The 56,061-nt window shown below is 62.9% G+C and carries 56 protein-coding genes and 1 pseudogene (2 of these 57 running past the window's edge); 32 read left to right on the plus strand and 25 right to left on the minus strand.

The features are described 5' to 3' along the window. The 5 genes in view from betB to betI are tightly spaced (at most 57 nt apart) and all read right to left on the minus strand, a layout consistent with a single transcriptional unit that may run on beyond the window. On the minus strand, nt 1-150 hold the beginning of the coding sequence (gene betB / locus AC1D05_RS25470) for a betaine-aldehyde dehydrogenase (protein ID WP_477444483.1). Its footprint begins 1,314 nt before the window's first position; the window shows 150 of its 1,464 coding nt (coding positions 1-150); its start codon is at nt 148-150; the stop codon falls past the left edge of the window. A 57-nt stretch (nt 151-207) separates the two neighbouring features. After that, nucleotides 208-1,860 (minus strand): choline dehydrogenase, encoded by a 1,653-nt coding sequence (betA, locus tag AC1D05_RS25475; protein ID WP_477444484.1) that lies wholly within the window; start codon nt 1,858-1,860, stop codon nt 208-210. Next, a complete protein-coding gene (locus AC1D05_RS25480) occupies nt 1,853-2,857 on the minus strand; it encodes a threonine/serine dehydratase (RefSeq protein ID WP_477444485.1) in 1,005 nt (334 codons plus the stop codon). Before AC1D05_RS25480 ends, betA begins: the two co-directional genes overlap by 8 nt. Next, nucleotides 2,854-4,383 carry a choline-sulfatase gene (betC, locus tag AC1D05_RS25485; RefSeq protein ID WP_477444486.1) on the minus strand — a complete coding sequence of 510 codons (1,530 nt, stop codon included), beginning with the start codon at nt 4,381-4,383 and terminating at the stop codon, nt 2,854-2,856. The genes AC1D05_RS25480 and betC overlap by 4 nt, the downstream gene beginning before the upstream one ends. Further along, nucleotides 4,380-4,970: a choline-binding transcriptional repressor BetI gene (gene betI / locus AC1D05_RS25490; RefSeq protein ID WP_477444487.1), complete on the minus strand. Its 591-nt coding sequence runs from the start codon at nt 4,968-4,970 to the stop codon at nt 4,380-4,382. Before betI ends, betC begins: the two co-directional genes overlap by 4 nt. Before the next feature lie 199 nt (nt 4,971-5,169). Here betI and AC1D05_RS25495 point away from each other — a divergent pair, with 199 nt between their 5' ends. Further along, nucleotides 5,170-6,336: an acetyl-CoA acetyltransferase gene (locus AC1D05_RS25495; protein WP_477444488.1), complete on the plus strand. Its 1,167-nt coding sequence runs from the start codon at nt 5,170-5,172 to the stop codon at nt 6,334-6,336. A gap of 25 nt (nt 6,337-6,361) precedes the next feature. Further along, nucleotides 6,362-7,366, plus strand: coding sequence for an asparaginase (locus AC1D05_RS25500; RefSeq protein WP_477444489.1), 1,005 nt, complete (start codon nt 6,362-6,364; stop codon nt 7,364-7,366). Between the two features lie 9 nt (nt 7,367-7,375). Here the strand turns inward: AC1D05_RS25500 and AC1D05_RS25505 are convergent, their stop codons facing one another. Then, on the minus strand, nt 7,376-8,752 hold the full coding sequence (locus AC1D05_RS25505) for a TIGR03808 family TAT-translocated repetitive protein (RefSeq protein ID WP_477444490.1): 1,377 nt from the start codon (nt 8,750-8,752) through the stop codon (nt 7,376-7,378). A gap of 140 nt (nt 8,753-8,892) precedes the next feature. On the opposite strand from AC1D05_RS25505, the gene greA reads away from it, so the two are divergent. Next, the gene (greA, locus tag AC1D05_RS25510; protein WP_477444491.1) at nt 8,893-9,366 is read left to right on the plus strand and encodes a transcription elongation factor GreA; all 474 of its coding nucleotides are present in this window, start codon (nt 8,893-8,895) and stop codon (nt 9,364-9,366) included. Here greA and AC1D05_RS25515 read toward each other — a convergent pair. The 4 genes from AC1D05_RS25515 to AC1D05_RS25530 all read right to left on the minus strand — a co-directional run bounded on the left by AC1D05_RS25515 (nt 9,363) and on the right by AC1D05_RS25530 (nt 13,609). Next, the gene (locus AC1D05_RS25515; RefSeq protein ID WP_477444492.1) at nt 9,363-9,749 is read right to left on the minus strand and encodes a type II toxin-antitoxin system death-on-curing family toxin; all 387 of its coding nucleotides are present in this window, start codon (nt 9,747-9,749) and stop codon (nt 9,363-9,365) included. The genes greA and AC1D05_RS25515 overlap by 4 nt on opposite strands. Further along, on the minus strand, nt 9,746-9,976 hold the full coding sequence (locus tag AC1D05_RS25520) for an AbrB/MazE/SpoVT family DNA-binding domain-containing protein (RefSeq protein ID WP_477444493.1): 231 nt from the start codon (nt 9,974-9,976) through the stop codon (nt 9,746-9,748). The genes AC1D05_RS25515 and AC1D05_RS25520 overlap by 4 nt, the downstream gene beginning before the upstream one ends. 70 nt (nt 9,977-10,046) lie before the next feature. Then, nucleotides 10,047-12,170, minus strand: a complete 2,124-nt coding sequence (gene scpA, locus AC1D05_RS25525) for a methylmalonyl-CoA mutase (RefSeq protein ID WP_477444494.1) — start codon at nt 12,168-12,170, stop codon at nt 10,047-10,049. Then, complete coding sequence (locus tag AC1D05_RS25530; RefSeq protein WP_477444495.1) at nt 12,167-13,609, minus strand: methylmalonyl-CoA mutase subunit beta; 1,443 nt, start codon at nt 13,607-13,609, stop codon at nt 12,167-12,169. Before AC1D05_RS25530 ends, scpA begins: the two co-directional genes overlap by 4 nt. A 324-nt stretch (nt 13,610-13,933) precedes the next feature. Between AC1D05_RS25530 and AC1D05_RS25535 the strand changes: the two genes are divergently transcribed. Continuing rightward, complete coding sequence (locus AC1D05_RS25535) at nt 13,934-15,481, plus strand: helicase HerA-like C-terminal domain-containing protein (protein WP_477444496.1); 1,548 nt, start codon at nt 13,934-13,936, stop codon at nt 15,479-15,481. Between the two features lie 193 nt (nt 15,482-15,674). Here the strand turns inward: AC1D05_RS25535 and AC1D05_RS25540 are convergent, their stop codons facing one another. Both AC1D05_RS25540 and AC1D05_RS25545 read right to left on the minus strand, forming a co-directional pair. After that, on the minus strand, nt 15,675-16,499 hold the full coding sequence (locus AC1D05_RS25540; protein WP_477444497.1) for a L,D-transpeptidase: 825 nt from the start codon (nt 16,497-16,499) through the stop codon (nt 15,675-15,677). A gap of 169 nt (nt 16,500-16,668) precedes the next feature. Beyond that, a complete protein-coding gene (locus AC1D05_RS25545) occupies nt 16,669-17,331 on the minus strand; it encodes a haloacid dehalogenase type II (RefSeq protein WP_477444498.1) in 663 nt (220 codons plus the stop codon). Nucleotides 17,332-17,486: 155 nt separating this feature from the next. On the opposite strand from AC1D05_RS25545, the gene AC1D05_RS25550 reads away from it, so the two are divergent. The 4 genes from AC1D05_RS25550 to AC1D05_RS25565 all read left to right on the plus strand — a co-directional run bounded on the left by AC1D05_RS25550 (nt 17,487) and on the right by AC1D05_RS25565 (nt 20,698). Continuing rightward, entirely contained in the window at nt 17,487-18,365 is an 879-nt protein-coding gene (locus AC1D05_RS25550) for a branched-chain amino acid aminotransferase (RefSeq protein WP_477444499.1), read from the plus strand. A 176-nt stretch (nt 18,366-18,541) separates the two neighbouring features. Continuing rightward, complete coding sequence (locus AC1D05_RS25555; protein ID WP_013532667.1) at nt 18,542-19,141, plus strand: superoxide dismutase; 600 nt, start codon at nt 18,542-18,544, stop codon at nt 19,139-19,141. A 163-nt stretch (nt 19,142-19,304) separates the two neighbouring features. After that, nucleotides 19,305-19,742 carry a c-type cytochrome gene (locus AC1D05_RS25560; protein WP_477444500.1) on the plus strand — a complete coding sequence of 146 codons (438 nt, stop codon included), beginning with the start codon at nt 19,305-19,307 and terminating at the stop codon, nt 19,740-19,742. A gap of 8 nt (nt 19,743-19,750) precedes the next feature. Beyond that, nucleotides 19,751-20,698, plus strand: a complete 948-nt coding sequence (locus AC1D05_RS25565) for a cytochrome c (RefSeq protein WP_477444501.1) — start codon at nt 19,751-19,753, stop codon at nt 20,696-20,698. Between the two features lie 7 nt (nt 20,699-20,705). Here the strand turns inward: AC1D05_RS25565 and AC1D05_RS25570 are convergent, their stop codons facing one another. The 3 genes from AC1D05_RS25570 to AC1D05_RS25580 form a co-directional block, all read right to left on the minus strand. Beyond that, nucleotides 20,706-21,095 carry an SET domain-containing protein gene (locus tag AC1D05_RS25570; protein WP_477444502.1) on the minus strand — a complete coding sequence of 130 codons (390 nt, stop codon included), beginning with the start codon at nt 21,093-21,095 and terminating at the stop codon, nt 20,706-20,708. A gap of 151 nt (nt 21,096-21,246) precedes the next feature. Then, the gene (locus AC1D05_RS25575) at nt 21,247-21,873 is read right to left on the minus strand and encodes a LysE family translocator (protein ID WP_477444503.1); all 627 of its coding nucleotides are present in this window, start codon (nt 21,871-21,873) and stop codon (nt 21,247-21,249) included. Beyond that, a complete protein-coding gene (locus tag AC1D05_RS25580) occupies nt 21,870-23,993 on the minus strand; it encodes a S9 family peptidase (protein WP_477444504.1) in 2,124 nt (707 codons plus the stop codon). The genes AC1D05_RS25575 and AC1D05_RS25580 overlap by 4 nt, the downstream gene beginning before the upstream one ends. Before the next feature lie 118 nt (nt 23,994-24,111). Between AC1D05_RS25580 and AC1D05_RS25585 the strand changes: the two genes are divergently transcribed. Together AC1D05_RS25585 and AC1D05_RS25590 are read left to right on the plus strand one after the other, a co-directional pair. Further along, the gene (locus tag AC1D05_RS25585; protein ID WP_477444553.1) at nt 24,112-24,480 is read left to right on the plus strand and encodes an SH3 domain-containing protein; all 369 of its coding nucleotides are present in this window, start codon (nt 24,112-24,114) and stop codon (nt 24,478-24,480) included. 436 nt (nt 24,481-24,916) lie between these two features. Continuing rightward, nucleotides 24,917-25,342, plus strand: a complete 426-nt coding sequence (locus AC1D05_RS25590) for a Ros/MucR family transcriptional regulator (RefSeq protein ID WP_027041593.1) — start codon at nt 24,917-24,919, stop codon at nt 25,340-25,342. A gap of 88 nt (nt 25,343-25,430) precedes the next feature. Here AC1D05_RS25590 and AC1D05_RS25595 read toward each other — a convergent pair whose 3' ends face one another. Both AC1D05_RS25595 and AC1D05_RS25600 read right to left on the minus strand, forming a co-directional pair. Further along, on the minus strand, nt 25,431-25,859 hold the full coding sequence (locus AC1D05_RS25595) for a SufE family protein (RefSeq protein WP_477444505.1): 429 nt from the start codon (nt 25,857-25,859) through the stop codon (nt 25,431-25,433). A 101-nt stretch (nt 25,860-25,960) separates the two neighbouring features. Beyond that, nucleotides 25,961-26,311: a DUF5330 domain-containing protein gene (locus AC1D05_RS25600; protein ID WP_477444506.1), complete on the minus strand. Its 351-nt coding sequence runs from the start codon at nt 26,309-26,311 to the stop codon at nt 25,961-25,963. A gap of 533 nt (nt 26,312-26,844) precedes the next feature. On the opposite strand from AC1D05_RS25600, the gene AC1D05_RS25605 reads away from it, so the two are divergent. From AC1D05_RS25605 to AC1D05_RS25615, 3 genes are all read left to right on the plus strand, one after another. Beyond that, a complete protein-coding gene (locus AC1D05_RS25605) occupies nt 26,845-28,623 on the plus strand; it encodes a sensor histidine kinase (protein WP_477444554.1) in 1,779 nt (592 codons plus the stop codon). Then, nucleotides 28,598-29,410, plus strand: a complete 813-nt coding sequence (locus tag AC1D05_RS25610; protein WP_477444507.1) for a peptidoglycan-binding domain-containing protein — start codon at nt 28,598-28,600, stop codon at nt 29,408-29,410. Before AC1D05_RS25605 ends, AC1D05_RS25610 begins: the two co-directional genes overlap by 26 nt. A gap of 68 nt (nt 29,411-29,478) precedes the next feature. After that, nucleotides 29,479-29,826, plus strand: coding sequence for a DUF1491 family protein (locus tag AC1D05_RS25615; protein ID WP_477444508.1), 348 nt, complete (start codon nt 29,479-29,481; stop codon nt 29,824-29,826). Here AC1D05_RS25615 and AC1D05_RS25620 read toward each other — a convergent pair. Then, complete coding sequence (locus AC1D05_RS25620) at nt 29,804-30,838, minus strand: hypothetical protein (RefSeq protein WP_477444509.1); 1,035 nt, start codon at nt 30,836-30,838, stop codon at nt 29,804-29,806. The two genes, AC1D05_RS25615 and AC1D05_RS25620, sit on opposite strands and share 23 nt — an antisense overlap. A gap of 189 nt (nt 30,839-31,027) precedes the next feature. On the opposite strand from AC1D05_RS25620, the gene AC1D05_RS25625 reads away from it, so the two are divergent. Then, the gene (locus tag AC1D05_RS25625; protein ID WP_477444510.1) at nt 31,028-31,213 is read left to right on the plus strand and encodes a hypothetical protein; all 186 of its coding nucleotides are present in this window, start codon (nt 31,028-31,030) and stop codon (nt 31,211-31,213) included. Nucleotides 31,214-31,294: 81 nt separating this feature from the next. On the opposite strand, the gene AC1D05_RS25630 is transcribed toward AC1D05_RS25625, so the two are convergent. The 5 genes from AC1D05_RS25630 to AC1D05_RS25650 form a co-directional block, all read right to left on the minus strand. Then, on the minus strand, nt 31,295-31,864 hold the full coding sequence (locus AC1D05_RS25630) for a DUF1254 domain-containing protein (RefSeq protein ID WP_477444511.1): 570 nt from the start codon (nt 31,862-31,864) through the stop codon (nt 31,295-31,297). Further along, a complete protein-coding gene (locus AC1D05_RS25635; RefSeq protein ID WP_477444512.1) occupies nt 31,857-32,441 on the minus strand; it encodes a DUF1214 domain-containing protein in 585 nt (194 codons plus the stop codon). The genes AC1D05_RS25630 and AC1D05_RS25635 overlap by 8 nt, the downstream gene beginning before the upstream one ends. Before the next feature lie 111 nt (nt 32,442-32,552). Beyond that, entirely contained in the window at nt 32,553-34,706 is a 2,154-nt protein-coding gene (locus AC1D05_RS25640) for a transglycosylase domain-containing protein (RefSeq protein ID WP_477444513.1), read from the minus strand. A gap of 222 nt (nt 34,707-34,928) precedes the next feature. Beyond that, nucleotides 34,929-35,861 (minus strand): dimethylarginine dimethylaminohydrolase family protein, encoded by a 933-nt coding sequence (locus tag AC1D05_RS25645; protein WP_477444514.1) that lies wholly within the window; start codon nt 35,859-35,861, stop codon nt 34,929-34,931. 40 nt (nt 35,862-35,901) lie between these two features. Next, entirely contained in the window at nt 35,902-37,488 is a 1,587-nt protein-coding gene (locus tag AC1D05_RS25650; RefSeq protein ID WP_477444515.1) for a zinc-binding metallopeptidase family protein, read from the minus strand. Between the two features lie 75 nt (nt 37,489-37,563). On the opposite strand from AC1D05_RS25650, the gene AC1D05_RS25655 reads away from it, so the two are divergent. From AC1D05_RS25655 to AC1D05_RS25675, 5 genes are all read left to right on the plus strand, one after another. Beyond that, on the plus strand, nt 37,564-38,451 hold the full coding sequence (locus AC1D05_RS25655; protein WP_477444516.1) for a LysR substrate-binding domain-containing protein: 888 nt from the start codon (nt 37,564-37,566) through the stop codon (nt 38,449-38,451). A 265-nt stretch (nt 38,452-38,716) separates the two neighbouring features. After that, a complete protein-coding gene (locus AC1D05_RS25660; protein ID WP_477444517.1) occupies nt 38,717-39,811 on the plus strand; it encodes an ABC transporter ATP-binding protein in 1,095 nt (364 codons plus the stop codon). Between the two features lie 68 nt (nt 39,812-39,879). Next, the gene (locus tag AC1D05_RS25665) at nt 39,880-40,995 is read left to right on the plus strand and encodes an ABC transporter substrate-binding protein (RefSeq protein ID WP_477444518.1); all 1,116 of its coding nucleotides are present in this window, start codon (nt 39,880-39,882) and stop codon (nt 40,993-40,995) included. Nucleotides 40,996-41,020: 25 nt separating this feature from the next. Further along, nucleotides 41,021-41,854: an ABC transporter permease gene (locus AC1D05_RS25670; protein WP_477444519.1), complete on the plus strand. Its 834-nt coding sequence runs from the start codon at nt 41,021-41,023 to the stop codon at nt 41,852-41,854. Next, complete coding sequence (locus tag AC1D05_RS25675) at nt 41,854-42,660, plus strand: ABC transporter permease (protein WP_477444520.1); 807 nt, start codon at nt 41,854-41,856, stop codon at nt 42,658-42,660. Before AC1D05_RS25670 ends, AC1D05_RS25675 begins: the two co-directional genes overlap by 1 nt. Nucleotides 42,661-42,697: 37 nt before the next feature. On the opposite strand, the gene AC1D05_RS25680 is transcribed toward AC1D05_RS25675, so the two are convergent. Together AC1D05_RS25680 and AC1D05_RS25685 are read right to left on the minus strand one after the other, a co-directional pair. Then, nucleotides 42,698-43,195 carry a sulfocyanin-like copper-binding protein gene (locus AC1D05_RS25680; RefSeq protein ID WP_477444521.1) on the minus strand — a complete coding sequence of 166 codons (498 nt, stop codon included), beginning with the start codon at nt 43,193-43,195 and terminating at the stop codon, nt 42,698-42,700. Nucleotides 43,196-43,347: 152 nt separating this feature from the next. Continuing rightward, nucleotides 43,348-44,125: pseudogene (locus AC1D05_RS25685) on the minus strand (2-keto-4-pentenoate hydratase). Between the two features lie 114 nt (nt 44,126-44,239). Between AC1D05_RS25685 and AC1D05_RS25690 the strand changes: the two are divergent. From AC1D05_RS25690 to AC1D05_RS25750, 13 genes are all read left to right on the plus strand, one after another. Then, the gene (locus AC1D05_RS25690; protein ID WP_477444522.1) at nt 44,240-44,473 is read left to right on the plus strand and encodes a hypothetical protein; all 234 of its coding nucleotides are present in this window, start codon (nt 44,240-44,242) and stop codon (nt 44,471-44,473) included. Nucleotides 44,474-44,484: 11 nt separating this feature from the next. After that, entirely contained in the window at nt 44,485-44,892 is a 408-nt protein-coding gene (locus tag AC1D05_RS25695; protein ID WP_477219518.1) for a DUF3168 domain-containing protein, read from the plus strand. Between the two features lie 171 nt (nt 44,893-45,063). Further along, nucleotides 45,064-45,363 (plus strand): hypothetical protein, encoded by a 300-nt coding sequence (locus AC1D05_RS25700; RefSeq protein ID WP_477444523.1) that lies wholly within the window; start codon nt 45,064-45,066, stop codon nt 45,361-45,363. Nucleotides 45,364-45,483: 120 nt separating this feature from the next. Then, on the plus strand, nt 45,484-46,149 hold the full coding sequence (locus tag AC1D05_RS25705; RefSeq protein ID WP_019857144.1) for a response regulator transcription factor: 666 nt from the start codon (nt 45,484-45,486) through the stop codon (nt 46,147-46,149). Between the two features lie 40 nt (nt 46,150-46,189). Continuing rightward, entirely contained in the window at nt 46,190-47,560 is a 1,371-nt protein-coding gene (locus tag AC1D05_RS25710) for an ATP-binding protein (RefSeq protein ID WP_477444555.1), read from the plus strand. Between the two features lie 187 nt (nt 47,561-47,747). Further along, nucleotides 47,748-48,185, plus strand: coding sequence for a hypothetical protein (locus AC1D05_RS25715; protein ID WP_096456239.1), 438 nt, complete (start codon nt 47,748-47,750; stop codon nt 48,183-48,185). A 117-nt stretch (nt 48,186-48,302) separates the two neighbouring features. Next, a complete protein-coding gene (gene ccmI, locus AC1D05_RS25720; RefSeq protein WP_477444524.1) occupies nt 48,303-49,436 on the plus strand; it encodes a c-type cytochrome biogenesis protein CcmI in 1,134 nt (377 codons plus the stop codon). A 2-nt stretch (nt 49,437-49,438) separates the two neighbouring features. Beyond that, the gene (gene ccmE / locus AC1D05_RS25725) at nt 49,439-49,882 is read left to right on the plus strand and encodes a cytochrome c maturation protein CcmE (RefSeq protein ID WP_477444525.1); all 444 of its coding nucleotides are present in this window, start codon (nt 49,439-49,441) and stop codon (nt 49,880-49,882) included. 32 nt (nt 49,883-49,914) lie between these two features. Beyond that, nucleotides 49,915-51,906, plus strand: coding sequence for a heme lyase CcmF/NrfE family subunit (locus tag AC1D05_RS25730; protein WP_477444526.1), 1,992 nt, complete (start codon nt 49,915-49,917; stop codon nt 51,904-51,906). Next, nucleotides 51,903-52,370, plus strand: coding sequence for a cytochrome c-type biogenesis protein (locus AC1D05_RS25735; RefSeq protein ID WP_477444527.1), 468 nt, complete (start codon nt 51,903-51,905; stop codon nt 52,368-52,370). Before AC1D05_RS25730 ends, AC1D05_RS25735 begins: the two co-directional genes overlap by 4 nt. A 133-nt stretch (nt 52,371-52,503) precedes the next feature. Beyond that, nucleotides 52,504-54,054, plus strand: a complete 1,551-nt coding sequence (locus AC1D05_RS25740; RefSeq protein WP_477444528.1) for a Do family serine endopeptidase — start codon at nt 52,504-52,506, stop codon at nt 54,052-54,054. A 365-nt stretch (nt 54,055-54,419) separates the two neighbouring features. Then, entirely contained in the window at nt 54,420-55,094 is a 675-nt protein-coding gene (locus tag AC1D05_RS25745) for a response regulator transcription factor (RefSeq protein ID WP_027041628.1), read from the plus strand. Between the two features lie 8 nt (nt 55,095-55,102). Further along, nucleotides 55,103-56,061: the 5' portion of a sensor histidine kinase gene (locus AC1D05_RS25750; protein ID WP_477444529.1), read on the plus strand. Its footprint extends 514 nt past the window's final position; the window shows 959 of its 1,473 coding nt (coding positions 1-959); it begins with the start codon at nt 55,103-55,105; its stop codon lies off the right edge, out of view.

Below are 56,061 nucleotides of genomic sequence, written 5' to 3' on the forward strand. Positions count from 1 at the left end.
GATGGCGAGCTCCAGCACATTCGGCGTCGCCGAATGCAGGGTGGCGATGACCTCGCCGGTTGCCGGATAGATCACCGGCAGCGGCGCGCCGCCTTCGTCCTCTATGTAGCGTCCGTTGACATAGTGCGATGCCGTGGGCTGGGCGCGCATGGGGGGTCTCCAAATTGTCTTCGCGGCATGCGGATCGTGCAGTCACACGATCATGGCCTATCTGTCGGACAGCTGCCAGCGCGGATTGATCCATGGTTCCTGGTTGGACGGCGCCAGCGGCGTGCGGCCAAGAATGTGGTCGGACGCCTTCTCGCCGGTCATGATCGACGGCGCGTTGAGATTGCCGTTGGTGACGCGCGGGAAGATCGAAGAGTCTGCGACCCGCAAGCCGTCGACGCCGATGACCCGGCATTCCGGATCGACGACGCTCATCATGTCGTCGGCGCGGCCCATCTTGCAGGTGCCGCAGGGATGGTAGGCGCTCTCGGCATGGTCGCGAATGAAGACATTGAGATCGTCGTCCGACTGCACATGGCTGCCCGGCGAGATTTCCTGGCCGCGATAGGCGTCGAAGGCCGACTGGCCAAAGATTTCGCGAGTCAGCCGGATGCAGTGACGGAACTCGGTCCAGTCGTCCGGATGCGACATGTAGTTGAAGCGGATCACCGGTGTCGCCTTGGGGTCTGGCGAGCGCAGCGTCACCGAGCCGCGCGACTTCGACCGCATCGGCCCGACATGCGCCTGGAAGCCATGCGACTTCGCCGCCGCCTTGCCGTCATAGCGCACCGCCGCCGGGATGAAGTGATACTGGATGTCGGGATAGTCGACGCCGGCGCGCGAGCGCACGAAGGCGGCCGCCTCGAAATGGTTGGTGGCGCCAAGGCCCGACTTGAAGAACAGCCACTGCGCGCCAATCAATGCTTTCGAGAACGGATTCAGCACCGAATTCAGCGTGATCGGCTTGGTCGATTCCTGCTGGATATAAAGCTCCATATGATCCTGCAGATTGCGGCCAACACCGGGCCGGTCAGCGACGACGGCTATGCCGTTTTCGCGCAAATGCTCGGCCGGCCCGATGCCGGACAGCATCAGAATTTTTGGCGAATTGATCGACGACGCGGCGACGATCACCTCACGTCGCGCCTTAACGACCTGAATCTGTTTGTGAGCTTCGATCTCGACGCCGATGGCGCGTTGATTCTCGATGATCACCCGGCGGGCGAAACCCTTGACCAGGCTAACATTCCTGCGTTTGAGAGCCGGCTTCAGGTAAGCGCTCGCCGCCGACCAGCGGCGGCCGCCACGGATGGTCTGCTCCATCGGCCCAAAGCCTTCCTGCTTGGCGCCGTTGTAGTCGTCGGTCAGTTCGAAGCCAGCCTGGCGGCCGGCTTCGACGAAGGCGCCATAGAGCGGGTTTTTACGCGGACCGCGCTGCACATGCAGCGGCCCGCCGTGGCCGCGCCAGCCATCCTCGCCGCCGTCATTGTCCTCCATGCGCTTGAAATAGGGGAGCACGTCGGCGAAGCCCCAACCCGTTGCGCCCTCTTCGGCCCAGTGGTCGAAATCGCGGGCATGGCCGCGCACATAGACCATGCCATTGATCGAGGACGAGCCGCCGATGACCTTGCCGCGCGGCGTCGCCAGCACGCGGCCGCCGAGATGCGGCTCCGGCTCGCTGGCAAAGCCCCAGTCGTAGAGGCTCATGTTGAGCGGGATCGACAACGCCGACGGCATCTGGATCAGCGGCCCGATATCGCTGCCGCCGAATTCGATGACGATGACCGAATGCTTGCCGTCCTCCGACAGGCGATAGGCCATGGCCGAGCCGGCCGAGCCGGAGCCGATGATGACGAAATCCGCTTCAAGCATGGTTCATATGCGCCATAAAATCGGCGAGCGAGACATTGCCGCCGGTTGCCACAACAAGGACGGTCTTGTCCTTCACATCCACCTTGCCGCCGAGCAGTGCGGCGAGCGACGCAGCACCTGACGGCTCCAGCACCAGCTTCATGCGCTCGAAGGCGATACGCATGGCGCTGCGCACCGATTGATCGTCGACGGTGATGCCGCGAACGCCGGCGGTTTTGACCGCCGCGAACGGGGCGTCGCCTGGCCGCCGCGACATCAGCCCGTCGCAGATCGATTTCGGGCCGATCGGCATGGTCTCGATGCTGCCATGCGCCAGCGACGAGCCCATGCCATTGAAACCTTCCGGCTCGACGCCGATGATCTCTGTCGCCGGTGACAGATAGTGGAAGGCGAGCGAAACGCCGCCGATCAGTCCGCCGCCGCCGACCGAGCAAAACAACAGGTCGGCGCTGGCGTCCTTGGCCTCAAGCTGGTCGAGCGCTTCGAGGCCGGCGCCGGCCTGGCCGGCGACGATCTCGGGATCGTCGAAGGGGTGCAGCAAGGCCAGGCCTTCCGTCTCGGCGATTTCACGTGCTTTGGCGGCGGCGACCTCTTCACGCGCGCGCTCGCCATGGTCGGTCAGCACGACGCGTGCGCCATAGCCTGCGGTCGCGTCACGCTTGGCGGCCGGTGCGTCGATCGGCATGACGATGGTGACCGGAATACCGAGCGCCTGGCCGGCGGCGGCCAGCCCTTGCGCGAAATTGCCCGAGGAATAGGCGACGACGCCCTTTTTCGATTCATCGGCCGAAAGCTGCTTCAGCCGCCAGTAGGCGCCGCGCACCTTGAACGATCCGGCCCATTGCAGCGATTCCGGCTTGATGAAGACGCGGGCCGCTCCGGTTTCGCGCGCGAGCGCCGTCGACTCCAGCAATGGTGTGATCTGCGTCGCCCTGGAGGTGACGGCATAGGCCTGTTTGAGATGGGCCAGCGAAGGAACGAGAAGGTCTGCCATCATTCGCCTCGCGGGAACCGTTTCTGCTCTTCGAGCACGTTGAGATCCATGTGGTTGCGCATGTAGCGTTCCGAGGCCTTCTGCAGCGGCTGGAACTCCCAGGGGTAGTGCGTGCCGTTGCGCAGCGCGGGATAGACCACCCAGCGCCGCGCCTGGCTGGCGCGCACCGCGGCGTCGAAGGCCGCCATGTCCCAGCGCGCGCGCACCTTTTCCAGGAAAGCCGCCACCACACCGGCATGCGCCGGATCGGCGGCGAGATTGCTCAACTCATGCGGGTCAGCTTCGACATCGTAGAGCTGCGGCGGATCGATCTCGCAATGGACGAATTTGTAGCGGGCATCGCGGATCGCCACCAACGGCGCGTTGGAGCCTTCGGCAGCGTATTCCATCAGTACCGGTGCGGTGCGCTGCTTGCCATCGAGCAGCGGCAGCAGCGACTGGCCGTCGGTCCATGGCGCGATCGCGCTCATGTCGATGCCGGCGAGATCACACAGCGTCGGGGTCACGTCGAGATTGGAGACCGGCGCCTCGATGAGCCCTGCGGTCACGCCCTTGCCGGCAATCATCAGCGGCACCCGCGCCGAGCCCTCGAAGAAGCACATCTTGAACCACAAACCGCGCTCACCGAGCATGTCGCCGTGATCGGAGCAGAACAGGATGATCGTGTCGTCGAGCATCCGCGTGCGTTCCAGCACCGACAGCAATTCGCCGACCTTGTCGTCGAGATAGGAGATGTTGGCGAAATAGCCACGCCGCGAGCGGCGGATCTGCTCGGCCGTGATGTCGAAACTGTCGTAGTCGGAAGCCTTGTAGAGCCGCTGCGAATGCGGATCCTGTTTGTCGTATGGGATGAAGCCGACTTCGGGTTCGAGAGCCGGGCAATCCTCGTAGAGGTCCCAATATTGCCGTCGCGCCACATAGGGGTCGTGCGGATGGGTAAAGGACACAGTCAGGCACCAGGGCCGGTGTGACGCATCGTCGGAGACGCGGGCGAAGTCGTAGAGCTTCTGCACGGCGTGGAAGGCGACCTCGTCGTCATACTCCATCTGGTTTGAGATCTCGGCGACGCCTGCGCCGGTTACCGAGCCCAGATTGTGATACCACCAGTCGATTCGCTCGCCGGGTTTGCGATAGTCCGGCGTCCAGCCGAAATCGGCCGGGTAGATGTCGGTGGTCAGCCGTTCCTCGAACCCATGCAACTGGTCCGGGCCGACGAAATGCATCTTGCCCGACAGCACGGTGTGATAGCCGTCCGCGCGCAGGTGATGCGCAAAGGTCGGGATCGACGAAGCGAATTCGGCGGCGTTGTCGTAGACCTCGGTCCGCGACGGCAACTGGCCGCTCATGAACGAAGCGCGGCCCGGCGCGCAGAGCGGCGAGGCCGTGTAGTTGTTGGCAAAGCGTGCCGAACGTGCGGCCAGCGCTTTCAGATGCGGCGCATGCAGAAACGCGGCCGGCCCATCGGGAAAAAAAGTCCCGTTGAGCTGATCGACCATGACGATCAGGCAATTGGGTCGCTTTGCTGTCACTGTTTATGCCGCTCGCCGAGTTTGGTTTCGAGATAGTCCTCGACCAGCGCGATCGCGGTCGCGGCGTCGGGCACGCCGTCCTTCAGCGCCCGCCTGATGTAGAGCCCGTCGATCATCGCTGCTGTCGCTTCGGCGGCACGGTCGGCCTCTGCCCTCGGCAGGATGCCGGTCAGCCCGCTCATCAGGTTCGAGTGCAACCGCCGCGCATAGACCCTGAGCAACCGGCGCAAAGCCGATGATCTCTGCGCTTCGACATAGAAGGCGAGCCAGGCGGCGATGGTTTCCGGCTGGAACTGGATGTCGGAGAAGTTGACGGCGACCACGGCCGAGACGCGTTCGCGTGGGGAAGCGGCGGATTGCAGGGCGCGGCGCATGTCGATGGTCAGTTCGGCCAGGATATGCCGCATCGTTGCCAGCAGCAGCTCGTCCTTGGCGCCGAAATAATGATGGGCAAGCGCCGAGGACACGCCGGCGCGCCCAGCGATCTCCGACATGGTCACGTCAAGCGAGCCGCGCTCGCCGATCGCCGAGATCGTCGCGTCGATGAGCGCCTTGCGGCGCAGTGGCTCCATTCCGATTTTCGGCATGCTGTTCCCGGCTTTTGCACGGAGATTATTTTTTATTGACGGGTCAATCAACAAAAAATCGACACGACCACGACCTGTACCAAGCGATTGTCGGCTTCCGGCCCTTCACGGCTTGGGCAAGAATGTTTATATTTGAACAATAACGGCGAACTGCGCCATGGGCCCATAGGCTAGGCTGGCGCCAAGGATGGAGACCGCCATGACCGCATGCATCGTTGGCTGGGCGCATTCGCGCTTCGGCAAGCTCGAAGGCGAGACGCTCGAGAACCTGATCGTCAAGGTGGCGACGGACGCGCTCGACCATGCCGGCATCGGTCCGGACGAGGTCGACGAGATCGTGCTCGGTCACTTCAATGCTGGTTTCTCCGCGCAGGATTTTACTGCCAGCCTGGTGCTACAGGCCGACGACCGGCTTCGCTTCAAGCCGGCGACGCGCGTCGAGAACGCTTGCGCGACCGGTTCGGCGGCGGTCAGGCAAGGCATCCGTGCCATCGATGCCAACGCCGCCCGCATCGTGCTGGTGGTCGGCGCCGAGCAGATGACGACGACGCCCGGACCCGAGATCGGCAGGAATCTCTTGAAGGCGTCCTATCTGCCGGAGGATGGCGAGACGCCTGCCGGTTTCGCCGGCGTCTTCGGCAAGATCGCGCAGGCCTATTTCCAGCGCTATGGCGACCAGTCGGATGCACTCGCCATGATCGCCGCCAAGAACCACAAGAATGGCGTCGACAATCCCTATGCGCAGATGCGCAAGGATTTCGGCTACGAATTCTGCCGGCAGGAGAGCGAGAAGAATCCCTTCGTCGCCGGCCCGCTGAAGCGCACCGACTGCTCGCTGGTCTCGGACGGTGCCGCCGCGCTTATCCTTGCCGACACCGGGACGGCGCTGAAGATGCGCCGCGCCGTCGCTTTCCGCGCCAACGAGCATGTCCAGGATTTCCTGCCGATGTCGAAGCGCGACATCCTGGCCTTCGAAGGCTGCGAGCAGGCTTGGGGCAAGGCGCTGAAGAACGCCGGCGTGACGCTCGACGATCTCTCCTTCGTCGAAACACATGACTGCTTCACCATAGCTGAGTTGATCGAATATGAGGCGATGGGCCTGGCCAAGCCGGGCGAGGGCGCCAAACTGGCGCTGGACGGCACGACGGCCAAGGACGGCCGCCTGCCGGTCAATCCTTCCGGCGGGCTGAAGGCCAAGGGCCATCCGATCGGCGCCACCGGTGTCTCCATGCATGTCTTGACCGCCATGCAGCTTGTCGGCGAAGCCGGCGGCATCCAGGTGCCGGGCGCGAAACTGGGTGGCATCTTCAACATGGGCGGCGCGGCGGTCGCCAACTACGTTTCCATTCTCGACCGGATCAGGTAAACCGCCCGCATTTACGGGAGGTGATATGTCAAATCCGGTTCTGATCGAGGTCCTGCGCGGCGCGATCGTCGAGAGCGTGCATCGCGGTGCCGTTGCGGTCTTCGATGCCGACGGCAAGCCGGTCCTGGAGATCGGCGATACCGCGAAGCCGGTGTTTCCGCGCTCGGCGGTCAAGGCGATCCAGGCCCTGCCGCTGGTCGAAACGGGTGCTGCCGATGCCTATGGCTTCGGCAACCGCGAACTGGCGCTAGCCTGCGCCTCCCATTCCGGCGAGCCGGCGCATGTCGAACTGGCGCGATCCATGCTGGCCAAGGCCGGGTTGGACGGGTCAGCACTCGAATGCGGCGCGCATTGGCCTTCGAACCATGACGCGGAGATCGCGCTTGCCCGTTCCGGCGGTTCGCCCAACGCGCTGCATAATAACTGTTCCGGCAAACATTCCGGCTTCCTCTGTACCTGCGTCCACGCGGGCATTGCCCATCGCGGCTATGTCAAGGCGGGCCACGCTTTGCAGGAGATGGTGCGCGACGCCATGCAGGCGGTCACCGGCGCTGTCCACGGCGCGGATGAGCGGGCGACCGATGGCTGCTCGATCCCGACCTATGCGGTACCGCTGAGGAGTTTCGCGCTGGGCTTTGCCCGCATGGCCACGACATCAGGTTTTGGTCCCGAGCGAGCCAAGGCGGCGAAGCGTCTGTTTGCGGCCTGCATGGCAGAGCCCTTCTTCGTTGCTGGCACCGGACGCGCCGATGTCGCTTTGATGGAGGCAGCGCCTGGCCGGATCTTTGCAAAAGGCGGTGCCGAAGGTGTCCACTGCAGCGCGATACCTGAACTTGGCCTCGGCATAGCGATCAAATGCGATGATGGTGCCGGCCGCGCCGGCGAGGCCATGGCGGCCGCCGTCCTTGCCAGGCTGTTGCGTGCCGACGAGGCCGTGGCGGCGAAGCTGCTCGAACTGGCGAGCGCCCCGATCGAAAGCCGGATCGGCGCCAAGGTCGGGGCGCTGAGGCCGACGCCAGCCTTGAATTGAAAATTGCTCTCAGCTGACGCGGTTGCGCTCAACCGTCAGATGCGCAAAGCCGCTATTGCTTGACTGGGTGAGGTCTGATGTCACCGGCTCGGCCCAGCGCTGGCCGATGACGGCGCCGTTCAGCGCACCGTCGATGACGTTGTCGGAGATGACGGCCGTGCCGGCACCCTCGACCACGCTGACGACAATGCCGGTGCCTGCCTTGCGGATGATGTTGCCCGTGGCCACCACATTGCGCAGATACGGTCCCCAGCCGATCGACATGCCGTAGAGCGGCGCGCTCTCGATGACGTTGTTGGAAGCGATGGTGTCGGCTTCGACGGCAATGCCGACGCCGAAGCCGGGCGGATCGGCGGTGTAGGGGCCGCTGGTCGACAGATTGCGCACGATGTTGCCCGAGCAGACACCCATGCGGCCGCCTTCATTGAAGTTGACGATCGAGATGCCGTTGGCCGCGCCATCGACGATGTTGTTGCTGATGACGGCGCCCTCGAAGGAGAATTCGGAATAGACCGCCGTTTCGCCCGAACGCGAGCAGGTGTTGCCTGAAATCTGCAAATTGCTCGCACTGTTGGCGCGGATCGCCGAGAAGGCGCAATCCGAAACGACATTGCCTGAAATGATGACATTGCCGGCGCGGAAGGCGTTGATGCCATTGCCGTTCTGGCCGGTCCCGCCGCTGCGCGCCCCGATGCGTTCGACACGGTTGCCGGTGACCATCGTGCCGTCCTCCGCCGCCTGCCAGCGATGCACGAGGATGCCGCCATTGGCGCAGTCGGAGACGGTGTTGCCTGTGATTGAGAGTCCCGCCGCCTCGACCGAATAGATGCCGGCATCAGCCGCCCCGGATATGTCCGAGCGTTCGATCCGGCCTGCCGCGTGTTCCAGCGACAGTCCATTCTTGCCGCTGCCGGTTATCTGGCAATTGTCGACAACGAGGTGGCCGACCCGGCGCAAATCGAGCAACCCTTGCGCATAGTCGCCCATCGAGCGGTTCGAACCGTCGAAGACCAGCCCGCTCAGTTCGATATCGTCGGCCTGTTCGGTCATGAAGAGGTGGCCGTCGCCGCCATAGACGATCCGCGTTGCGCCCGGCACGCCGGAAAGACGCAGGCGGCTGGGCAGCGAGAGGTTGGACACCACATAGGTGCCCGCCGGCAGGAACACCGGTATATCGCGATCGTTCGCCTCACGCAGCAGCTTGGCGAAGGCCTTGCTCTGGTCGTCGAATGTGCCGGGCTGCACGCCAAGTTCGGTGGCGTTGATCGAGCCGCGCATCGAGGCTTTTTCGATACCAGCCAGGCTGGCGGCCGCCGCCTTGCGGAGCGAGAGGCCCATGACGGCAAAGCCGGCGGTCCCGGTCAGCAGCGTTCGCCTGTTCAACATCGGCACAGAATCCCAGTGTTCAACCATGACACCGCAGTGTCAGCCCTGACACCGCAGGAATCGTGCCAGACGTCCTGTCCCGCTTCACGAGGTACCGACAATGACTTGTCGAGCAGCCACTCGAGGCCTAGGTTCAGGGGATGAGCAGAGCTTTCACCCGCGAAGAAGACAGCGAAAATGCCATCGCCGGCGTCGGCGAGCGGCCGATCAGCACGCACCGCAACCTGGTGACGGAGCGCGGCCTGGCGCAGATCGAGGACAATCTGGCCGATCTGCGCGATATCCTGGCGAAAGCTGAGAAGAAAGCCGATCGCGAGCGCATCGCGGTCGTATCGCGCGACCTGCGTTACTGGACGGCGCGGCGCGAAAATGCCGAGCTTTCCGTCCCGGAGCCCGACAGCGATGTCGTCCGCTTCGGCATGGGAGTCACGCTGGAAGGCGATGACGGCAAGAAGGTGCACTGGAAGATCGTCGGCGAGGACGAGGCTGACCCGTCAAAGGGCACGATTTCGCATGTTTCGCCGATGGCGGTTGCGCTGTTTGGCAAGAAGGTCGGCGAGGCCGTCACGGTCAACGGCAAGGAATGGGAAATCGTCAAACTGTCGGACAGTTAGTCTTCGAGCTTGACGACGTGGTCGCGGAAAAAAGCTGCGGCCCCCACTTCATCAATCTCGCCAGCGGCAACCATCAAGACCAGTTGAATGACGTCCTGCTGGTCTGCCTCGACGCTCAATCCGTTGAAATAGAGAAACAGATCGGCCGCTGCAAAGGCGGTGCGCTTGTTGCCATCAACGAACGGATGGTTCTTGGCGATGCCGAACAGATAGGCGGCTGCGAGTTCGCACAGATCCGGTTCGCCATAGATCTCTCGCTGCTGTGGATGGGAGAGCGCGGACCCCAGCATTCCCTCATCGCGGATACCTGCCGCCCCACCATGCAGACGCAGCTGCTCAGCGTGAAGCGACTCCACGAATTCCCGCGAATGATGCTCGGTCATTTCGCGAGCGCGCGGTAGGCAACCTCGTACTTTTTCATCCGCTCACGAGCGATCTTCATCTTGCGCTCGAACTCTTCGGCGCTGTCTTCGGTGCGGCGTAAACGAAGCTCATCGCCTTCTTGGACGATGACGATGCTATCGCCTGCCTTCATGTTCAGACGCTCGAGCAGATCCTTGGGCAGGATCACACCCTCGGAATTGCCGATCTTGCGTATGATTGTGTTCATGATGGACGTCCTGTTGCAACGTCAATTATAACTCGATAGCAATTCCGTTGCAACGGATATTATAACAAACCTATCGAGCTGCCAGCAGCCGATCCATCAACCGGTCCGCCGCTTCCGGAATAACCGTTCCCGGTGGGAAGATTTCCGCCGCGCCGGCTTGCAGCACCGCGTCGTAATCCTGTGGCGGGATGACGCCGCCGGCGACGATCAGCATGTCGCTACGGCCGAGTTTCTTCAGCGCGTCGCGCAATTCGGGGATCAGCGTCAGGTGTCCTGCCGCCAGCGATGAGGCGCCGATGATATGGACGTCATGCTGGACCGCCAGTTTGGCGATCTCCTCCGGTGTCTGGAACATCGCGCCGACGGTGACGTCGAAGCCGAGATCGGCGAAGGCGGTGGCGATGACCTTCTGCCCACGGTCGTGGCCATCCTGTCCCATCTTGGCAACGAGAATGCGCGGCTTGCCGCCAGTTTTTTTCTCGAAGGCAGCGAGCTTGTCGTGCAGCCCGTCGACCACCGGATTGTCGCCAAGCGCCTTGCGGTAGACGCCGGAAATGGTCTGCACTGTCGCGACGTGCCGCCCAAAGGCTTTTTCGAGCGCAAACGAGATCTCGCCGACCGTGGCATTGGCGCGCGCGGCGCGGATGGCGAATTCCAAGAGGTTCTCATTGCCTAGCGCGGCACGGGTCAGCGCATCGAGCGCGCTTTCGACGGCGGCGACCTCGCGCGTGCCCTTCAGCCGTTGCAGCTTCGACAATTGCCGGGCCCTGACCTCGGCATTGTCGATCTTCAACACGTCGACCTCGATGTCGTTCTCGGGGCGATGCGCGTTGACGCCGACCAGCATCTGCTCGCCGGAATCGATGCGCGCCTGAGTGCGCGCCGCGGCTTCCTCGATGCGCAGTTTCGGGATGCCCTGTTCGGTCGCGGCGGCCATGCCACCGAGAGCCTCGACTTCCTCGATATGGGCGAGCGCGCGTGCGGCCAGATCATGCGTGAGCCGTTCGAGATAGGCGGAGCCGCCCCAGGGGTCGATGATGCGCGTGGTGCCGGATTCCTTTTGCAGGATGAGCTGCGTGTTGCGGGCGATGCGCGCCGAGTGATCGGTCGGCAGCGCCATCGCCTCGTCGAAGGAGTTGGTGTGCAGCGACTGGGTATGCCCCTGCGTCGCCGCCATCGCCTCGATCATGGTGCGGATGATGTTGTTGTAGGGGTCCTGCGCCGTCAGCGACCAGCCGGACGTCTGGCAATGGGTGCGCAGCGACAGCGAACGCTCGTCCTTCGGCGCAAAATTCTTCTTCATCAGCGTCGCCCACAGCAGGCGTGCGGCCCTGAGCTTGGCGACTTCCATGAAGAAGTTCATGCCGACCGCCCAGAAGAAGGACAGGCGTGGCGCGAAACGGTCGATATCGAGGCCGGCCGCGACACCGGCGCGGGCATATTCGATGCCGTCGGCGATCGTATAGGCAAGCTCCAGGTCGGCGGTCGCGCCGGCCTCCTGCATGTGGTAGCCGGAGATCGATATCGAATTGAATTTCGGCATGTTCTTCGATGTGTAGGAGAAGATGTCCGACACGATCCGCATCGAGGGTTTCGGCGGATAGATATAGGTGTTGCGGACCATGAACTCCTTCAGAATGTCGTTCTGAATGGTCCCGGCCAAATCCTCCTGCGCAACGCCCTGTTCTTCCGCCGCGACGATATAAAGCGCCATGATCGGCAGCACCGCGCCGTTCATCGTCATCGACACCGTCATGTCGCCGAGCGGAATGCCGTCGAACAATTGCCGCATGTCGAGGATGGAATCGATGGCGACGCCCGCCATGCCGACATCGCCGGCAACGCGCGGATGGTCGCTGTCATAGCCGCGATGTGTAGCCAGATCGAAGGCGACCGAGAGGCCTTTCTGGCCGGCGGCAAGATTGCGCCGGTAGAAGGCGTTGGACTCTTCGGCCGTCGAAAAGCCGGCATATTGCCGGATCGTCCAGGGCTGCTGGACATACATGGTCGGGTAGGGGCCGCGCACGAAGGGCGGTAGGCCTGGATAGGTGTCGAGATACGGCAGGCTCTTGAGGTCGCCCTGATTGTAGAGATGCTTGACGACAAGCCCTTCCGGCGTCGTCCGCTGGCCCTTGACCTCGACCGGCGCGCGGCGGGGCGGCGCCCAGCCGATCTGACTGAAATCCGGGATCAAGAGGCGGCCCCGATGGATTGGTCGATGCGGGCCGGAAACAGCGGTTCGCACAGGACGACACCTTCGGTGAAGGCAGGCCGCTGCGCCGCGTCCAGTGTCTCGACTGGACGCTCGCTCTTCTGTGGATAGAGCGTTGTGCCGATGATGGCTCGCTCGCCTGTCTTGAAGGCGGCGTCGCGACGGGCGGCGGCAGCGCGAACGCGCTGCTGGATATGTCCGTCCCGAAGGCTGGACAAGACGCCCCCTTCGGCCTCGATCGTTTGCAACTCCGCCCAAGCGGCTTCGCAAAGGTCTGCCGTCAGCGTTTCGACCGCGCCGGACCCATAGGCGGGATCGGCGACGTGATCGACATGGCTTTCATTGGCCATGATCAACTGTGCGTTGCGCGCGACGCGGCGGGCAAAAGCCGCCGGCAGGCCGTGCGCGATGGTATGCGGCAGGATGGAGATCGAATCGGCTCCACCCGCGGCCGCGGCAAAGCAGCCGATCGTCGTGCGCAGGATGTTGGTCTCGGGGTCCAATGCCGTCATCATGCGAAATGATGTCTCGGCATGGATGTTGGCCGTGGAATTGGGGATCGAGCAGGCTTCCTGCACCCGTGCCCAGAGCCTGCGCAACGCCCGGACCTTGGCCATCGACAGGAACTGGTCCTGGTCGACGCTGAGCGCGAAGCCGATATGCGGTGCCGCATAGACGAGTGGCTGCCGCGCCTTCTCGAACATTCTGAGATACGAGACAGCGGAAGCCAGCATGATGCCGAGTTCCTGAGCCTCCGTGGCGCCGGCATTGTGGAAGACGCGACCGTCCGCCTCCAGCAGCACGCCCGGAACGCCCATCGAGAAGAAATGTGCCAGCGATTGCGGCATCGATTCCTGCAGCGCCTCGATCGACATGCGCAGCCGGCCGGTTCCGGCAAGGATAGCCGCCGGATCGATGCCGAACGACAGGTTGAGCTTTGCCGGATCGGAGCGGCGCTTGCTCAGGAACGCCACCAGCCAGTCGGCCATGGGGCGGCTCCACGGGTGGGTGTCGATGCGGATCTGGATCCGGTTGAGGGGCACACCCTCCAGCACCGTTTCCAGCGCCTGTGCGGTCCTCGGCAGACCGTAGCCGAATGCGTTCGGAGCACCTTCGAAGACGAGCGACAATCCCGTCGCGCCCTGCGCGATATCATCCAGGACCTGTGCCTTGGCGCGATCGACATCAGGGTCGTCGACGCGCTGGCTGACAATCCAGGGCGATCGGGGATTCGCGCGCACGATCGGCTCTGTCCCGGTCGCACGGTCATAGAGTGGCTCGATGCGGAAGCTGTCGTCGGTGTGCGAGACCAGCTTTTCCTCGAAGGATGCGCCGGCCAACGCCTTTTCCGCCAGGGCCAGCCAACGCTGACGCTCGGCGTTCACAGGTTCAACATCCTTGGTCAAGGCTCCGGCGCCCATCCATCTTCCTCGTTTATGTGGCCGCACCAGCCGGGCGGTTCAGTCTACGGTCCCCGACCGGTTATCGCAATGCACGTCCCGGGTCCGAATGCGATCCGTCTGATATAGGGCGGCTTGCATGGACGAACCATGAACGATTGCCAAACACCAGCAAAATCCGCAAGTTCCAAAAATCCGGTTCGGCGATGGGTCCGATTGGGACGATTGGCCCGATTTGGATGATCGGCCCGCTTTGGACAATGGGCATTGTCGCTGTGCAACAGCCTGACTATACCTTCGGGCAAAGGCTGGCTTTTGACACATCAATTTGCGGAGACCCTGGATATGGCTGACGACACCAGTATTTTCATCGGCGCCAGCCGCAAGCCCGACGACAGCTATCAGCGTGCCGAGCAGCTGTTGCTGCAATATGGGAATCGCCATGGCCTGGTGACCGGCGCGACCGGCACCGGCAAGACCGTCACCTTGCAGATCCTGGCCGAAGGTTTTTCGAATGCCGGCGTGCCGGTATTCTGTGCCGACATCAAGGGCGACCTGTCCGGCATTTCCATGATGGGCACGGCGCAGGATTTCCTGGTCAAACGGGCCGCGCAGGTCAAGCTCGACCCCTATGACTTCCAGGAATTTCCGGTCATCTTCTGGGACCTGTTCGGTGAGCAGGGGCATCCGATCCGCGCCACCGTCTCTGAGATGGGCCCGCTGCTGTTGTCGCGCCTGATGAACCTCACCGAGGCGCAGGAAGGCATCATGAACATCGCCTTCCGCCTGGCCGACGAGGAAGGCCTGCTGCTGCTCGACATGAAGGATCTTCAGGCGCTGCTCGCCAACATCGCCGAGCGTGCCGACGAGATCGGCTCGCGCTACGGCAATGTGACCAAGCCTTCCGTGGGAGCCATCCAGCGCACGCTGCTGGTCCTGGAGCAGCAAGGTGCGGCCCATTTCTTCGGCGAGCCGGCGTTACGGATCTCCGACATCATGCGCACCACCCGGGACGGGCGCGGTGCGATCAGCGTGCTCGCCGCCGACAAGCTGATGATGAACCCGCGGCTCTACGCGACCTTCCTGTTGTGGCTGATGTCGGAACTGTTCGAGGTGCTGCCGGAAGTCGGCGACCCCGACAAGCCGAAGCTGGTGTTCTTCTTCGATGAGGCGCATCTGCTCTTTGACGAGGCGCCAAAGGTGTTGATAGACCGCGTCGAACAAGTCGTCCGCCTGATCCGCTCGAAAGGTGTCGGCGTCTATTTCGTCACGCAGAACCCGCTGGATATCCCTGAAAAGGTTCTGGCCCAGCTCGGCAATCGCGTCCAGCACGCGCTCCGCGCCTACACGCCGCGTGAGCAGCAGGCGGTCAGGACGGCAGCGGAAACGTTCCGTCCCAATCCCGATTTCGATTGCGCCGTCGCCATCACCCAGCTCGCAACCGGCGAAGCGCTGGTCTCGACGCTGGAGGCCAAAGGCATTCCGTCCATGGTTCGACGCACCTTGATCCGCCCGCCGTCGTCGCGGCTCGGGCCGATAACTCCTGCCGAGCGGCAAAAGCTGATCGCGGAAAGCCCTGTCACCGGACAGTACGACGAGGTCATCGACCGCGAATCGGCCTTCGAGATGCTGCAGAAGAAGGCCAAGGAGGCGCAGGACGCCGAAGCGCAGGCGCAGCAGGCCGGCACTGGCGGTTCGCGCTGGACCATTCCGGGCTTCGGCAATGACGATCCGCCGCCGCAATCGGGTGGCCGCCGCGCGCCAGCGCCGCGCCCCTCCAATCGCCAGACGGTGGCGGAGGCCGCGATCAAGTCCGTGGTGCGCTCGGTCGGCTCGTCGGTCGGACGCGCGATCGTGCGCGGGATTTTGGGGAGCCTGTCGCGGGGGCGCTGAGATTTATGCCAAGGCAGCAAAGCCTCTACTGCCTTACAGCGCCGCGCGTTCCCTTGAACGCGTGGCGCAAGAGCAATTCCAGGAAAAGTGTGAACGGTTTTCCGTCCGGAATTGCGTCAAAACAAGGACTTAGAGCCGGTCGCCGTTTCCGTGAAACGGTGAACAGCTCTAAGCATTTCCGTAGACTGCTAACTCAGAAGATCGCGTTCGTGACCGCCTTGACGGGTCCGAGCAGGATCGATCCGTCCGGCACGCCGGAATCGATCGGGATAGCCTTGCGGTTGGCCGTCGCCGCCATTGCCTGACCGATATCAGCAGTCACGATGACCGGCGTCTTCTGGGGCACGCGATCATAGAGATCGATGATGTCCTGGTTCATGAAACGAACGCAGCCCGATGAAACCGACTTGCCGATCGATTTCCATTCCGGCGAACCGTGCAGGCGGTAGAGCGTGTCGACGTTGCCCTGGAAAAGATAGAGCGCGCGCGCACCGAGCGGGTTCTTCAGCCCGCCGGGCATGCCGCCATTGTCGGCGCTGTATGGCTTCAATTCCGGCTGCCGGGCGATCATTTCATCCGGCGGCGTCCATTTTGGCCACTTCTGCTTCCACTGGACGACGGCATCGCCAGACCATTCGAAGCCGGCACGGCCGAGGCCGACACCATAGCGGATCGCCTGGCCGCCCGGTCGCACCAGATAGAGATGATGTCCGGTCGTATCGACGACGAGGGTGCCAGGCTTCTGCCCCGTCGGATCTGGCACGATCTGGCGCAGGTACTGCGGATCGATTCTTTCGAACGGTATGGCCGGAAGGTCGAAACCGCCATCGCTGACGGCCGCATACATCGTCGCGTAGTCCGGCAGAGGCGGTTCAACATAAGTCGGCGGTGGGGGCTGGACCGGTCCCGGCCCGGTGGTGGCGCATGCGGAAACCGCAATCGAGGCGGCGCCCAGTGCAGCGGCATTGAGGAAGCCGCGACGGCTCAGGCGAAAGGATTCGATTTCGGTATTGGACATGGTTGCCTTCTTTAGGTCGGAAATCGCAACAAAGCGTGAATTCGCCGACCGTTGTTACGAGGTGCCTTACAACACCTGAGACGATAGGCGGTTCCGATTCTGGCCCGAACGTGGACAAACAAAGGCGAAGCTGTGACTGCATCGCCACTGTGGCGCCAAGGCCACAACCCTAGCCGCTTGACACCAAAGCTTCGAGGGTTGGCAGGATCAGGGCAGGCGGGAAGTCCCGGTACTCCTCGGGCTGGTTGAAGCGGTTGATCCACACCGTGCGAAAGCCGAATTTGGTGGCGCCCGCGATGTCCCAGCGATTGGACGACTGGAAGGACACCGCGCCGGGATAGAGGCGCCAGCCGGTGGCGACCATGTCGTAGACCGCCGGATCGGTCTTGAAACGCCGCACCGCATCGACCGAATAGATGTCGTCCAGAACCTGGTCGAGCGCGGCGGACTTGACCGCCGCTTCCAGCATTTCGGGCGAGCCGTTGGAGAGGATCGCCAGCCTGGCTCCCGAGGCCTTGAGCGCTTTCAGCACGGCCGGCACTTCCGGGTAGCAATCCAGCCGCCAGTAGGCTTCCAGCAGCTTGGCCTTGAGGCTAGGATCGGCGGACGGGACCTTGCGCAGGGCGAAGTCGAGCGCCTGTTCGGTCAGTTGCCAGAAGTCGGCATAGGCGCCCATCAGCGTGCGCACCCAGGAATATTCGAGCTGCTTGGCGCGCCAGATTTCGGACAGCAACTGGCCATCCGGCCCGATCTGATCGGCATGGCGGCGCACGGCGGCGTGCACGTCGAACAGCGTGCCGTAGGCGTCGAAAACATAGGCGGCGTATTGCATGACAACTGTTTTGAGGCGAGGCGGGGCAAGGTGCAAGCCTTGATTGCATCGCGCCCGCCGCTGGCCTCAACAAAACTCCCCTATGCCCGTTGACGGCAGCGGCCAAAGCATCATCCAATGTTGTCACACAAGATTGATCGGAACGGGATAACGCGATGACACTGGCGGCAGCGGCGCAATCCGCGACATGGACTTTCGTCGATGGCGACTGGTATGAGGGCAACGTCGCCATTTTGGGGCCGCGCAGCCACGCCATGTGGCTGGGCACCAGCGTGTTCGACGGGGCGCGCTGGTTCGAAGGCGTGGCGCCCGACCTCGACCTCCATGCCAGGCGGGTGAATGCCTCGGCGATCGCACTTGGCCTCAAGCCGAACATGTCGCCCGAACAGATCGTCGGGCTGACCTGGGATGGATTGAAAAAGTTCGACGGCAAGACAGCGGTCTATATCAGGCCGATGTACTGGGCCGAGCATGGCGGCTATATGGGCGTGCCGGCCGATCCCGCTTCGACCCGTTTCTGCCTCTGCCTCTATGAATCGCCGATGATCTCGCCAACCGGATTTTCGGTGACGGTGTCGCCGTTCCGGCGTCCGACGATCGAAACCATGCCGACCAACGCCAAGGCCGGATGCCTCTATCCCAACAATGGCCGGGCCATCCTCGAAGCCAAGATGCGCGGCTTCGACAATGCGCTGGTGCTCGACATGCTGGGCAATGTCGCCGAGACCGGAAGCTCCAACATCTTCCTGGTCAAGGATAGCCATGTGCTGACGCCGGCGCCGAACGGCACCTTCCTGTCCGGCATCACCCGCTCGCGCACGATGACACTGCTCGGCGAGTACGGCTTCAAGACGACGGAAAAGACGCTGTCGGTGCGCGATTTCCTCGAAGCGGACGAGATCTTTTCGACCGGCAACCATTCCAAGGTGGTGCCGATCACGCGCATAGAGGATCGCAATCTGCAACCCGGGCCGGTGGCAAAGAAGGCGCGAGAGCTCTATTGGGACTGGGCGCATTCTACGCCGGCTGGCTGACGCTTCAGCCCGGCCTTTTCGTCGCTGCGCGCTTCGCCGCGGGAAAACCGTGTGACAGTTTTCCGGAACCCGCTTAGAAGGGTACCGGCGCTTCACTTCCGGAGTTGTCCCAGCTCAATCCAGACCTATCTTAATCCGGTATCCACACCGGATTTTTCCACGAGGGAGTACTACCCATGGCTTTTGAATTGCCCGCTCTGCCCTACGACTATGAGGCCTTGCAACCCTACATGTCGAAAGAGACGCTGGAGTATCACCACGACAAGCACCACAAGGCCTATGTCGACAACGGCAACAAGCTGGCCGCCGAGGCAGGCCTTGGCGATCTGTCGGTCGAAGAGGTGGTCAAGCAGTCGTTCGGCAAGAATGCCGGTCTCTTCAACAATGCAGCCCAGCACTACAACCACATCCATTTCTGGAAGTGGATGAAGAAGGGCGGCGGCGGCAACAAGCTGCCGGGCGCGCTGCAGAAGGCGGTCGACAGCGATCTCGGCGGCTACGACAAGTTCAAGGCTGACTTCATCGCAGCCGGCACGACGCAGTTCGGTTCGGGCTGGGCCTGGGTTTCCGTCAAGGACGGCAAGCTGGCGATCTCGAAGACCCCGAATGGCGAAAACCCGCTCGTTCATGGCGCCTCGCCGATCCTCGGCGTCGACGTCTGGGAGCACTCCTATTACATCGACTACCGCAACGCCCGCCCGAAATATCTCGAGGCGTTCGTCGACAGCCTGATCAACTGGGATCATGTGCTGGAACTCTACGAAAAGGCGAAGTGATCGATCGTCAGAAAGGCCCCGGCAACACCGGGGCTTTTCTTTTTCTGGATCGATGTCGGTGGCTGCGAAGGCCAGGCAAAAATCGCCCGGGGGAAGGGAATATTTAGCCCGCCGCTTCCGTTAACGTCCTGTCCCCAAATACCTTCATCATGGAGCCAAATGAATGAGAAAGCTTGTCATCGCCATCTCTATGCTCGCCTTCGCCGGTTCGGCGGCCTTCGCCGACCCGATCCTCGACCGGCAGGGTCTGATGAAGGAACGTGGAAAGATCGCCGGCGGCATTTCGAAAGTAGTCAAGGGCGAGGACCCCTTTGATGCCGCTGCCGTATTAGCGCAACTCCAGGCATTGCAAGCGAATGCCGAGAAGTTCGACGCCGACGCGTTGTTCCCGAAAGGCAGCGACGCCGGCGACACCACGGCGGGGCCGAAGATCTGGGAAGACATGGCCGGCTTCAAGGCCACCGGGGACAAGTATCTCGCCGACGTCAAGGCCGCCGTCGCAGCAGCTCCCGCCGATGTCGATGCGCTGAAGGCGCAACTCGGCATCATCGGCTCGGATTGCGGCACCTGCCATCAGGGTTACAGGGTCAAGAAGGGCTGATCTCAGCCATGGCATGGCTGAAGAAGCTCGTCGGCGTGGCTCTCGTTCTGGGTGGCGCCGGCGCGGCTGCTGGCTGGCTGTTGTCGGCGCCGGTCAAGCTTGACGCGACGGCACTGGTGCAACTCGGGCCGGGCGACGCGGGTCGCGGCAAGCGCATTTTCTATGCCGGTGGCTGCACCTCCTGCCACGCCAAGCCGGGCTCACAGGGCGATGCGCGGCTTCAACTGGTCGGCGGCCTTGAACTCAAGACGCCGTTCGGCACCTTCGTGCCTCCCAACATCTCGCAAGATCCAAAGGACGGCATCGGCGCATGGTCGCTAGAGGATCTCGCCAACGCCATGCTCAAGGGCGTATCGCCGGCTGGCGAGCATTTCTATCCGGCCTTTCCCTACACGTCCTACGCACGCATGAGGCCATCGGACATCGCCGATCTGTACGCCTTCCTCAAGACGCTGCCGGCGGTCGCCGGCAAGGCGCCGAGCAATTCGCTGGCCTTCCCGTTCAACATCCGTCGCGGCATCGGCCTGTGGAAGCTCCTCTATCTCAGCGATCAGCCGGTTGTTTCGTTCCCGCAGGGCACGCCTGATCCCGTGATGGCCGGCCGCTATCTGGTCGAAGGGCCGGGCCACTGCGGCGAATGCCACACGCCGCGCGACTTTGCGGGCGGTATCAAGAAGAACGAATGGCTGGCGGGCGCAACCGCCGCCGAAGGCAGCGGCATCGTGTCGAATATCACATCGGGCGAGGGAGGCATCGCCAAATGGTCGGAAGCCGACATCGTCAACTATCTCGAAACCGGCTTCACGCCCGATTTCGATTCCGTGGGCGGCGCGATGGTCGACGTGCAGCGCAACATGGCTGAGCTGACACCGGAGGATCGTGCCGCTATCGCCGCCTATCTGAAGGCAATACCGCCGCACCCGAACGGTTATCCCGCACGCAAGCCGGCGAGCTGAGTATCGACTACAGGTGGCGGTCGCCGAGGAAATCGAAGCCCGTCTCGAAGAAAAGATTGTAGTTGCAGGTCAGTTCCTCGCCGGGTGCAATGTCGCGCAGCGCAAAGGTTTCCTCAGGTGAGGAGACATCGCAATTCGGCTCGTCGTCATGGTTCATGTAGCGGGCGTCGTCGGCTTCGAAGACGATATAGGCCGGATCGCGCCGGTCGGGGTAGGAATAGCGGTCGAGATAGTTCTTCACCGGCCCGCTCTCGCCCTCATAGGTCTCGACGTCGATGATCCGGTCGAAGCGGGGGTCGAGCTTCCAGATCAGCGTGCCCTTGGGAATGTGGTGCTTGGCAAACACGCCGATGCCCTGGATCGGTGATTTGTCGAGATAGACGTCGACGAGCAGCATAATGGACCCTTGTGCGAGTGCGGGCTTCATCGCCCGGGAAAGCCGTGCCTTGGGTAACGCGCGACCATCGCAATTGCGAGGGGAAATGAGCGATGCGGAATTCAAAAAGTCATGATCGCCGAACCCAAAAGTGAACGTGCCGTCCGGAACCTCAGCGCTGCTGCAGCGCCAGACGTACGCCCAGGGCGCAGTAGATGCCGCCGACAACCTTGCCTTGCCATTTCAGCACGGTCGGATTTCGGCGCAGGAAAGAGCCTAGGCGACCGGCGCTTAACGCAAAGATGACCGTGCTGAAAAGGCCCAGCGCGACGAAGACAATTCCCAATGCGGCCAATTGAAGTATCACCGATCCGTTTTCGGGCCGCACGAACTGAGGCAGGAATGCGAGGAAGAAAAGCGCGGTCTTGGGGTTGAGTACCTCGGTCAGGACAGCCTGCCGAAACGCCTTGCCGGCAGGGATCGCGAGCGCGCCGGCGGTCGGATCGGTTGGCGTTTTCTCGATGATCGCGCGAATGCCGAGGTAAACCAGGTAGGCCGCGCCGATGTACTTTACTATGCTGAAGAGTGTCGCCGACGTGGCGATGATCGCCGAGATGCCGACCATCGCCATGACAGTGTGAAACATGTCGCCGGCCGCGATCCCGGCACCGGTCGCGATCCCGACCTTCGTTCCCGAACTAGTTGCCCGGGCGATCGTCAACAGCGTGGCCGGACCCGGAATAAAAACAAAGCCGAGCACGACGGCGATGTAGGCGATCAAAGTGGACAGATCGATCATCCGAGGATTTCCTCTGCAAGCTGCGCCTTGCCCGTCACCTTCAGCGCGAAGGAGTAAGTATAGGCGATCTCCTCAAGTCTTGAGAACCGGCCCGACGCACCTGCGTGGCCGGAATCCATGTTGATCTTGAACAGCACCGGATTATCGCCGCTCTTGCGGTCGCGCAGCCGCGCCACCCATTTGGCCGGCTCCCAATAGGTGACGCGCGGATCGGTGAGGCCGGCAAGCGCCAGGATCGGCGGATAGTCGAGCGCGGCGACATTGTCGTAGGGGGAGTAGGCGGCGATCGTCCGATAGTCGTCGGCCGACGCGATCGGGTTGCCCCATTCCGGCCATTCCGGCGGCGTCAGCGGCAGGGTCGCGTCGAGCATGGTGGTGAGCACGTCGACGAACGGAACCTCGGCAACGATGCCGCCAAAGCACTCCGGCGCCATGTTGGCGACGGCGCCCATCAGCATGCCGCCGGCCGAACCGCCTTGCGCGACCATGCGGTCATGGGCGGTGTAGCGCTCGGCAACGAGGTGGCGCGCACAGGCGATGAAATCCGTGAAGGTGTTCATCTTGTGCTCCCGCTTGCCGTCATCGTACCAGCCGTAGCCTTTGTCCTTGCCGCCACGGACGTGGGCGATGGCGTAGACGAAGCCGCGGTCGACCAGCGACAGGCAGTTGGTGTTGAAGGCCGCCGGCACGGTGATGCCGTAGGAGCCGTAACCATAGAGCAGGCACGGCGCTGATCCATCGAGCGGCGTGTCGCGATGGTGCAAAAGCGAGATCGGCACAAGCTCGCCGTCGGCGGCGGGCGCCATCAGCCGCCTGGTGACATAGTGGTCCGCATCATGGCCGGATGGCACTTCCTGGGTCTTGAGCAATACACGCTCGCGGGTGCGCATATTGTAGTCGAACACCTGCGCCGGCGTCGTCATCGACGAATAGGAAAAGCGCATGATCTCGGTGTCGTATTCATAGGAACCCGACAGGCCGAGCGAGAATGCTTCCTCATCGAGAGACAGAAGATGCTCTTCACCGCTGGTGCGGTCGCGCACGACGATGCGCGGCAGGCCCTCCTTGCGTTCGAGCCGGACCATATGGTCCTTGAAGCCGATCACCGACAGGACCAGCCGGCCCGGCTGATGCGCCACCAGCTCCTGCCAGTTGGCGCGGACCGGATCGCTTGCCGGCGCCGTCATGATCTTGAAGTCCTTGGCGCCGTCGGCATTGGTCAGGATGAAGAAAATGTCGCCGCCTTCCTCCAGCTCATATTGCAGGCCGATCTCTCGCGCCGAAACCAGCTTGGGCTCGGCAAACGGATCGCTGGCGCTCAACAGGCGGTATTCCGAGGTCTCGTGATCGTTGATGCCGATCATGATCCATTGGTTGTTGCGGGTGCCGTCGACATTCATGAAGAAGCCGGGATCGGTTTCCTCATAGATCAGGCGGTCGTTTTCAGGGTCTTGTCCCAATGCGTGGAACAGCACTTTCGACGGCCGGTGGTTGGGGTCGAGACGCGTATAGAAGAACCCGTCATTGCCCGCGTCCCACACGCCCGAACCGCCGGTGGCGGGAATCTGGTCCGCCAGTTCTTTGCCGTCGGCAAGATCGCGTACGCGCAGGGTGTAGAATTCGGAGCCCTTGTCGTCGAAGGCCCACAGCAGCTTGCGATGGTCGGCCGAATGATCGACGCCGCCAAGCCGGAAATAGGCCTTGCCTTCCGCCTCCAGGTCACCGTCGAGCAGGATCTGCTCAGCACCGCCGTCGCGCGGCATGCGGAAATAGCGCGGCTGCTCGCCGCCGAGCTTGAAGGAAGAACCATAAGCATAGGGTCCGTCTTTCATTGGAACGGAAGAATCGTCTTCCTTGATACGGGCCTTCATCTCCTTGAAAAGCTGTTTCCGCAGGCCTGATGTGTCGGCCATCAGCTTTGACTGGTAGGCATTCTCGGCTTCGAGTTCGGCGCGGATACCCGCATCGAGCAGGGAAGGGTCCCTGAACATCTCCTGCCAGTTGTCGGCCCGCAGCCAGGCATATTCATCGGTTCGCGTGATGCCGTGATGCGTGTCGAAAACCGGCCGCTTCTCGGGTGTCGGCGGGCTGACGATCGGAAATCGGGGAGTGTTGGTCATTGCGTCTCGCTTGGGAAATATCTTGAATGGCGAATGAATACGCTGATCAGGGTGGGTTCAAGGGCCGCAGCCTAGAGTTAGTGCCGGCTCCATGAGATGAGTTGGGGGAGGAAAGATGATGACTGTTCGATCTCGGATTGCTGCGACTTTCGCCGTTGCTTCGCTAACTCTGGTCTTTGCCGGCCAGTCTCATGCGACCGTATTCGCGGCTTGGCAAGTGGCCAATGTGCCGTTCGGCGACACGCTCAATGTGCGTAACTATCCGTCCGGCACATCGCAGAAGCACCCCGCATACCCGAACGGGACCGTCCTGCAGATGACCGGACGCTGCACCGGCGGCATAAACCTGCTCGATATCGCCAATCAACCGGCATGGAAGCAGCAGCAGACGGTTCGCTATCGCTGGTGCGAGATCTGGCATGACCCGGCCAAGAACGGTGCCTTCGTTACCGGCTGGGCCTATGGCAAGTACATCACCCCGTATTGATCGACCCCAGCGATTTGTCCTGAGGCGGCATGTAGTCTGGTTGCCTGCGAAAAAGATGAGCGGCAACCTGAGGTTTTGTGGACAGATGTGAACAACCAAGATTGTCGGCTCAATGGCAAAGCAAACCAGAGCATTGAAATCTGCTTTGTGAGTTATCGCGAATGTAACGATCAGCTGACGTAACGTCAGGCGTTCCCGGTTTGGCGGGCGAAATATCGAAAAATTACATGATGCACGAAAGTTTGAAGCTGATTGCCGAATAGTTGATCAACATTCCCAAATATAATGCAAAGAGAGAATTGACTTACTTGCTCTATGGTCGCATTGATGTGCCCGCGACACGAATCGCAGAAATTCTACCTGCTCAAATTTCGTGCAATGCCCTGCCTGTAAAAAAGGGCGCAGACCACGTAACTCTTGTTGGGGCCTGAAGACCATGGATATTGTCGAAACACCTTCCAGAAACGCTGACGCGCTGATCGAGCTGACTGCCGATGTGGTGGCCGCTTATGTCAGCAACAATCCCGTACCGGTCGGCGAACTGCCGAACCTCATATCAGATGTCCATGCCGCTCTCGGGCGTGTGGGCGGAACCGCCGAACAGCCCCCTGCCGACAAGCAGAAGCCGGCTGTCAATCCGAAGCGCTCGGTTCATGACGACTACATTGTCTGTCTTGAAGACGGCAAGAAGTTCAAGTCGCTCAAGCGTCACCTGATGACCCACTATGATCTGACGCCGGACCAGTATCGCGAAAAGTGGAATCTCGACCCGAGCTATCCGATGGTTGCCCCGAACTATGCGGCAGCCCGCTCGCAGCTCGCCAAGAAGATGGGCCTTGGCCGCAAGCGCAAGGCGCGGTAGTCGCCTGCTCTGTCAGGTCGAACCGACATCAACGGCGCCTTCGGGCGCCGTTTGATTTTGCGGACGTGACAGGACCCTGCCGGCCGAGTCAGGCGGTCTGCGCGAGTGCCATCTCGGCATCGCGCTTGATGCGCTTGACCATCGAGCGAAGGCCATTGGCGCGCTGGGGCGAGAGGTGCTCGTCCAGGCCGAGCTCTTTGAGCGTCGCTTCCGCATCGGTTTTCTGGATCTCGCTGGCGGTCCTTCCGGAAAACAGCGCCAGCATGATCGCCACCAGGCCGCGCACGATGTGGGCGTCCGAATCGCCCGTGAAGCTAATGACCGGGTCGCTGCCCGGTCCCCGCTTGGTGGTCAGCCAGACCTGGCTGACGCAGCCCGGCACCTTGTGGGCTGCATTGCGCTCTTCATCGGGAAAAGGCGGCAGCGCTTCGCCCAGTTCGATCACATAGCGGTAGCGGTCTTCCCATTCGTCGAGGAACGAAAAATCGTCGCGGATCGTCTGGATCGTGGTCGTCATGACCCTGGATATAGTGATGCAGCGGTGCCGCGTCACGGAAAAAACAAGGACACCGCGGGCGTCGAGAGGGCAGACGGCCCGCGGTGCGCCGTCGAGACGGCTTAATTCTTTATCGGCAGGTTGACGGTCTCGGGCAGGACAATCTCTTTCGGCACGCTGCCGGTCATTGTCGAGGTGTCGGGGCCGGCGGACTTGTCGTCCAGCATGGCGGCCGCGATCTTGGCGGTCTCCTTGGCGCGTGCGGTGATTGTGTGCATCGCCGACTTGCCGGTTTCGCAGACATCGGGCTTGCGTTCGCAGATGCCGGCAATGTCGCCCACCGCGTCACGGGCCGCGAACAGGGCCTGGATCGGCCCGACGCTGTCCTGCCCCGGCTCGTCGGAACCGACGCTCAGCGGCAGCGCCAGCAGCACCAGTGAAAACCAGAAAGCCATTCTTATCAGGAAGAACATGCCTTGCCTCTCGTCGTGACCGGATCATGCATCATATGGCATGACCTCTTTTATGGGCAGGATATTGGCACACAGGCACGAAGGACGGCTTGCAGGTTCGCAGAGAATTTTCCTCAAATTTTAGGCAAATTCGAAACGAAGCGTTTTGCCATGGATTTGTTTCATATCGGGACGATTTTGGTTACGCGGCGATAACCATTTATCTGGTTGTTTCCATTGCATTTTCTTTGAAATAGGCCGTTTCTCGCCGCGCCCATGGTCCGCTGACGGCATGCGTTCTCGGATAACCCTCCATTTACTATGGCGGCATTTGCACGGGTTTTCGGCAGCAAGCATCCCGATATTTGCCACAGGCCGGGCTTTGGTCGGCCCTGCCTTATCCATTCCTTAAACGCTGGATGAGAGTTTCAGAGCCAATCAAAACAATCTGCAAAAGCAGAGCTGTTCACGACGAGTGCGAGTGCGTTGAGTTGATGCCGATCAAGGCCAGATACGCTGAATTGCCTGGCGCGATTGCCGCCGGTTGCGAACGTATGGTGCATCCCTCGATTCTTGGGCAGAGCGGCCGCGAGCGCCAGCGCCGCTTCATCGGCGTCATGCTGGCGGCGCCATTCTTTGCCGCCGGTGCCGCGGTCACGCTGGTTACGTCAGGCATGGGTGCCGCGGTGACCATGGCCGCCATCTTCGCGGCCTTTGGTCTGTGCTGGTTTATCGCCCTGCTGGTGGCGGCGACCGGCAGGATGGCCACGGCGGCACCGATCGCCCTGGCGATGGCGGCTGTCGCTCTTGGCGGTCTGATCGCCGCCGCCGGCGGGTTGAGTTCTCCTGTCGCCATGCTTGCCGTGGCGCTGCCGTTCGAAGCCTGGTGGATCGGCGCCTCACGGCGTGCGGCCCTGTGGGGAGCGGTCTCGGCCATTGTTGCCATTGCCCTTCAGCCTCTGGCTGCGGCTTTCTTGCCCTTCGCGGGCGCGCAGATAGCCGCCTGGCATTGGCTGGTGCCGTTGGCCTGGGCGCTGACACTGATCCCGCGCCTGTCGGCGTTTCGCGATAGTGCCGGTGTGGCTGATACGCTGGATCGCGGTGACCGGCTGGAGGACATCATCGACGCGGTGATCTTGCGGGTTGGCCGCCATGGTGAGGTGCTCGATGCCTCGGCCAAGGCGCGCACGCTTTTGAAATTGCCGCCGGAACTGCTTTCCGGAACCGGCCTCTTCGACCGCGTCCACCTGTCGGACCGTGTCTCCTATCTCAGCGCCCTGGCCGATATGCGCGATGGTGCTGGCTCGCGTCGCCTCGAATTGCGCATCAGGCTGCCCCAGAACGGCAATGGCCAGAGTGACAATCGCCAGAATGACAGTCGCCAAAATGACATTCGCTTGATGGCTGACAATTATCGGCCGTTCCTGCTCGAACTGCTGCGCGCCGAGGAACAGGGCGACGTCTTCACGCTCATCCTGCGCGAGAATGACCAGACGGCCCGGCTGCGTGAGGAACTCGCGCAGGCCAATGAAGCGGCAGCCGCCGCGGAAGTGGCCAAGGGTCGGTTCCTGGCGGTGGTGAGCCATGAACTGCGCACGCCGTTGAACGCCATCATCGGCTTCTCGGACATGCTGCTGCACGAAATGTTCGGCGCCTTCAAGGATCCGCGCCAGAAGGAATATGTCGGTCTGGTGCGGGATTCGGGTCAGCATCTGCTGGCCGTCGTGACATCCATACTCGACGTGTCGCGAATCGAATCCGGCGCCTACGCGGCGGAACCGGAACCATTCCGGTTCATGGAAGCCGTCGACATGTGCCAGTCGATGATGAGCCTGCAGGCGCAGGCCAAGAACATCGACCTGCAGACGCAGATCGCTCCCGACGCCGGCGACATCAATGCCGATCGCCGCGCCGTGCAGCAGATCCTGATCAACCTCGTCTCCAATGCGATCAAGTTCACGCCCGACGGCGGCGATGTCGTCGTCGGCGCCAAGCGGATCGGCTCGCGCCTGCATTTCTGGGTCAGGGATACCGGCATCGGCATCGCCGAGGAGGATTTCGCCAATCTCGGCAAGCCCTTCATGCAGATCCAGAACGACTATACGCGCCGTTTCGAGGGGACCGGCCTTGGCCTGTCACTGGTGAAGGGGCTGGTGGCGCTGCACGAAGGCACCATGTCGATCGAAAGCATGCCGGGCGAGGGCACCACGGTGACCATCAGCCTGCCGGTCAACGGGCCGAAGGGGCGCCCGGCCAACCAGGCAGGGGTGCTGACGATGCCGGTGACGAGGGCGAAAGGGGACAGAAATGGCTCGCTCCGCAAAACAGCCTAAGGCGGTCAAACGCCGCAGCAATGCCTTTCAGGACGGCGCCATCGCCGTCGGCGGGATGATTTCGCGCAATCCCGTTCTGGTGGGCGGATCGACGGCATTCCTGGTGACGCTGTTCTATGTCTCGGCGAATGCGCTGTGGTACCAGCCTTTCCCGCATGCCGGGGCGTTCTTCGCCACCCGCAATTTCCAGGGTTTGGCGCACTCTGCCGCCGACGAGCCGGAGACAACGATCAACATCGTGCGGCCCAATGCGGCGCCCGCCCCGATGAAGGGCGATCCGGTGGTCGAGCAGGTGCAAGGCATATTGAAGGACCTCGACTTCTATCCCGGCACGGTCGACGGCATTTCCGGCCCCAACACGCGCAAGGCCATACAGGCCTATCAGCAGAAGGTCGGCCTCAACGCCTCCGGCGAGATCGATGCGCTGCTGCTGGATCAGCTGGGCGCAACGCCGAAGACCGCTGCCGTGCCGAAGCCGCAGCCGCGCCCGAATACGCCGGCCGCCGTTCCGGTGTCGCTGCAGACAAATTCTGGGCAGACAAATTCCGGGCAGACGAATGCTGCGCAAACGGATGCGGCCCCGACCCAGGGACCCGATCCCCGCATCGTCAAGATCCAGGCCGGGCTCAAGGCGTTCGGCAATGACGATATGCAGCTGGACGGTGTCGTCGGTGCCCGCACCAAGGCGGCGATCAAGGAATTCCAGTCGCTGTTCGGACTGCCGCAGACCGGCGAGCCCGACGAGATCGTCTACGTCAAGATGCGCGAGATCGGCCTGACCAACTGACCCGGAAATGACGGCTCGCCGAGCTGCGGAAATGTCGCTAGATAGCCGCACGCTTTCGGAGCTTTCTCATGCGCGTCACATCGGATTTCTGGGTCTCGGCCCTGTTGCGCCGGGTTTTCGGCGCCGGTGGTTTCGCTGCCGTGGTCAATCGCGGCGCGACCGAGGCCGGTGCTGTTTTCGTGCTGGCACGGGGCAGGATGGGAGAGGTCGCCCTCTACGGGCCGGCGCCACAGACAAGCTACGATTCGGCCAAGCCCGACGACCGCTTCTTCAGCCTTCTCGCCGCCGGTGATGATCAGGCCGTGCTCGATGCCCGTCTGGAACGGGAGAAAAAATTCGATCCCGACATCTGGGTGGTCGAGATCGAGGCTGGGACCGTTCCTGTCGAGGAGCTTATTTCCGTGAAGACGCCCTGAGGCCGGAGGCCTCGGCTTCGTCGCTGTTCGAGGCCATGCGGCTGTCGCTGTTTGCTGGTGTGGATTCGCGGACCATCTTGGACAGCGTTTTGGCTTTCCACCCCCGCACCCTGTCCAGCGCCACATCGCGATGCAGCAGACGGTAGCGGTCGAGGTAGGTGCGGATGGCCTGCGGATGCGGGAACAGGCTGGGATAGATGGCGACCGTGATCAGGAATGCCCTGTCCTCGCTGAAGTCGAGCGAGCGCAGCGCCGCCAGCAGTGAGGCATAGTTCTGGTTGGCGGTCAGCGATCGCGCGGTCGAGAAATCAATGTCGAGGGCGTCCGCCAGCGCGGTCTGGAAGAAGGCGGCGTTTCCCGTCAGCGCCGTCTCGCGCAGTTTGACATAGGTGTCGGAGCCAGGGAACGCATCGACCTTGGCCGCCGATGCTTCGTCGCCGGTGCGCATCATGGAACGCAGCCTGCGCCGCGCATTCTCGGCGGCCGTGCCGGGGGACTGTTGGCTTGTCGCGCTGTCCTCGACCGGTTCAGCATTTGCGGCTGCGGCAGCTGGCACCACGGCGGTCTGCGCCTCCGGTTCCCGCACCCGCACCAGCGTCGGCCGTTCGAGCGCCCTGATCAGATCGGCGATGGTCGGGTTCAGGTCCTTGCGGCGCGCAATGGCGCGCGCATGCGGCAGGCCGTGCCGGCCGATCAGCGCGATCAGGTCGATATCGCTGACGGCACGCGAGCGGATCAGCAGCGGCGCGGCAATGTCGACCGGTTCCTCGCAGAGGCGACGCACGAGTGCTGCGGGGGCATATTCGCATTCGGAAAGGGCGGCTGCCACGTAGCGTCGCGATTCGACGGACACATCGTCGAACAGTGGCAGCGTCAGGTCTTCGAGCTGGCCGATCTCACGGCGGGACGGGCGGGTCAGCGAGCAGAACGCCGACACCGCGGCGCGGAACAGCCTTTCAGCTCTACCCGATTCCGTTCGTACAGCGATTTGCCTGAAGTCCGAAGATGACACGAAGGATACCCGATACTCGATACACAGCCTTGATCATGCTCAACCGGGACCATGTCGGTTTCGCGACTACCAAGAACAAAGATCAAGTTAGCGGTGATCCGTTAGCGCTCCGTTAACCCTCTGCCGGCCTTAATGATTCTTGGAGGCGTTGCGTTGTGCTCCGGGGAAACCGAGAGGAATGCGCGAATCATGGGCATGGTACTGTCTTTCGTGCCGCGTGCGGCATCGACCAATCGAACCAAGCAAACCACCGAAATACCGGCGGCGGTGATCATCTTTCCCGGCATCCGCTATGAGCGGTCCAGCACCGGCGAAGCGCGGCCTGCTGGGCCCGACAAGCCGGGATCGCCACGGACGCCGATGCCGCACCACTGAGTCTTCCCTAGGCGGCGACCGGCTCACCAGGCAGCATCCGCTGCCGGCTCTCCTGGTGCGGATATCAGGCCTTGATCTGGTCTAGAAATCCTGCAGCTCGCAGGAACTCTGATCGAGAAAGCGCGACACGATCAGCTTCCAGCTGTCGTCCGGGACGAAGCTGCGGATGACGAAGATGCCCTCGTCGATCGGCGCTTCGACGAAGATCGCCCCTTGCAGATCCTCAGGCAGATCCTTGCGCACGTCGATCATCTGTGCCGGCGTCAGCACCACGGCGTCCAGCTTGCCACCGGTCGCCGTATGGTCGTTGAAGGAATAGATGTTGTGGCCGTTGCGGTCATAGACCGATACCGACCAGAAGGGGACATTCCCCGGCGCCTTGATCCGGACCATGCCTTCCTCGAGGTCGAACCGGCAGGCCGCGGCATAAAACAGCGGGTCGACCGATTTCACCACCGGCGCGCCGCCTGCCTCGGCATCGAGCCGGTTCATCCTGTAGAGATCCGACGCCATCGATAGTCGCGACCAGGCGTCGCGCTCGGAAAATTCCGGCACCAGAAGCAGCACCACGATGTGCACGATGCCGGCGCCGACGAGGCCGAGCAGGACGGCGTGAAAAAGCCTGCGCATCGCGGCATAGAGATTACGCATCGCAGCCGGCCTTCACGATCCTGGGCAGCGAAACGTCCGACAGGCCGGTGCTGCTGGCGATCGGCGTGTCGTAGAAGGTCAAGACGAAATACATCCGTCCGGAACCGTCGGTCAGCAGCCAGTTGCCTTGCATCGGGTGATGGCCGACCGAAATGATCACCGAATTGTCGGCCTGGCGCAGCACCTCGTAGGACTGAAGCACTGCAAGTCGCGGCTTGCCGGTCTCGACGACGCCGAGCGATTGATCGGCGGCATAGAGCGTCCAGAAGCGGGCGGTCGGAAATCCGCCCTCTATTCTGTAGGTGCATTCCCGCTTGAGCTGGTCGCCGGCAGCGTCGTTTTCCGCCACGAAGGACAGACCTTCGGCGCGGCCGAGCGCAAGCACGCCCTCGCGCGCCACGCGCGCCTTGGAATAGGGGTCGGCGACCGGCGTGCCGATGTCGGGGAAGGCGGTCCATTGGCCGATCCGGATCGCGCCGACGCCGTCCTGGATCTTCAGCGCATACCAGACGCTGGCGCCGCCGCCGCCAATGGCTATGGCAAGCGAAAGCAGCGTCAGGAAGGCATTTTTGAGCATGAGGGGCCGAGTGAATAAAGGAGTGCCGTTCGGGGATATCGCGGCGCGGGCCCCTGTGGCAAGCCGGCGTGATGGATTTGCCTGTCGGCCTCGCCCGCGCCGGGGCTGATGTCACAGCGCCGAAAGCGTTTCGGGCGGCGTCGAGGCATCGAGTTTGGGGGCGGACTGGAACATCTGCGTCATGTCCCTCAGCGTCTGCGTGGTCCGGCTGGACAGCACCGCCGGCCGTTCGGCGGCCGCGTCGGCCGCGGCCTGGTCCCCGCTCTTCTTCTGGGCTTCCGCGGCCTTGGCCGCGATCTCCTCGTCGACGAACGGCTTGTCGATGCCGGGGATCGGTTTCAGGTCGATGTTCTGGTGCGCGTAGACCATCAGGCGCTGCCACACCATCGCCGGCAGCGAGCCGCCGGTCATGTTCTTGGTCGGGGTGAAATCATCGTTGCCCAGCCATACGGCCGCCGTGTAGTTGCCGGTGAAGCCGACGAACCAGGCGTCGCGATAGGATTGCGTCGTGCCGGTCTTGCCGGCGACGACGATGTTGGGAATGAGCGCCCGCCGCGCCGTGCCTATCACCGGTACGGCTGCCAGCATGGTGTTCATCGATTTCAGCGCCTGCTCGGAGAGCACCCGGTGCGGCGGCGGCGCGTCCTTGGTCCAGTCATACACCACGTCGCCGGTGCGGGTGACGAGCTGGGTGATGCCGTGCCGGGAACCGACGAAGCCGTTCTGGGCGAACACGCTGTAGCCCGTCGCCTGGTCCATCACCGTCATGCCCGAAGTGCCGAGCACCATGGTCTTGTGTCCCTCGAGCGGCGATTCCACCCCGAAGGATTCCGCCATCGCCTTGATCGGTGCGATGCCGAGATGGTCCTTGGCCAGCCGTACCGGCACGGTGTTGATCGACTTGGCCATCGCCATCAACAGCGTGATATTGCCCGCCGACTCGCCACTGTAATTGTGCGGCGACCAGTTGCCCCAGCTGATCGGGCCGCCTGATATGATCGAGTTCGGCGTGAAACCGTGTTCCATCGCCGTGGCGTAGACATAAGGTTTGAAGGACGAGCCGGTCTGGCGCAGTGCCTTGGTGGCGCGGTTGAACTGGCTGGCGCCGTAGTCACGGCCGCCGACGATCGCCCGCACAGCGCCATTGGTCTCGATGACGACCACCGCGCCTTCGGTGACGTTGTACTCCTTGCCGAACTGGCGCAGGTGGAACTCGACGGACTCCTCCGCCGCCTTCTGGATGTTGGCGTCGAAGGTGGTGTGGGCAACCAGCGAGTGCTGGCCAGGCTTGGCGATCTTCTTGACCTCGTCGAACGCCCAGTCGAGGTAATAATCCGGACTTTTCTGTTCGCCCCGGTCGACGACGTCAGCCGGATGCAGCCTTGCCTGCAGCACCTGGCCCTCGGTCATGAAACCGGAATCGACCAGGTTGGACAGCACCACATTGGCGCGCGCACGCGCTGCCGGCAGGTTGATGTGGGGTGCGTATTTGGTCGGCGCCTTGAACAGGCCGGCCAGCATGGCGGCCTCGGCGAGGTTCAGGTCCTTGACGCTCTTGCCGAAATAGAAGTCCGCCGCCGCCTCGATGCCGAACGTGCCGCCGCCCATATAGGCGCGGTCGAGATAGAGCTGCAGGATTTCCTTCTTCGACAGATTGGCTTCGAGCCACAGCGACAGGAAGGCTTCCTTGATTTTGCGCTCGAAGGTGCGCTCATTGGTCAGGAACAGGTTCTTGGCCAGCTGCTGGGTGATGCTCGAGCCGCCCTGGACGACGGAATTCGCCCGCACATTTTCGAAGATCGCGCGCGACAGGCCCAGAACGTCGATGCCGTAGTGATCGAAAAAGCGCCGATCCTCGGTGGCCAGCACCGCCTTGATGACGTGATCGGGCATCTCGTCGACCGGCACGGAATCGCGCTGGATGATGCCGCGCTGGCCGATCTCGTTGCCGTAACGGTCGAGGAAGGTGACGGCGAAGTCGCCCTGGGCACGCCAGTCGCCGGTCGTATCCTGGAAGGCAGGTATCGCCAGCGCCAGCATCACCACGATGCCGCCGGCGCCGAGCGTAAACCCTTCGCTCAAGAGTTCGATGATGACGCGGCGCCAGCCCTTCAGGCGGAAGCGCCGCGAGAAGATCGTTGCGCCTTCCCAGAACTGCCGTGCCTTGAAACCGATCTCGTAGAGCGAGGAATCGACCCAGGCGTCCACCGCCAGAAGGCGGGAGGCGATCGCACCTCTTCTCTTGCGCGGTTCAGGGCTGACCATTCAAAAACCCGGCTCGGCTGTGGCGTGACCTGAAAACCGCAAGCCGGCAATTTCAGGGCAGCGCCCTGTTCCGACTATTCATCCATTTTGTGGACGCTCACAAGGGCGGCGAGGACACAGCCGCAAGGTTTGTCGATCAAAAAGCAGGCAACCGGTGACACGGTCGCCCGCCCACCGGATTCTTGATCCGGCGGGCGAGGGCCGTTTGTCGTTGCCGGGCTGTCAGGCCGCTTCGCGCTTCAGCGCCTGCGCCATGCAATGGATGCCGCCGCCGGTCTTGGAGATTTCGCTCATGTCGATCGCCGCGACCTCGAAACCGCGCGCCTTGAGCTGGCCGATCAGCGCCTGGCTGGAGGTCGGCGCGATCACCCTGTCCTTGCCGAGCGACATGAAGTTGCAGCCGAGCGCCATCGTGTCCTGGAACGGCACGTCGATGATCTCATGGCCCTTGCCCTTCAGCCAGCCGACGATGCCGGGCTCGGTGCAGGCGAGGCACACCGCGGTGAGCTTTTCGGCGATCGGCACCACCATCAGGTCGATATGGACGTAATATTCGTCGATGAAGGCGATGCGCGTCTCCCAGCCCTCTTTCTCGAACCAGGATTGCACCTGGCGGGCGCCTTCTTCCTGCGTGCGGGCGCCGCCGCAGCCGATCAGCACCACGCCCTCCTCGATGACGTTGAAGTCGCCGCCCTCGAACGTGCCGGCAGTGACCATGTCGTAGATCGGAATGCCGAGCTTTTCATAGGTGCGGATGGCCGCGTAATTCTCGCCGCGCCGCCACCAGTTGGCCATGGCGGTGATGAAGGCGCCATAAGGCGTCATGACGCTGGAATCACGGGAATAGACCTGCATCGGCAGTTCCGGCGTCGGCTCGTGCCAGTGGATGTTGACGCCGAAATGCTCGTAGGCGGCGACCAGGTCCTTGTGCTGTGCCTGGGCGATCTGGACATTGCAGGGGGCCTCGCGCAGGTGCTTTCGCGACAGCGAACTGGTCGACAAATGGCGCAGGAAATTCGGCGATCCCAGCAGCACGTCGGTCAACACGTCGGTTTCGTTGGCGAAGCCCCATGATGTCAGCGGCTTGGTGCCGCCGGCCGGATTGCGGCGCTGCAGCGAAAACGGCTCGGCGACGATGCGATCATGAACGGTCATGGAGTTCTCCTCGTGGGCTTGTTCTCAAGGGTTGGTCGGATCATGCGTTGCTTGGAATCCACCAGTCGCGGCCGCGCGCGGTGGTGACATATTCCGGCCAGCGGAAGTTGATTGGCGGATCGTAGTCGCAGAGCGGGGCGATCCAGTTCGAACCGCCGACGCCGCCCCCAGTGCGGGTGACGAACTCGTCCATCGCCGTATCACGGGCGATTTTGTCCTCGAGCAGGCGCAGCGCCGCCAGCGCGACCGTCTTGGCCGCACAGGTCACCATCGGGTCGATGGTGGCGGAAATGCCACCCAGCGCATTCATCACCCAGGAGGGATAGGCGTGGCCATTCGCCGAACGTAACGCCGGACGCGCGACATAGAAGCGTGCCGTCGGCGCGTGCCAGCTCATGTCGGTGTAGTCGTCGGAGGTTGAATTCACCTGCGACGGCGGCAGGTCGCGGCGCAGGATCGCTTCCGCGTCCTTTGGCGCGATCAGCCGCTCCAGCTCATCGACGAACGGGTTTTCGGTCGCGGCAGCCCCGGCATTGACCTGGATTTCGCGCCCGATCGCCCTGGCGGCCTCGTCCCAACGCGGCGGGCCGACCGTTGACAGCGCTTCATAGGCAATCTCGGCCATGGCGTGGTTGGCCAGCCCTGGCCGCGACTTCGACACCCAGTGTCGCTCGTATCGGCAGCCACTCATCGTGGCAGCCGCCGCCGCATTGCGGTCGAGCACGGCGGTGACCTGCTCGGCCATGCCGATGGTCGGCACCCGGATCATGTACTGGATTTCGGCCAGCCCTGCCGGCAGATTGTCGGCGGTCGCCTGGCCGGCCGTCAGGATCGCCTCGCTGATCGACCAGCCGCCCTGGTGCGGCAGCATGGAATCGCGCAGCGCCTTGGACGCCATGTACATCATCATCAGCGCGTCGTTGGCGCCCGGTGCCCGCACCGCCGAATGTGCCTGCGGGATCGGTGCGCCGTCGCCTGCGCGAACCCAGTTTTCGGGTTCGTCGCAGATGAAGCGGTAGATCATGGCGTAGGCGGCGCCACAATGCGTATCCCAGCGCGCCGTGTTGCAGAGCGGCAGCATGTAGAAGGGATGGAAGGAGATCATGCCGGCAAGGCCGTTATAATAGCCTTTTGCCGCATGGATCGGCTTCGACCCCCGCACCTTCTCGGCCGGCTCGCCGGTGAAGCGCAACGTGCCCGAAATACCGTGCCGCTGCATCGCCGCCTTGGTGGCCAGCAGGCCGCCAAGGCTTGCCATGCCGAGCCCCGAATGCGGGTCGGTGTGGCCGCCGGCCTCGACGCCAAGGCCGGGCCGTGGCTGCTTCACCGTCACCGCGTCCTGGCAGTTGCCGGGGACGGCATCATATTCGGCATACATGCCGATGGTCGGCCCGGCGCCATTCGTCCAATGGGCGCAAAATGCGGTCGGCATGCCGCCCGAGCCTTCCTCGACGGAAAACCCCTCAAGCTTCAGCCGTGCCACATACCAGGCGGCGGACTGGTATTCGCGCCAGGCGGTCTCGCCGAAATCGAAGATGGTGCGCGTCCACGCCGACAGCAGCGGCTGGATGCCGTCGAGGCAGGCAAGGGCGGTCTCTTGCGCTGATGTCGCCACCGGTTTGTCCATGCCACAAAGAAAGCAGTGAAGCGGCTCGTCAAAAAGTGATATGTTTTCCCGGTTCGTGCAAATTCGGTTCACCTCTTGAGAATTCCATCCACACAGGCACTGCGCGCTCTCGACAGTTTCGCCCGCCACGGCAGCGTCTGGCGTGCCGCTGACGAACTGCACCTCACCCGCAGCGCGGTAAGCCACCAGTTGCGGCTGTTGGAACGCGATCTCGGCTTCGATCTCCTGCAGCGCATCGGCAAAGGGGTGGCACTGACGCCGCGCGGCCAGCGCTACGCAGCCGATGTCAGGAAGGCGCTGACCGTGCTCGGCGACGCGGGGACGCAAAACAGCGGCGCCGGCGTCGGTGGTTCCTTCGCCATTTCCTGTCCTCCGGGCTTCGCCTCGATGTTCCTGTGCAGCCATATCGGCGAGTTCCAGCAAATGTATCGGGACGTGGCGCTGTCTATCCTGACGCCTCGCCGCCTCGACGATGTCAGCAATCCGGAGGCCGACGCCTTCATCGCCTTTGGCGTTGGCAACTGGCCGAACCGGGTGGTGGAGCTGCTTTGCGAAGTCTCCTTCACGCCACTCTGCAGCCCGACGCTGCTCAACAAGGTGGGTGGATTTTCCAAACCCGCCGACGTATTGCGCGCCAATCTGCTGCATCTCGGCGACACCGAGGATTGGGCGCGCTGGCTGGCGCTGTCAAAGGTGGAGAATCCCGATACCGAAGGCGGTATCTTCTTTTCCGACATGAACCTCGTCTTTTCGGCGGCGGTCGCCGGACAGGGTATTGCCATGGGCGACGAGCTGACCGGCCGCCGGGCGCTGAGCGAGGGGCGGCTGGTCAAGCCGTTTGAAGCTTCGGTCCCCTCGCCACGCTCCTATTTCCTGGTCTTCGAGCATGCCAAGGCCAGCCATCCCGTGCTCAATGCCTTCAGCGACTGGCTAAGGGCAAAGCTGTCGGAGAACAGACTCTAATCTCTCCCTCGAGGGGAGATGGCCGCGAAGCGGCCAGAGGGGGTCGGTTCGACTGGGCTCGGCCTGCTGCGGCGGATGAAGGTTGGCGCTCCATGCGCGGCGACCCCCTCTGTCGCCTTTGGCGACATCTCCCCCTCAAGGAGGGAGATTAGGCGCGCCCAGTCTCCCACCCGTGAATCAAATTTGCCGATCAGGCGAAAACTATTCGGTTGCGGTGAGCCGTGAGCCTGCCTACGATTTCACCAGAGACTGAGGAAGAGGCAGGATGCAGCAACCCGGCCGGGCCGCAGAGATCAAGGCAATCGGTATCGGCAAGAGCTTCGGCTCGTTCCGTGCGCTGGACAATCTGTCGCTCAACATCGGCCGCGGCGAGTTCCTGACGCTGCTCGGCCCCTCCGGCTCGGGCAAGACCACCTTCCTGATGATCCTGGCCGGCTTCGTGCAGCCGACCGAAGGCAAGCTTTTCAGCGACGGCACCGACATTACCGACCGCCCTGCCGAGCAGCGCGCCGCCGGCATGGTGTTCCAGGGCTACGCGCTGTTCCCGCATATGAGCGTCGAAGCCAACATCGCTTTCCCGCTCAAGGTGCGCAAGAAATCGGCCGCCGACATCAAGAAGCGCGTCGGTGAAATGATCGAGCGCGTCGGTCTGGTCGGCCACGAGAAGAAATTGCCCTCGCAGCTCTCCGGCGGCCAGCAGCAGCGCGTGGCGCTTGCCCGCGCGCTGGTATTTGAACCGGGCGTGCTCCTGCTCGATGAACCGTTCTCGGCGTTGGACAAGAGCCTGCGCGGCCAGATGCAGGCCGAGATGAAGCGCCTGCACCAGGAAACCGGCACCACCTTCGTCTTCGTCACCCACGACCAGAGCGAGGCGCTGGCGCTGTCGTCGCGCGTCGCCATCTTCAACCACGGCAAACTGCTGCAGGTCGGCGCGCCGGATGAAGTCTACGACCGTCCGGACAACCGCTTCGTCGCCGAGTTCCTCGGTGAGATCAACATGCTGCCGTTAAAGGGCGTGCAACCGGCCGACAATGGCTCGACTGGGCTCTGCGAGGACCGCGCGGTGAGCATGCATTGCAAGGCCGAGAAGGTCCGAGGTGACGCCATCCTGGCGATCCGGCCTGAACACATGTCGATCGCGCGCGAGGCGACCGTCGGCGAAAATGGCATTGCCGCGACCGCCATTGCCTCGACCTATATGGGCGCCGCGACCAAGCTCGACCTGACGACGCGCCAAGGCGCCAAGGTGACCGTCTCGGTGCCGAATGAAGTCGCTGCCGCCGCATTGAGCAAAGGCAATGCCGTCTGGCTGACCTGGCCGGCGGAAAAGGGTTTCCTCCTTCCGGACGGAGGACAATGAGCGCTGGCGCGGACCGATGGGACACGCAGGCTTCCGGGAATGATCAACGACAAAAAAGGGGAACTGACATGACAAACGATACCAAGAAACAAGCCATCGACAGCCTGTCCGCAAGGGCAGGCCGCGGTGAGATCTCCCGGCGCCAGTTCACGCAGCTGGCAGCGCTCGTGCTCGCCGGCACGCCGATGCTGCTGCGCGCGACCGGCGCCTTTGCCCAGGCCAAGGAGCTGGTGCTGGTCAATTGGGGCGGCGACGCCATCACCGCCTATGATGCGGCCTATGGCCAGGCCTTCACCAAGGACACCGGCATCACGGTGAAAATGGACGGCTCGGGCCCGACCGAAGGCGCCATCTCGGCGCAGTTCAAGAGCGGCGCGCCGACCTGGGATCTGGTCGACGTCGACCCGTTCTCGGCCATTACGCTCGGCGCCCAGGGCGCGCTGGAGCCGATCGACTACAAGATCGTCGACAAGACGAAGATGCGCCCCGGCTTTGGCTGGGAGTTTGCCGCTTCGACCTATTTCTTCTCCTATGTCATCGCCTATGATTCCGAGAAATACGGCAAGGATGCCCCAACCGGCATGGCCGACTTCTTCGACGTGAAGAAGTTCCCCGGCAAGCGCTCGCTCTACAAATGGGGCGTGTCGAGCTGGGAAGCGGCGCTTTTGGCCGACGGCATCGCGCCGGCTTCGCTCTACCCGCTCGATCTCAAGCGGGCACATGACAAGATCGCCGCCTTCAAGGAAAACGTCGTCGCCTACTGGGGTGGCGGCGCCGAGAGCCAGAGCGTGCTGCTGAATGGCGAAGCCTCGATGGCCATCGTCTGGTCGACGCGCGCTTCGCTGATCGAGCAGGATTCCGGCGGCAAGATCAAGTTCATCTGGGACCAGGGCCTGATCTCGCCCGGCGCGCTCGCCGTGCTCAAGGGCAACCCGGGCGGCAAAGACGCGGCGATGAAGTTCATCGCCAGCGCCCAGGATCCGCAAAAGCAGCTCGTCATGTTTGACAAGCTTGGCCAGGGCCCGGCCAATCCGGCCGCCGACGCGCTGATCCCCGCCGACAAGAAGCGCATCAACCCCGTCGATCCGGAAAACATGAAGAAGCAGATCGCGCTCGACATGGATTGGTACGCCAAGAACTATGGCGCCGCGCTCGACGAATACACCAAGATCATCTCCGCCTGACCAAGGCCGGGATAATCGGGTCCAGATGAGAGCATATCTCTCCGACAGGATGGGCGCGGCGCTGTTGATGGCGCCGCTGCTCCTGTTTCTTGTCCTGGCCTATGCCTGGCCGTTCCTCGGCGTGGTGAAGTGGAGTTTTACTCTGCCGACGCCAGGGCTTGGCCAGTACGAGGCGTTGCTGACCGACGATCTGGTTCAGTCGGTGTTCATCCGCACGCTGCGCATCGCGGCCATCGTCACTGTCGTGTCCGTCGCCGCCGCCTATGCCATCACGGTCGTCTGGGTGCGCGGCAGCCCGGCGCAGCGCCTCATCGCCGAATTCTGCATCCTGGTGCCGTTCTGGATCTCGGTGCTGACGCGCGCCTTCGGCTGGGTGGCGCTGTTGTCCAATCGCGGCCTGATCAACACCTGGCTGCAATCGATCGGCTTCATCTCCGAACCGCTGACGCTGGTGCGCAACGAGTTCGGCGTCATCGTCGGCATGACGCATTTCCTCATTCCGTTCGCCGTTTTCCCGCTGGCATCGACCATGCGCAGCCTCGACGACCGCGTGCTGCTGGCGGCGCGCGGGCTTGGCTCCAGCCGCATGCGCACCTTCTGGACGGTGTTCGTGCCGATGACGCGCTCCGGCATCATCGGCTCGGCGCTGATCGTCTTCGTCTTCTCGCTCGGCTTCTTCGTCACGCCGGCGATCCTTGGTGGCGGCCGCAGCGTCATGATCGCCGAGCTGATCTATCTCAGGATTTTCCAGAGCCCTGACTGGGGTCTGGGGGCTGCGATCAGCGTCGTGCTGGTGCTATTCGTCGGCGCGCTGATGGCGTTGCTTTTCCGCTACGTCAAACCGAAGCAGCTGATCTGATGCCGACCTATCGCCCCGGGCCCGTCTCGCTGGTCATCGCCGCCTTAGTAGCGCTGTTCCTGCTGATGCCGCTGCTCGCCGTCATCCCGGTGTCGCTGACGCCGAGCCGCATGCTGGCGATGCCATCAGGCGAACTGTCGCTGCGCCACTATCGCTCGCTGATCGAGGATCCGCGCTGGCTCCAGTCGATCCTGCTGTCGATCCGCATCGGCGTCGTCAGCAGCGCTTTTTCCACCGTGCTCGCGCTGTGCTTCAGCCTCGGCGTCTGGATGTTCCAGCCGCGCTTTACCGCCCCTCTCGTCGGCTTCGTGCTGTTGCCGATGGTGGTGCCGCCTGTGGTCTCGGCGATCACGCTATACTTCCTGCTCACGTCGGTCTCCGGCGTCTCTTCCTTCTTCGGCTACGACACCTGGCTTGGCGTCGCAATGGCGCATTCGGTGATGACGGTGCCTTTCGCCACGGTGCTGATCCTGGTCTCGCTCAGCCAGCTCGACCGCCGCATCGACCTTGCCGCGCGGGGCCTCGGCGCCAGTGTCTGGGAGCGCGCCACCCGCATCATCATGCCCAACATCAAGTTCGGCATCGTCACCGCGGCGTTGCTGTCCTTCGTGCTGTCCTGGGAAGAGATCGGCGTCACCCTGTTCATCACCTCGGTCAACGCCATCACGCTGCCGCGCCTGATGTGGATGGGCCTGCGTGACAACATCGATCCGGCGATCGCGGCGCTATCGGTGATCCTGATCATCATCACGGTGCTGGTGCTGGCGGTGCGCAGTGCGGTCACCAGGCAACGCGCCGGGCACTGATCAACCCGACGCACAAAGCTCGCTTTAAGCCCAACGCCTACGGCTCGACAGTGAATTCGGCCCACATGCCGGCGGCATAGTGCCCTGGCACGTTGCAGACAAGCAGGTATTTTCCAGCGATCAGATCGACGGTCAATGTGCCTGATTTGCCGGGGTCAAGTTCCGAAACTTCGCCTTTGTCGCCAGCCTTGTCTTCGTCGACCCGATTCGCGGAATCAATGTAGGGAAGCGGCTTGCCGGGATCGGCAAGGTGCATAACGATCATTTCGTGAATGGTGTCCTTGGAATCATTCTTCACATTGAATGTGGCCTCACCGGCCTTCACTACACCTGGCAAAGCCTTGATGCCCATGGTCGCCTTGGCAAGATCAATTCCGGGCGTCGCATAGGCGAGCCCCATCGGCATCTCCGTATTCGCGCCCTTGTCCCAGAGCGAAATCTGGACAAGCGAAGCAGCCTGGACGACGCTGGCACTGCCGGCCAAGAGCATTGCGGCTGCAAGCCCGAGCGCTGCTTTCCTGTATATGGTTTTCATGACGATCTCCTTCGGGACAGCAGCAGGAGCGCTCTACATCCCGATGTCCATTCCGTCATGAACGTCGCACGCCGTCATTGCGTCAGATCAAACAGGCCGGCGACCGACCGTTCGCTCGCGATTGGACAGTTCATCATCAGCAGCGAGGCGCCCTACACAAACCGCACCGAGACACGGCCGAATCTGCCCAAATCGCCGATGACTTCGTCACCCGCCTCGACGCTGATCGGCGTCACGCAGGTGCCTGTAATCACCACCTGGCCCGGCTCGAGTGCGATGCCGAGGGCCGACAGTTCATTGACGATCCATGTGAGCGCGATACGGGGGTCGCCCAGCACAGCCGCGCCCGATCCATCGTGCCGCGACTTGCCGGAAACGAGACCGGCCACCGGATGCTCCGCGAGGTTCACGTCGCGCCAATCGTCTTCGACGGCCTCGCCGATGACAAACAGATTGGCACAGGCATTGTCGGCTATGAGCTGCGGCGCGCCGACGGCACAGAAATCATTGTAGCGTGAGTCCGGAATTTCGATCGCCGGGTGTAGGCTCGCCACCGCTTCCATCACCATAGGGCGCCGGACGCGGCGGCAACGGACGGCCGAAGCGGAAAGCGAACTCGATCTCGGCAACACGCACCTTGCTCGTCGCCAGCGAAACGGTGCCGCCAATTTCGACCGATTTCTCGGCGAGCAGACGGCCGGCCATCGGGCCATCGACATTGATATGCCTTTGTCCGGCCAGGCTGGTTGCGGCAATCTTCCAGCCGGAAAGCGGAGCTGAAGAACGATCCATCACATGCGACTGAATGGCGTAGCCGTCGATCCGCGTTTGCGGCCGCAACTCCAGGGGTATGGCATCGAGACGGGTGCCGTTGTCCCAATGGCCTACCATCAACCGAGACGCGGCCCTGGCCTTTTCTGCATCGAGCATCGTCAGCTCCGGAAATCTTAAAAAATGCCCCGCTAGCCGGCCAAAGCCGGCAGGGACCATCGTGTGGGCCGGCCCATATGGGGCACGATCCCCTGAGCAGGCAAGCAGGACACCATGTTCATGCCCATCTTGCCGGCGGAACTGGTGCTTGATGCGTGGCTTCCTGGTTCCGGCCATATCGCGACCGCTGACTGGAATATCGGTAAAGTCGTATTTCCGAGATCATCGGCATCCATCATTCTGATGACGAATCGCCATCGCCTTCGCGTGGCGAATGGCTATATCTGGCGAGGCATGCAAAACACGGACAGGCTTTGGAAAAGCATTGTCGGTTGCGCAACGGCTTGAGGAAATGAACTATGACCGCGCCCGGCGATTTGCTGCAGGCACTGTTTCTAAGGCTGAAAAGCGATAAGTCGCTGTCGGCGTTGCTAAGCGGCGCTGGCTTGCTCGAACAGGCAACCGACAATGCCGCCTTTCCCTATGTGACCTGCGGCCAGACCAGCGCCTTTGACTGGAACACCGGCGCCGACAACAATGACGATCAGCTGATCACGCTGCATGTCTGGTCGAAAGCCCAGGGCGAAGCCGAAACGCTTGCCATCATGGACGCCATCAAGACGCGCCTTGCCGATGCGGCGCTGGTGATCGGTCCGCGTGGCCACACGCGGCTGTCGCTTGAATTCACCGAGGCCCGTTACGACGAGGATCTTCTGGTGCATCACGGACTGCTGCGGTTTCGTGCGCTGACGCAGGAAGATGCCTGACACGCTTTCAATCTGACCGTAACGGAGTCTAGATTGGCGTCTCCGGGATTTCGTCGGGTTGGGGCGTCGAAATCACCATCGGTCGTCTCGCGTTCAGGGTGCAGCGGGCATGTTTTTCGCATCGATCACTGTTCATTTCACGTTCAGCACCGATGCGTTACAACGCCGACCATGAAAACGCTTCGCTCCCACTTTCGAACCGCGACCCTGGCGCTCTGTGCTGCCGGGCTGTTCGCGTCGCAGGCGACAGCGATGCCGGTGATCGCGCCCGACCAGGCCAGCGCGATCGTCCTGGCCGCATCCGACTGCTACGCGATCGGCCAGCAGGTGGCCGAGCAGAATGGCGGGACGCTCGCAAAAGCCTCGCAGTCGACACGCGGTGGCCAGCCGGTCTGCGTCATCGTCGTGCTGGTGCCGGGCAAGGACGGGCAGCGTCCGCGCCGTTCCGAGATCGTCGTTCCGCAGAACTGACCAATCTTCCCTCTTAGAGGCCACGTTCCCAGGCCGCCGGAATCGGCCTATATCTGCCCAGTCTTCAATCTGCCCAAGTCTTCAATCTGACCAAGCTCTTCAACAGGTATCGATCTCCGCATGCGTGTACTCGTCGTCGAGGATGACAAGGATCTCAACCGGCAGATAGCGGATGCGCTGGTCGACGCCGGCTATGTCGTCGATCGTGCCTTTGACGGCGAGGAAGGCCATTTCCTCGGCGACACCGAACCCTATGACGCCGTCGTGCTCGATATCGGCCTGCCGCAGATGGACGGCATCAGCGTGGTCGAGCGCTGGCGTCGCGGCGGCCGCAAGATGCCGGTGCTGATCCTGACGGCGCGCGACCGCTGGAGCGACAAGGTCTCCGGCATCGATGCCGGCGCGGACGACTATGTCACCAAGCCGTTCCATATCGAGGAAGTGCTGGCGCGGCTCAGGGCCCTGATCCGCCGCGCTGCCGGCCATGCCTCGTCCGAACTCACCTGCGGGCCGCTGCGTCTCGACACCAAGGCCTCGAAGGCCGATGTCGACGGCGTGCCGCTGAAACTGACCTCGCACGAATTCCGTCTGCTTGCCTATCTGATGCACCATATGGGCGAGGTGGTCTCGCGCACCGAACTGGTCGAGCATCTCTACGACCAGGATTTCGACCGCGATTCCAACACCATCGAGGTCTTTGTCGGGCGGCTGCGCAAGAAGATGGGCATCGACATGATCGAAACCGTGCGTGGCATGGGCTACCGCATGCGCGAGCCGGAGGCGTAACTCGGAACCGCTCAAACCAACCGCAAGGGCGCTGCTTTCGCTGCGCGTGTGGCCGCGTTCGCTGACGTTCCGCGTCATCGCCTTTTCCACGGTGTGGGCGATCCTGACCCTTGTCGTCATCTTCACTTTGATCACCACGCTCTATCGCCAGGCCAGCGAGCGCGGCTTCGACAGCCTTTTGTCGGCGCATCTGTTCAACCTGATCGGGTCCATCGGCATTTCCGACACGGGAGCGCTGACGGGCGCTCCCGACCTCGGCGATCTCCGCTTCTCTGAACCGAATTCAGGCTGGTACTGGTCGGTGGAGCCTGCCTCCGAAGGCGTGCATGGCGACCTTCATTCGTCGTCGATGACGAGCAAAATCCCTTCGCCAAGCGTCGCCGAAGTGCCCTTCAATGCCAGCTTCCAGCGCGGCTATGCGGCTGAAGGCATCGACGGCGAGCAACTCGAAGTGTTCGAGAGCGAATTCGTGCTCGACGCCAAGAACCGCGCCGCGCGTTTCCGCGTCATGGGCAACCAGAGCGAACTGGAACAGGAAATCTCCACCTTCCAGCGCCGCCTGCTGACTTATCTCAGCCTGTTCGGCGTCGGCATGATCGCCATCAACGCCATCGCCATCCTGCTCGGCCTGCAGCCGCTGCGCCGGGTCCGCAACGCGCTTGCCATGGTGCGCGAAGGCACCGCGCAGAGGCTCGACGGCCGCTTCCCGGCCGAGATCGAACCATTAGCCAACGAAACCAATGCCTTGATCGAAAACAACAAACGCATCGTCGAGCGCTCGCGAACCCAGGTCGGCAATCTCGCCCATTCGCTGAAGACGCCGCTGGCGGTGCTGCTCAACGAAGGCCGGGCGCTTGGCGGCGCCAAGGGACAATTGATCGCCGAGCAGGCCGCTTCGATGCAGAAGCAGGTCGACCATTATTTGCAGCGCGCCCGCGTCGCGGCGCAACGCGACAGCGTCGTCTACCGCACGCCGGTGGCGCCGCTGGTGCAGCGCATGGTGCGGGTCTTGCAGAAGCTCAACCCGCAGACCAGCCTGTCGCTGACGCTTCCGGCCACCGAGATCGTGTTTGCCGGTGAGCGCGAGGACCTTGAGGAATTGCTGGGCAATCTTCTCGAAAATGCGATGAAATGGGCAAAGAGCGCGGTGTCGGTCACGGTGGCGCCGTCGGCCGGCAAGGATGACAATCTTTTCGAGATTAGCATCGACGACGACGGCCCAGGCATTCCCGAGGACAAGGCGCGCGATGCGTTGAAGCGTGGAAGGCGCCTGGACGAGACAAAACCGGGAACAGGTCTGGGGCTGGCCATTGTCGCCGACCTCGTCAACGAGTATGGAGGCGTTCTCGCGCTCGAACGGTCCGGCCTGGGTGGATTGAAGGCAGTGGTGCGATTGCGGAGCCTTCAGTGACGCTTTCCCTGGCCAATCGACAGCGGTGGATGGCGTGTGGTATGGCGGCATACCGATTGCTCCAGGAGCGGCCGGCGGTGGCCAAATTTCCGACAAATATCAATACTATGGCCACACCTACTTCTCCGATGACGCGGCCCCCGGCGCATCCATGGCAGGCTCCAACTCAAGAAAACCGGTTGTTGGCATGAAGATTCGCGTCGCGCTCGTTTCCGCCCTGCTGGCCCTATCCGGCTGCGGCACCTTGAGCGGCAAGGGCCCAACGCTCGCGCCGACACCGGCCTCGACGCCTCCGTCAAGCGGCAAGGTCACCAAGTCGATCATTTCGGCGATGGACGGCGGTCTTATCGGCGGCTCGATCGGCAACGGCCTCAGTGAATCGGAAAAACGCAGCGCGCTCGAGGCGGAATACAAGGCGCTCGAATATACGACGAGCGGCCAGAAAGTGGCGTGGAAGGGCGATCAGGCATCGCACTATGGCGAGGTGGTTCCGGCCCAACCCTATCGCGTCGGTTCGCAGGATTGCCGCCAGTACACGCAGACGGTGTTCACCGGCGGAGCAGGCGTCACGGCGCGCGGAACCGCTTGCCGCAACGCCGATGGCAGCTGGACGCCGCTGACCTGATGTCCAGACCGGCTCCGGCCGGTTGATATCGATCAAGGACGTCAGGCGCGGCGGCCGTCAAAGCGTCGCAGGATGCTTGTGTTGGCAGGGCAGGGCTCTGTCGTTATTGGAAGAACCATGCTGTTCTGGGTCATAGCCGCGATACTGACGCTGGGTGCGAGCCTGGCGGTGCTGCTGCCGCTGGCGGCCGGCTCGAAGAGCGACTCATCGAGCGGCGATCACGATCTGGAAGTCTATCGCGATCAATTGTCCGAGCTCGACCGCGACGCCGCGCGTGGCTTGATCCAGCCGGCGGAAGCGGCCGAGGCGCGCGCCGAGATCGCGCGCCGCATCCTTCGCCTCGACACTGCGGATACGGCCGGCAAGGCATCGGCCAGGCAGGTCTCGGTCACGGCGCGCCTTGTCGCGACCGTGGCCGTGCTGGCGGTACCGCTGATCAGCTGGGGTGTTTACAGCCGGCTCGGCTCGCCTGACCTGCCATCGCAGCCGCTCAGCGAACGTCTGGCCAAGAACCCGGCCGACAGTTCGGTCGACGAATTGGTGGCGCGGGCCGAGGCCCACCTTGCCGCCAACCCTTCCGACGGCAGGGGCTGGGACGTGCTGGCCCCGGTCTATCTGCGCATGCAGCGCTTTTCCGACGCGGCGGCCGCGTATCGCAACGCCATCCGCTTCGATGGCGACAGCGCTGTTCGCCAGGCTGGCCTCGGCGAGGCAATCGCCGGTGCGGCGGGCGGCGTTGTTTCCGCCGATGCCCAGGATGCTTTCGAGGCGGCGCTGAAGCTCGATCCGGCCAATGCGAAAGCCAGCTTCTATCTGGCCATGGCCTTGGCGCAGGAGGGACGGAACAAGGATGCGGTCACGGCCTGGCAGGCCATGCTGGGCACTTTGCCACCGGATTCGCCATGGCGCGGCGCTGTCGAACAGGCATTGGCCAAGTCCGGCGAAGTCGCTTCCGGTGCGCCTGCAAAAGGCCCTGACGTTGCGGATGTCGACAACGCATCCTCCCTGTCGCCGCAGGATCGCGAAGCCATGATCAGCACGATGGTCGCCGGCCTCGACGAGAAATTGCGGCAAAATCCGCGTGACCCGGAAGGATGGATGCGGCTCGTTCGTTCCTATGTCGTGCTGGGCAAGGCCGATCAGGCGCGCGATGCGCTCGGCCGCGCCATCGCCGTCTTTGGCGCCGGCAGTGACGAAGCTAAGAAATTCACCGCCTTTGCCGCCTCGCTTGGCCTGACGGCGACGGAGTAGACATGACGCGCAAGCAGAAACGATTGTCGGTCATTGCAGGCGGATTGGCTTTCCTGGGCGCCGCCACCGGGCTAACCTTCTACGCGCTTGGCCAGAAGGCCTCCTATTTCTACATGCCGGCGGACCTCACCACGGCCAGCGTCCAGCCCGGTCAGCGCATCAGGCTCGGCGGTCTGGTTGAAAAAGGCACCATCCAGCGCGGGCAGGGGGCGACGGTCGCTTTTTCGGTTACCGACACGCATAAATCGGTCAAGGTCACCTATACCGGCATTCTGCCCGACCTTTTTCGCGAGGAGCAGGGCGTCATCACTGAGGGCACCTTCGGCCCGGACGGTGTCTTTGTTGCCGACAGCGTGCTGGCCAAGCATGATGAGCGCTATATGCCCAAGGAAGTGGCCGACGGCCTGAAGGCCAAGGGCGTCTGGCAGGAGAGCAAGAGTGAGTAGCGGGAGAGCAGACGTGGATATCGGGAACAACCATGGTTGAAACCGGACATTTCGCGCTGGTCCTGGCGTTCGCGCTTTCGCTGGTGCAGATGATCGTGCCGCTGTTTGGCGCGCGCCTCAACAACCAGCGCCTGATGGCTGTCGGCGGTCCCGTTGCGATCACCGGCTTTGCCCTGACGGCGCTGTCCTTCGCGGCATTGGCCAGTGCCTACGCGAACTCCGATTTCTCGGTGGCGAGTGTGTGGGAAAACTCGCATTCGCTGCAGCCGATGATCTACAAGATCACCGGAACCTGGGGCAATCACGAAGGCTCGATGCTGCTCTGGGTGCTGATCCTGACCTTTTTCGGCGCGCTGGTCGCCGCGTTCGGCTCCAACCTGCCGGCGACGCTGCGCGCCAATGTGCTGGCCGTGCAGGGCGCCATCGGCGCTGCCTTCTTCCTGTTCATCCTGGCGACGTCCAATCCCTTCATCCGGCTCAATCCGGCGCCGATCGAAGGCCGTGACCTCAATCCGGTCCTGCAGGATCTCGGCCTCGCCATTCATCCGCCGCTGCTCTATCTCGGCTATGTCGGCTTCTCGATCTGCTTCTCCTTCTCGGTTGCAGCCCTCATCGAGGGCCGCATCGACGCCTCCTGGGCGCGCTGGGTGCGGCCATGGACACTGGTCGCCTGGATGTTCCTGACCGGCGGCATCGCCATGGGATCATACTGGGCCTATTACGAGCTCGGCTGGGGTGGCTTCTGGTTCTGGGATCCGGTCGAAAACGCCTCCTTTATGCCGTGGCTGGCCGGCACCGCGCTGCTGCATTCGGCCATCGTCATGGAAAAGCGCTCGGCGCTGAAGATCTGGACGCTGCTGCTCGCCATCCTCACCTTTTCGCTGTCGCTGCTCGGCACCTTCCTGGTGCGCTCAGGTGTGCTGACTTCGGTGCACGCCTTCGCCACCGATCCGACACGCGGTGTCTTCATCCTGTGCATCCTGACGCTGTTCATCGGCGGCTCGCTGGCGCTGTTTGCGCTGCGCGCCTCGAGGTTGACGGCCGGCGGCCTGTTCCACCCGATCTCTCGCGAAGGCGCGCTCGTCCTCAACAATCTGTTCCTGACCACGGCGACCGCCACGGTGCTCGTCGGCACGCTTTACCCGCTGGCGTTGGAGGCGCTCACCGGCGACAAGATCTCGGTCGGGGCACCGTTCTTCGACCTCACCTTCGGCCCGTTGATGCTGCCGCTTCTGGCCATCGTGCCGTTCGGTCCGCTGCTGGCCTGGAAGCGGGGCGATGTCTTCGCCGCATCGCAACGCTTGATGGCGGCCTTTGCCACGGCGCTGGCAGCGATGCTGGTCACCGGCCTGTTTATCGACGGCGCGTCGGTGTTCGCCGCCCTCGGCATCGGCCTTGCCGTCTGGCTGGTCGCCGGCGCGCTCACAGATCTCGCCGTCAAGTCCGGCGTCGGCTCGGTCGCCCCGGCCGTCATGTTCAGGCGCTTTGCCGGCCTGCCGCGCTCGGTTTTCGGCACGGCATTGGCTCATCTCGGCCTCGGCCTGACCTTGCTCGGCATCGTCGCCACGCTCTCCTTCGGCACCGAGAAGATCCTCAGCATGCGCGCCGGCGAGACTGTGGAATTGTCCGGCCATACGCTGCGTTTCGTCGGGCTTTATCCGGCGCAAGGGCCAAACTACAGCGAGGACCGTGGCCGCTTCGAACTGATCGGCGTCGGCGGCAGTGCAGTCGGCGAAATCAGTTCCGCCAAGCGTTTCTTTCCGGTACGGCAGACGACGACGACGGAGTCCGGCATCAAGACCCTTGGTTTTTCGCAGCTCTACATTTCGCTCGGTGATGAAGGCAAGGATGGCTCCGTCGTGGTGCGCCTGTGGTGGAAACCGCTGGTGACGCTGATCTGGGGCGGCGGCCTCGTGATGATGGCGGGTGCTGCCATGTCGCTGATGGACAGGCGCCTGCGTGTCGGTGCGCCCTCGCGCCGGCGCAAGCAGGCCAGCGCCGTGGCGCCCGCGGCCCTGCCATGAGTGCAAGGCTTTCACTGATCTCCATTGTTCTTTTGCTGGCGCTGTTCTTTGCCGGTACGGCAATGGCGGTGAAGCCTGACGAGATGCTGGCCGATACGGCGCTCGAGGCGCGGGCGCGGGCGCTGTCGGAAGGCCTGCGCTGCATGGTCTGCCAGAACCAGTCGATCGACGAATCCGATGCCGATCTTGCCCGCGACCTTCGTATCCTGGTGCGCCAGCGCCTGGTCGCCGGCGATACCGACCAGCAGGTTATGGACTATGTCGTTTCGCGCTACGGCGAATTCGTGCTGCTGAAGCCGCGCTTCGACCTGCGCAACGCACTGCTTTGGGGCACGCCCGTGCTGTTGCTGCTGGTCGGAGGCGTATTCATTGCGCTGACCGCGCGGTCGCGCCGGACACTGGCGACAAAGTCGCTGTCATCAGATGAACAGGCGGCACTGGACGCCATCCTTCACCGCGACTGACGGCGGCGACCGCCCCACCAACATTACCAAAGTTTCATGTGTCGGAAATGGCGCCGTAATGTGCGCCTCTCTAATTCTCTCTCCCTGAGGATGCCAATCAAGCAGCGTCCGTTTGAAAGAGGATAAGAGATCCATGAATATTGCCCCCAATTCATATTCCGTCACCCGCAAGCGTCTCATGGCAGCCGTCGCTTCGATCGCCGTTGCCGGCGTGATCGGCGTTGGCGCGTTGACCACTGGAACCAGCCCCGTTCTGGCCGATGCCGTACGCGTCGAGGCGCCGCAGGTGCAAGGCTTCGCCGATGTCGTCGAGCGCGTTTCGCCGGCCGTCGTCAGCGTCAAGGTGAAGGCCAAGATCCAGCCGACGGCCGATGATGGCTCCGATGACCAGGACGGTCTCGACAATCTTCCCAACAATCCCCAGCTGCGCCGCTTCTTCAAGGAATTCCGTGGCTTTGGCGACCAGAACGGCCAGAACGACGACGGCCACCGCCGGTTCGGTCATCGCGACCGCAACAATGACGAGCCGCGCCCGGTGGCACAGGGCTCCGGCTTCTTCATCTCCGATGACGGCTACCTCGTCACCAACAACCACGTCGTCGAAGAGGGCACCGCTTTCACGGTTGTCACCAACGATGGCAAGGAACTCGACGCCAAGCTGGTCGGCACCGACCCGCGCACCGATCTCGCCGTGCTCAAGGTCGAAGGCAGCGGCAAGTTCACCTATGTCGACTTCGCCGACGATTCCAAGGTTCGGGTCGGCGACTGGGTTGTGGCCGTCGGCAATCCGTTCGGTCTCGGTGGCACCGTCACCGCCGGCATCGTGTCGGCGCGTGGCCGTGACATCGGCGCCGGCCCGTATGACGATTTCCTCCAGATCGACGCTTCGGTCAACCGCGGCAATTCGGGCGGCCCGACCTTCAATCTCAACGGCCAGGTTGTCGGCATCAACACCGCGATCTTCTCGCCTTCGGGCGGCAGTGTCGGTATCGCCTTCGATATTCCTGCCTCGACCGCCAAGCAGGTTGTCGAAGACCTGATGAAGAACGGTGCGGTGCAGCGCGGCTGGCTCGGCGTCGAAATCCAGCCGGTCACGTCTGACATCGCCGAATCGCTCGGTCTGAAGACCAACAATGGCGCGTTGGTTTCGAGCGCCCAGGACGATGGCCCGGGCAAGAAGGCCGGCATCACCGCCGGCGACGTCATCACCCAGGTCGAGGGCAAGGACGTCGCTTCGCCGAAGGAACTCGCCCGCCTGATTGGCGCCTATTCGCCGGGCAAGTCGGTTGACGTCACCGTCTGGCGCGACGGCAAGAGCCAGACGATCAAGGTCGATCTCGGCAAGCTGCCGGCCAGCGACAAGCAGGCCTCGAACGACCAGCCGCCGCAGCCCGCCACCCCGGCGAAGCCCGACACGCTGGCCGATCTCGGTCTCAAAGTCACCAAGTCCGAAAACGGCAAGGGTCTTGTGGTGACCGATGTCGATCCCGACAGCGATGCCGCCGATCGCGGCATCCAGCCGGGTGACATCATCACCGCTGTCAACTCGACCGAAGTCAACGGCACCGACGACGTCACCAAGGCAATGACCGAAGCGGTGAAGGCCGGACGCAAGGCCGTTCTGATGCAGATCACCCGCGACGACAACAACCGCTTCGTCGCGCTGCCCGTCGCCAAGGGCTGACAACGACTTTTCCGGTGCGGCGGTTTCAAACACCCCCGAGCCACCGCATGGGAAAGCATGGAGCCGGGTACGTTAGTCAGTCATCGTGCTCTCCTCCAGCGGCAGCGGGCCTCCCATCGCCCGCTGCCGCACATTTTGGAAGTCGCCTAAAAGCGCTCCCTCGGGCCTGGGCCGAGAGGACGTCATGATTGCAGGACCATGCCCCGAAACAGGACCGAAACAGGCTTGTCCGGGATGAAGACAATCAGAGAACAAGATTTTATCGCGCGCGGTCCCGATCATCTTGATCGCGACGCGCTTTGGCAAAGGCTAAAATGCAGATGCCGGCTACTCAACCTTCCAGCGAAATCGCGTATAACGGCCCCATGAAGATTCTCGTCATAGAAGACGATCGCGAGGCTGCGGATTATCTGCAGAAAGCCTTCGCCGAGGCCGGTCATACCGCGCATGTCGCCGGTGATGGCGAAACCGGTTTCGCGCTTGCCGACGCCGGCGACTACGACGTGATGGTCATCGACCGGATGATGCCGCGCCGCGACGGCCTGTCGGTCATTGCGGGTCTTCGCTCCCGGGGCAACACCACGCCGGTGCTGATCCTATCGGCGCTGGGCGAGGTCGATGACCGGGTCACCGGCCTGCGCGCCGGCGGCGACGACTATCTGACCAAGCCCTATGCGTTCTCCGAGCTTCTGGCCCGCGTCGAGGTGTTGAACCGCCGCGCCAGCGCCAAGGAGGCCGAAACCGTCTACCGGGTTGGCGACCTTGAACTCGACAGGCTGTCGCATTCGGTCCGCCGGGCGGCGCGCGAGATCACGCTGCAGCCGCGCGAGTTCCGCCTGCTCGAATATCTGATGCGCCATGCCGGCCAGGTCGTGACGCGCACCATGCTGCTCGAAAATGTCTGGGATTATCATTTCGACCCGCAGACCAATGTCATCGACGTTCACGTCTCGCGGTTGCGCGGCAAGATCGAAAAGGGTTTCGACAAGCCGATCCTGCATACGGTTCGCGGCGCCGGCTACATGCTGAAGGGCGGCTAGGCGACAGCATGGCTCTTTCCGTGCCCGCCATCATGAAGACGACGGCAGCGCGGCTTTCGGCGCTCTATTTCCTGCTTTTCGCGCTGTGCGCCGTGCTGCTGGTCTTCTACATGACGTCGCTGTCAGCGAGCATGCTGACCGGGCAGACGCAGGACACAATCAATGATGAGATAATAGGCTTGGCCAGCGCCTACAAAAAGGGCGGCCTGCCGTTGCTGGTGCGCGTGGTCGAAAACCGCTCCCGTCAGCCTGGCGCCAACCTCTATCTGATCGCCGACACCAATGGCCAGATACTGACCGGCAATGTGCAGGCCCTGGAACCTGGTGTGATCGATACCGAGGGCTGGACGACCGAGCCGTTCTCTTACAAGCGCTTCGGCGAAGGCGAGCTTGATCGTTTGCGCAGTGGAGCGTCCGACCCGACGCCATCCCCTTCAAACGATGCGACGCAAACAGAGGGCGAGAAAGGTCACAACGCCATTGCGCTGGTGCTGCGGCTGCCCAATCAGATGATCCTGCTGGTCGGGCGCGATCTTGGCGAACCGGAGCGTTTTCGCGCCGTTATCCGCCGCGCCCTGATGCTGGCGCTCGGCATGATGGGGCTCGGCGGACTCCTCATCTGGTTCTTTGTCGGCCGTGCCGCGCTGAAGCGCATCGACAGCGTGTCGGAGGCCAGTCGTCGCATCATGGGCGGTGATCTCTCGGGCCGGCTGCCGGTGACTGGCGCCGGCGACGAGTTCGACCGGCTTTCGGAGAACCTCAACTCCATGCTGGCCAGAATCGCAACGCTCAACGAAGGCCTGAAGCAGGTTTCCGACAACATCGCGCATGATCTCAAGACGCCGCTGACCCGGCTGCGCAACCGTGCCGAAGCGACGCTTTCCGGCAAGCACAAACCTGCCGATTACCGTCAGGCGCTCGAAGGCACCATCGCCGAATCCGACCAACTCATAAAGACCTTCAACGC

Source organism: Mesorhizobium sp. P2_E9 (assembly GCF_056403815.1).

Coding starts and splice junctions, on each gene's coding strand:
- AC1D05_RS25550 (WP_477444499.1), top strand. CDS start 17,487: ATGACACTGGCGGCAGCGGCGCAATCCGCGACATGGACTTTCGTCGAT.
- AC1D05_RS25500 (WP_477444489.1), top strand. CDS start 6,362: ATGTCAAATCCGGTTCTGATCGAGGTCCTGCGCGGCGCGATCGTCGAG.
- AC1D05_RS25530 (WP_477444495.1), bottom strand. CDS start 13,609: ATGGGCGCCGGAGCCTTGACCAAGGATGTTGAACCTGTGAACGCCGAG.
- AC1D05_RS25555 (WP_013532667.1), top strand. CDS start 18,542: ATGGCTTTTGAATTGCCCGCTCTGCCCTACGACTATGAGGCCTTGCAA.
- AC1D05_RS25660 (WP_477444517.1), top strand. CDS start 38,717: ATGCAGCAACCCGGCCGGGCCGCAGAGATCAAGGCAATCGGTATCGGC.
- AC1D05_RS25505 (WP_477444490.1), bottom strand. CDS start 8,752: ATGTTGAACAGGCGAACGCTGCTGACCGGGACCGCCGGCTTTGCCGTC.
- AC1D05_RS25675 (WP_477444520.1), top strand. CDS start 41,854: ATGCCGACCTATCGCCCCGGGCCCGTCTCGCTGGTCATCGCCGCCTTA.
- greA (WP_477444491.1), top strand. CDS start 8,893: ATGAGCAGAGCTTTCACCCGCGAAGAAGACAGCGAAAATGCCATCGCC.
- AC1D05_RS25565 (WP_477444501.1), top strand. CDS start 19,751: ATGGCATGGCTGAAGAAGCTCGTCGGCGTGGCTCTCGTTCTGGGTGGC.
- AC1D05_RS25640 (WP_477444513.1), bottom strand. CDS start 34,706: ATGGTCAGCCCTGAACCGCGCAAGAGAAGAGGTGCGATCGCCTCCCGC.
- AC1D05_RS25515 (WP_477444492.1), bottom strand. CDS start 9,749: ATGACCGAGCATCATTCGCGGGAATTCGTGGAGTCGCTTCACGCTGAG.
- ccmI (WP_477444524.1), top strand. CDS start 48,303: ATGCTGTTCTGGGTCATAGCCGCGATACTGACGCTGGGTGCGAGCCTG.
- AC1D05_RS25540 (WP_477444497.1), bottom strand. CDS start 16,499: ATGTCCAATACCGAAATCGAATCCTTTCGCCTGAGCCGTCGCGGCTTC.
- AC1D05_RS25645 (WP_477444514.1), bottom strand. CDS start 35,861: ATGACCGTTCATGATCGCATCGTCGCCGAGCCGTTTTCGCTGCAGCGC.
- AC1D05_RS25695 (WP_477219518.1), top strand. CDS start 44,485: ATGACCGCGCCCGGCGATTTGCTGCAGGCACTGTTTCTAAGGCTGAAA.
- AC1D05_RS25680 (WP_477444521.1), bottom strand. CDS start 43,195: ATGAAAACCATATACAGGAAAGCAGCGCTCGGGCTTGCAGCCGCAATG.
- AC1D05_RS25615 (WP_477444508.1), top strand. CDS start 29,479: ATGCGCGTCACATCGGATTTCTGGGTCTCGGCCCTGTTGCGCCGGGTT.
- AC1D05_RS25580 (WP_477444504.1), bottom strand. CDS start 23,993: ATGACCAACACTCCCCGATTTCCGATCGTCAGCCCGCCGACACCCGAG.
- AC1D05_RS25520 (WP_477444493.1), bottom strand. CDS start 9,976: ATGAACACAATCATACGCAAGATCGGCAATTCCGAGGGTGTGATCCTG.
- AC1D05_RS25705 (WP_019857144.1), top strand. CDS start 45,484: ATGCGTGTACTCGTCGTCGAGGATGACAAGGATCTCAACCGGCAGATA.
- AC1D05_RS25735 (WP_477444527.1), top strand. CDS start 51,903: ATGAGTGCAAGGCTTTCACTGATCTCCATTGTTCTTTTGCTGGCGCTG.
- AC1D05_RS25575 (WP_477444503.1), bottom strand. CDS start 21,873: ATGATCGATCTGTCCACTTTGATCGCCTACATCGCCGTCGTGCTCGGC.
- betA (WP_477444484.1), bottom strand. CDS start 1,860: ATGCTTGAAGCGGATTTCGTCATCATCGGCTCCGGCTCGGCCGGCTCG.
- AC1D05_RS25635 (WP_477444512.1), bottom strand. CDS start 32,441: ATGCTCAAAAATGCCTTCCTGACGCTGCTTTCGCTTGCCATAGCCATT.
- AC1D05_RS25745 (WP_027041628.1), top strand. CDS start 54,420: ATGAAGATTCTCGTCATAGAAGACGATCGCGAGGCTGCGGATTATCTG.
- AC1D05_RS25625 (WP_477444510.1), top strand. CDS start 31,028: ATGGGCATGGTACTGTCTTTCGTGCCGCGTGCGGCATCGACCAATCGA.
- AC1D05_RS25740 (WP_477444528.1), top strand. CDS start 52,504: ATGAATATTGCCCCCAATTCATATTCCGTCACCCGCAAGCGTCTCATG.
- AC1D05_RS25665 (WP_477444518.1), top strand. CDS start 39,880: ATGACAAACGATACCAAGAAACAAGCCATCGACAGCCTGTCCGCAAGG.
- AC1D05_RS25690 (WP_477444522.1), top strand. CDS start 44,240: ATGTTCATGCCCATCTTGCCGGCGGAACTGGTGCTTGATGCGTGGCTT.
- AC1D05_RS25480 (WP_477444485.1), bottom strand. CDS start 2,857: ATGATGGCAGACCTTCTCGTTCCTTCGCTGGCCCATCTCAAACAGGCC.
- AC1D05_RS25535 (WP_477444496.1), top strand. CDS start 13,934: ATGGCTGACGACACCAGTATTTTCATCGGCGCCAGCCGCAAGCCCGAC.
- AC1D05_RS25670 (WP_477444519.1), top strand. CDS start 41,021: ATGAGAGCATATCTCTCCGACAGGATGGGCGCGGCGCTGTTGATGGCG.
- AC1D05_RS25605 (WP_477444554.1), top strand. CDS start 26,845: ATGGTGCATCCCTCGATTCTTGGGCAGAGCGGCCGCGAGCGCCAGCGC.
- AC1D05_RS25600 (WP_477444506.1), bottom strand. CDS start 26,311: ATGTTCTTCCTGATAAGAATGGCTTTCTGGTTTTCACTGGTGCTGCTG.
- AC1D05_RS25595 (WP_477444505.1), bottom strand. CDS start 25,859: ATGACGACCACGATCCAGACGATCCGCGACGATTTTTCGTTCCTCGAC.
- AC1D05_RS25545 (WP_477444498.1), bottom strand. CDS start 17,331: ATGCAATACGCCGCCTATGTTTTCGACGCCTACGGCACGCTGTTCGAC.
- betI (WP_477444487.1), bottom strand. CDS start 4,970: ATGCCGAAAATCGGAATGGAGCCACTGCGCCGCAAGGCGCTCATCGAC.
- AC1D05_RS25650 (WP_477444515.1), bottom strand. CDS start 37,488: ATGGACAAACCGGTGGCGACATCAGCGCAAGAGACCGCCCTTGCCTGC.
- AC1D05_RS25610 (WP_477444507.1), top strand. CDS start 28,598: ATGGCTCGCTCCGCAAAACAGCCTAAGGCGGTCAAACGCCGCAGCAAT.
- AC1D05_RS25630 (WP_477444511.1), bottom strand. CDS start 31,864: ATGCGTAATCTCTATGCCGCGATGCGCAGGCTTTTTCACGCCGTCCTG.
- AC1D05_RS25570 (WP_477444502.1), bottom strand. CDS start 21,095: ATGCTGCTCGTCGACGTCTATCTCGACAAATCACCGATCCAGGGCATC.
- AC1D05_RS25730 (WP_477444526.1), top strand. CDS start 49,915: ATGGTTGAAACCGGACATTTCGCGCTGGTCCTGGCGTTCGCGCTTTCG.
- ccmE (WP_477444525.1), top strand. CDS start 49,439: ATGACGCGCAAGCAGAAACGATTGTCGGTCATTGCAGGCGGATTGGCT.
- AC1D05_RS25715 (WP_096456239.1), top strand. CDS start 47,748: ATGAAGATTCGCGTCGCGCTCGTTTCCGCCCTGCTGGCCCTATCCGGC.
- AC1D05_RS25560 (WP_477444500.1), top strand. CDS start 19,305: ATGAGAAAGCTTGTCATCGCCATCTCTATGCTCGCCTTCGCCGGTTCG.
- AC1D05_RS25495 (WP_477444488.1), top strand. CDS start 5,170: ATGACCGCATGCATCGTTGGCTGGGCGCATTCGCGCTTCGGCAAGCTC.
- AC1D05_RS25585 (WP_477444553.1), top strand. CDS start 24,112: ATGACTGTTCGATCTCGGATTGCTGCGACTTTCGCCGTTGCTTCGCTA.
- AC1D05_RS25700 (WP_477444523.1), top strand. CDS start 45,064: ATGAAAACGCTTCGCTCCCACTTTCGAACCGCGACCCTGGCGCTCTGT.
- AC1D05_RS25590 (WP_027041593.1), top strand. CDS start 24,917: ATGGATATTGTCGAAACACCTTCCAGAAACGCTGACGCGCTGATCGAG.